The organism is Nitrosomonas sp. (assembly GCF_019752095.1).
Lineage (GTDB): Bacteria > Pseudomonadota > Gammaproteobacteria > Burkholderiales > Nitrosomonadaceae > Nitrosomonas.
The window spans coordinates 1-42,556 of the sequence record NZ_JAIEMO010000026.1; the positions used below are offsets into that span (position 1 = coordinate 1).

At 44.1% G+C, this 42,556-nt stretch carries 37 protein-coding genes and 4 tRNA genes; 14 read left to right on the forward strand and 27 right to left on the reverse strand.

All coding sequences use genetic code 11. The annotated features are described in order from the left end of the window. Nucleotides 1-283: 283 nt before the first annotated feature. The 3 genes from K2Q13_RS08425 to K2Q13_RS08435 form a co-directional block, all read right to left on the reverse strand. Nucleotides 284-493 (reverse strand): hypothetical protein, encoded by a 210-nt coding sequence (locus tag K2Q13_RS08425; RefSeq protein ID WP_292920623.1) that lies wholly within the window; start codon nt 491-493, stop codon nt 284-286. A 57-nt stretch (nt 494-550) separates the two neighbouring features. Beyond that, nucleotides 551-952 (reverse strand): universal stress protein, encoded by a 402-nt coding sequence (locus K2Q13_RS08430; protein ID WP_292920624.1) that lies wholly within the window; start codon nt 950-952, stop codon nt 551-553. A gap of 79 nt (nt 953-1,031) precedes the next feature. Next, nucleotides 1,032-2,369 (reverse strand): SulP family inorganic anion transporter, encoded by a 1,338-nt coding sequence (locus K2Q13_RS08435; protein WP_292920625.1) that lies wholly within the window; start codon nt 2,367-2,369, stop codon nt 1,032-1,034. Between the two features lie 1,800 nt (nt 2,370-4,169). On the opposite strand from K2Q13_RS08435, the gene K2Q13_RS08440 reads away from it, so the two are divergent. From K2Q13_RS08440 to K2Q13_RS08485, 10 genes are all read left to right on the forward strand, one after another. Continuing rightward, nucleotides 4,170-4,493, forward strand: coding sequence for a hypothetical protein (locus tag K2Q13_RS08440; RefSeq protein ID WP_292920626.1), 324 nt, complete (start codon nt 4,170-4,172; stop codon nt 4,491-4,493). A 400-nt stretch (nt 4,494-4,893) separates the two neighbouring features. Continuing rightward, a complete protein-coding gene (locus K2Q13_RS08445) occupies nt 4,894-5,814 on the forward strand; it encodes a branched-chain amino acid transaminase (RefSeq protein WP_292920627.1) in 921 nt (306 codons plus the stop codon). A 25-nt stretch (nt 5,815-5,839) separates the two neighbouring features. Beyond that, nucleotides 5,840-6,043, forward strand: a complete 204-nt coding sequence (locus K2Q13_RS08450) for a zinc-finger domain-containing protein (RefSeq protein WP_292920628.1) — start codon at nt 5,840-5,842, stop codon at nt 6,041-6,043. Between the two features lie 107 nt (nt 6,044-6,150). Then, nucleotides 6,151-7,527, forward strand: coding sequence for a phosphomannomutase/phosphoglucomutase (locus K2Q13_RS08455; RefSeq protein WP_292920629.1), 1,377 nt, complete (start codon nt 6,151-6,153; stop codon nt 7,525-7,527). A 24-nt stretch (nt 7,528-7,551) separates the two neighbouring features. Continuing rightward, on the forward strand, nt 7,552-9,183 hold the full coding sequence (locus K2Q13_RS08460) for an NAD+ synthase (RefSeq protein WP_292920630.1): 1,632 nt from the start codon (nt 7,552-7,554) through the stop codon (nt 9,181-9,183). Between the two features lie 41 nt (nt 9,184-9,224). Continuing rightward, on the forward strand, nt 9,225-10,739 hold the full coding sequence (locus tag K2Q13_RS08465) for a M48 family metalloprotease (protein WP_292920631.1): 1,515 nt from the start codon (nt 9,225-9,227) through the stop codon (nt 10,737-10,739). Nucleotides 10,740-10,841: 102 nt separating this feature from the next. Then, a complete protein-coding gene (locus K2Q13_RS08470) occupies nt 10,842-11,987 on the forward strand; it encodes an efflux RND transporter periplasmic adaptor subunit (RefSeq protein ID WP_292920632.1) in 1,146 nt (381 codons plus the stop codon). After that, a complete protein-coding gene (locus K2Q13_RS08475) occupies nt 11,987-12,745 on the forward strand; it encodes an ABC transporter ATP-binding protein (RefSeq protein WP_292920633.1) in 759 nt (252 codons plus the stop codon). Before K2Q13_RS08470 ends, K2Q13_RS08475 begins: the two co-directional genes overlap by 1 nt. A gap of 3 nt (nt 12,746-12,748) precedes the next feature. Continuing rightward, the gene (locus tag K2Q13_RS08480; protein WP_292920634.1) at nt 12,749-13,972 is read left to right on the forward strand and encodes an ABC transporter permease; all 1,224 of its coding nucleotides are present in this window, start codon (nt 12,749-12,751) and stop codon (nt 13,970-13,972) included. Between the two features lie 168 nt (nt 13,973-14,140). Further along, nucleotides 14,141-14,296 carry a hypothetical protein gene (locus K2Q13_RS08485; protein ID WP_292920635.1) on the forward strand — a complete coding sequence of 52 codons (156 nt, stop codon included), beginning with the start codon at nt 14,141-14,143 and terminating at the stop codon, nt 14,294-14,296. 145 nt (nt 14,297-14,441) lie between these two features. Here the strand turns inward: K2Q13_RS08485 and K2Q13_RS08490 are convergent, their stop codons facing one another. The 11 genes from K2Q13_RS08490 to K2Q13_RS08540 form a co-directional block, all read right to left on the reverse strand. Next, complete coding sequence (locus K2Q13_RS08490) at nt 14,442-15,743, reverse strand: MFS transporter (protein ID WP_292920636.1); 1,302 nt, start codon at nt 15,741-15,743, stop codon at nt 14,442-14,444. A gap of 34 nt (nt 15,744-15,777) precedes the next feature. Then, complete coding sequence (fumC, locus tag K2Q13_RS08495) at nt 15,778-17,163, reverse strand: class II fumarate hydratase (protein WP_292920637.1); 1,386 nt, start codon at nt 17,161-17,163, stop codon at nt 15,778-15,780. 117 nt (nt 17,164-17,280) lie between these two features. Beyond that, nucleotides 17,281-17,766: a hypothetical protein gene (locus K2Q13_RS08500; protein WP_292920638.1), complete on the reverse strand. Its 486-nt coding sequence runs from the start codon at nt 17,764-17,766 to the stop codon at nt 17,281-17,283. 100 nt (nt 17,767-17,866) lie between these two features. After that, nucleotides 17,867-18,379, reverse strand: coding sequence for a hypothetical protein (locus K2Q13_RS08505; RefSeq protein ID WP_292920639.1), 513 nt, complete (start codon nt 18,377-18,379; stop codon nt 17,867-17,869). 94 nt (nt 18,380-18,473) lie between these two features. Continuing rightward, nucleotides 18,474-19,637, reverse strand: coding sequence for a ribonucleotide-diphosphate reductase subunit beta (locus tag K2Q13_RS08510; protein WP_292920640.1), 1,164 nt, complete (start codon nt 19,635-19,637; stop codon nt 18,474-18,476). A gap of 30 nt (nt 19,638-19,667) precedes the next feature. Beyond that, nucleotides 19,668-22,532, reverse strand: a complete 2,865-nt coding sequence (locus K2Q13_RS08515) for a ribonucleoside-diphosphate reductase subunit alpha (RefSeq protein WP_292920641.1) — start codon at nt 22,530-22,532, stop codon at nt 19,668-19,670. A gap of 358 nt (nt 22,533-22,890) precedes the next feature. Then, nucleotides 22,891-23,334 carry a YaiI/YqxD family protein gene (locus K2Q13_RS08520; RefSeq protein ID WP_292920642.1) on the reverse strand — a complete coding sequence of 148 codons (444 nt, stop codon included), beginning with the start codon at nt 23,332-23,334 and terminating at the stop codon, nt 22,891-22,893. A gap of 20 nt (nt 23,335-23,354) precedes the next feature. Beyond that, nucleotides 23,355-23,948, reverse strand: coding sequence for a CDP-diacylglycerol--glycerol-3-phosphate 3-phosphatidyltransferase (gene pgsA, locus K2Q13_RS08525; protein WP_292920643.1), 594 nt, complete (start codon nt 23,946-23,948; stop codon nt 23,355-23,357). A gap of 32 nt (nt 23,949-23,980) precedes the next feature. Continuing rightward, nucleotides 23,981-25,798, reverse strand: a complete 1,818-nt coding sequence (uvrC, locus tag K2Q13_RS08530; RefSeq protein ID WP_292920644.1) for an excinuclease ABC subunit UvrC — start codon at nt 25,796-25,798, stop codon at nt 23,981-23,983. A gap of 5 nt (nt 25,799-25,803) precedes the next feature. Further along, nucleotides 25,804-25,992 carry a 4-oxalocrotonate tautomerase family protein gene (locus K2Q13_RS08535; protein ID WP_013648300.1) on the reverse strand — a complete coding sequence of 63 codons (189 nt, stop codon included), beginning with the start codon at nt 25,990-25,992 and terminating at the stop codon, nt 25,804-25,806. Between the two features lie 24 nt (nt 25,993-26,016). Then, nucleotides 26,017-26,691 carry a uracil-DNA glycosylase gene (locus K2Q13_RS08540; RefSeq protein ID WP_292920645.1) on the reverse strand — a complete coding sequence of 225 codons (675 nt, stop codon included), beginning with the start codon at nt 26,689-26,691 and terminating at the stop codon, nt 26,017-26,019. Nucleotides 26,692-26,833: 142 nt separating this feature from the next. On the opposite strand from K2Q13_RS08540, the gene K2Q13_RS08545 reads away from it, so the two are divergent. From K2Q13_RS08545 to K2Q13_RS08555, 3 genes are all read left to right on the forward strand, one after another. Next, a tRNA-Pro gene (locus K2Q13_RS08545) sits at nt 26,834-26,910 on the forward strand. Between the two features lie 34 nt (nt 26,911-26,944). Continuing rightward, nucleotides 26,945-27,021 (forward strand) — tRNA-Arg (locus tag K2Q13_RS08550). A 73-nt stretch (nt 27,022-27,094) separates the two neighbouring features. Next, a tRNA-His gene (locus K2Q13_RS08555) sits at nt 27,095-27,170 on the forward strand. Nucleotides 27,171-27,514: 344 nt separating this feature from the next. Here K2Q13_RS08555 and K2Q13_RS08560 read toward each other — a convergent pair. Both K2Q13_RS08560 and K2Q13_RS08565 read right to left on the reverse strand, forming a co-directional pair. Next, a complete protein-coding gene (locus K2Q13_RS08560; RefSeq protein ID WP_292920646.1) occupies nt 27,515-28,108 on the reverse strand; it encodes a CDP-alcohol phosphatidyltransferase family protein in 594 nt (197 codons plus the stop codon). 19 nt (nt 28,109-28,127) lie between these two features. Beyond that, on the reverse strand, nt 28,128-28,613 hold the full coding sequence (locus tag K2Q13_RS08565) for a CDP-archaeol synthase (RefSeq protein ID WP_292920647.1): 486 nt from the start codon (nt 28,611-28,613) through the stop codon (nt 28,128-28,130). A gap of 69 nt (nt 28,614-28,682) precedes the next feature. Between K2Q13_RS08565 and K2Q13_RS08570 the strand changes: the two genes are divergently transcribed. Further along, nucleotides 28,683-29,435 (forward strand): endonuclease/exonuclease/phosphatase family protein, encoded by a 753-nt coding sequence (locus tag K2Q13_RS08570; RefSeq protein WP_292920648.1) that lies wholly within the window; start codon nt 28,683-28,685, stop codon nt 29,433-29,435. Nucleotides 29,436-29,444: 9 nt separating this feature from the next. On the opposite strand, the gene lon is transcribed toward K2Q13_RS08570, so the two are convergent. From lon to K2Q13_RS08625, 11 genes are all read right to left on the reverse strand, one after another. Further along, nucleotides 29,445-31,859 (reverse strand): endopeptidase La, encoded by a 2,415-nt coding sequence (gene lon / locus K2Q13_RS08575; protein WP_292920649.1) that lies wholly within the window; start codon nt 31,857-31,859, stop codon nt 29,445-29,447. Nucleotides 31,860-31,977: 118 nt separating this feature from the next. Next, nucleotides 31,978-33,255, reverse strand: a complete 1,278-nt coding sequence (gene clpX / locus K2Q13_RS08580) for an ATP-dependent protease ATP-binding subunit ClpX (RefSeq protein ID WP_292920650.1) — start codon at nt 33,253-33,255, stop codon at nt 31,978-31,980. A gap of 63 nt (nt 33,256-33,318) precedes the next feature. Next, on the reverse strand, nt 33,319-33,966 hold the full coding sequence (gene clpP, locus K2Q13_RS08585) for an ATP-dependent Clp endopeptidase proteolytic subunit ClpP (RefSeq protein ID WP_292920651.1): 648 nt from the start codon (nt 33,964-33,966) through the stop codon (nt 33,319-33,321). A 1-nt stretch (nt 33,967) separates the two neighbouring features. Further along, nucleotides 33,968-35,272, reverse strand: coding sequence for a trigger factor (tig, locus tag K2Q13_RS08590; RefSeq protein ID WP_292920652.1), 1,305 nt, complete (start codon nt 35,270-35,272; stop codon nt 33,968-33,970). Between the two features lie 105 nt (nt 35,273-35,377). Further along, nucleotides 35,378-35,462, reverse strand: a tRNA-Leu gene (locus K2Q13_RS08595). A 74-nt stretch (nt 35,463-35,536) separates the two neighbouring features. After that, nucleotides 35,537-36,283, reverse strand: a complete 747-nt coding sequence (locus K2Q13_RS08600; protein ID WP_292920653.1) for a YciK family oxidoreductase — start codon at nt 36,281-36,283, stop codon at nt 35,537-35,539. A gap of 160 nt (nt 36,284-36,443) precedes the next feature. Next, the gene (gene groL, locus K2Q13_RS08605) at nt 36,444-38,093 is read right to left on the reverse strand and encodes a chaperonin GroEL (RefSeq protein WP_292920654.1); all 1,650 of its coding nucleotides are present in this window, start codon (nt 38,091-38,093) and stop codon (nt 36,444-36,446) included. Between the two features lie 54 nt (nt 38,094-38,147). After that, on the reverse strand, nt 38,148-38,438 hold the full coding sequence (locus K2Q13_RS08610) for a co-chaperone GroES (protein WP_013648311.1): 291 nt from the start codon (nt 38,436-38,438) through the stop codon (nt 38,148-38,150). A 291-nt stretch (nt 38,439-38,729) separates the two neighbouring features. Beyond that, entirely contained in the window at nt 38,730-39,809 is a 1,080-nt protein-coding gene (gene mnmA / locus K2Q13_RS08615; protein ID WP_292920657.1) for a tRNA 2-thiouridine(34) synthase MnmA, read from the reverse strand. A 4-nt stretch (nt 39,810-39,813) separates the two neighbouring features. Then, nucleotides 39,814-40,269 carry an NUDIX hydrolase gene (locus K2Q13_RS08620; RefSeq protein WP_292920655.1) on the reverse strand — a complete coding sequence of 152 codons (456 nt, stop codon included), beginning with the start codon at nt 40,267-40,269 and terminating at the stop codon, nt 39,814-39,816. Nucleotides 40,270-40,402: 133 nt separating this feature from the next. Then, nucleotides 40,403-42,205 (reverse strand): response regulator, encoded by a 1,803-nt coding sequence (locus tag K2Q13_RS08625; protein ID WP_292920656.1) that lies wholly within the window; start codon nt 42,203-42,205, stop codon nt 40,403-40,405. Between the last annotated feature and the right edge of the window lie 351 nt (nt 42,206-42,556).

Below are 42,556 nucleotides of genomic sequence, written 5' to 3' on the forward strand. Positions count from 1 at the left end.
GGGGATTTTTACAAGAATTATTTGTGTTGCTGGTCATTTTCAAGAGAATACGGCATATGAATATCCACAGAAGTATCTGAAGTGATTGTCGGATCAAATTGTGATCACTACAAAAAGATTAAGGTTCTACACTCTCTGTCAGTGGCTCATAATCGAAAGTGACAATTGCAAAGAAAAACACTATTAAGAGCAACAGCCTATTTTTAGGCTATAGACTAGCAAAAAAATAAGATGCCAGTCTATAGTATTTTATATCTTGTTTATGATAACAATCTGTTTCTATTTATTTTATAAGACGACGCGAGGCCTTTTTTGGATACAAGCGGGCTAATAATAAATAAGTAGTAAATAAAGCTATTCCCATATGAATTTCATCGCTCAATACAATACTCGTATTAACACTAATGTTTGGTTGTTGAATATTGATATACATTGCATATAAAGCCAAGAGCATCGTCGCTAAAGAAACAACAAAAATTTTTTGGATTGTCATGTTAACTCCTAATATTAGATAAAATAATTTATAAATAGTGAGGTGAATTATTTTTAATTAAATTCTTACCAACATTATTGAACAGTCGATTTTCTTAATTAGCTCTTCTGCTACAGAACCAGAAAAGAAACGATCCAATCCTTTGCGGTTCGAAGTACCAACCACAAGCAAATCTGCCTTCCATTCAATTGCTGACTCTGCGATTGCCATAGTGATCCCATTCAAACCGTATTGGTCATCAACAAGGATGAGTTTTGTTTCAATCTCTAAATCATTTAGAGTTGATTTTGCTTTTTCTAATACTTCAAGCCCAATTTTCTGACTAGACTGACTATCATCAATAATGCAATGAGCAATACATAATGATGCTTTGAAAATTTGAGCGATTCTCGCAGCTGTTTCCAAAGCATGTTTCGAGAATTCACTCTCATCAAGTGCAATATAAACTCTTTTGAACATATTTAGATTTTCCAAGATTCGTTAATTATTTTTTGTAACATTGCCTTAAGGCAATGTTACAAACAGATTTGGAGCCTCTTTACTGTAAGTTAGAGTTATCACTTTTGAGGCTACGAAAATATCTTTTAATGACTTCTTTGCCAGGCGTCTGCTCATGCTTGGTATAAACCATATAATGGATAACGCCATGGATTGCCATTGCAGCCAAAAGCCCCTCAAAGATACCTACCTTAAACACTAAGGCTGCCGTTATAACCGCTAGAGTCAATGCATATGAACCGTAGTGCGTCACATGCACCAATCCCGCTATCATCTTGTAGCCAGTGAAAAGCATAATTGCAGCCAAGGCAAATTTAGGAAGATAATCCAAATATTGCACATTAAACGTGAAAAAGCAGACAACGGAACCAACGATTAAAACTGAGAATTTAGTCATGGCACCAGCCAGCCTGTTCGTTGTACTTTTAGCGAGTCCGTCCAGGTTTGTCATGCCATGAAAGAAACTTGATCCCAGATTGGCAACCCAGATTGCCAGCAAGCTATTGTTACTATTAGTTTTACGTTTCAGCGGATCAATTTTTTCAATTGCCGCATTACTCATGACTTGTTCAATTACATCAACGATTGCCAGCATGGCACAGAATAGAATCATGTAACCCAGCATCATCAAAGTTACATCTGCTGCCGGTAATGGTAATTTGAAATGAAGATCAACATCTTCTACAGTAATCATGGGAACACTTACAAATTGCGCCAGAATTACGCCACCTATGATGAGCATAAAATAAGGAATGGCAGGCTGTTTATCTTTAAATTTTGCAAAAAGAAACAGGAATGCTGCAACCCCGGCCGCAGAAATTGCCACCATTTGTATCCGTGCCTCATTCCAGAAATTCTCAGTAACCATTTCTACTGGAATTTCGTAAGTAAACTCAAAGAACTTCAGGAATATTTTTAATCCCACACCTGCCAGTAAGCCTTCCACCAAATATACTGGAACTGCTACAAGCAAATACCTCTGCCAATTAAATTTCCATATAATTGCCTGCATTATTGCCGTTAGGAAAATACAAAAAGCCATGTTCTCCCAACCAAAACTAGCCACTCCAAGCGCCAGAACGGGAGCCAAGCCAGCAGCAATTCCTGGTGATCCTATATAATTACCCGGCCTAAACCAGGCAAAGAGCCATCCTATAAAAGAGGCAAACACTACGGTTGCCAAACCTACTTTAATCGGGTAATCAGACATAATCGCTATTCCTATTGACAAGGGAATAGCCATTGCACCAGTTATCAAACCTGCGGCAGTATCACGAAAAAAATATTGCGCCTGAAAAGCGGCAGATCCATATCCACTTGAATTTAAATTCTCAAGTTGACGGTCTGTTGATAAGCCTTTATCTATATGCGTTGCCATAAATTTATACCTCTTCTCGAAATTCAGCTAATCTGTTAAAAATCATGATGGAAGAACAAAGACTGTTGTTTAATTGCCAGAGTAATTCTTGTTATACATATTGATTTGTCATCACAAGTTCCAGAAGCCGGTTCATCAACATGCTTTTAATTACAAAAACATTCCTTGCAATACAACAGAATAGTAATACTGCGTGCAATTCGCTGTATATTGGGTAAAGTATTAAAATAAGCAGGGGTATTAATTACGCGGACTAAAAGTATTACCTAGATTTTCTAAGTGTTTCTATTAGATTTAATCAATAATTAGTGAAAAAACCATAAATGACCAATAGATAGATCACCTGAGAAATGGGGAAGATTGTTGCTAAAAATTGCAGAGGGGCGCTGATAAATTGTTATTCAAATTTCAAATGAGCATAAGCAGCGCATCTTTAATATGGAAGCGTCGATATATGAGGTGATTTTCCTATTCGAACTGTGACATAGACAACTTTATATATACTCCACTCACTTAAATTTTTTAAGACTCTGTTGCTTTTAGATTGTGTATGAAAAAGGTTTTAATTAGATAGCTCACATACAAAGCAAGAATAAAATCGGACAGAAGATATCCTGCGACTATGCTAGGCAATTCTGTAATTAATACAATGCTAAAAACAATCAGAATAATCAGGTAAATTTTATTAGAAATCATAAAATCATCTCCTTCATAAGCTAACAAATATATATCTAACAAAGATCCTAAGTGTCAGCTAGCAGTATACAGACTATTCACAAAAAAATCACAAACTTTTCACAAAAAATTCACAATCTATTTACGAATATTCATTTCGAAATATAAACAATAACTTATGGATACTGATCAATATCTTTATTAAGAATCACTGTTTCATTTATAAAAAAATTACGGCAAACCGGAATAGGTTATTAAGTTCTATTATGAGCCATATTAAAGAATCAAAGTCGGGAGCAAGAAACGTAAAAAATATGCATATCAATTCACCGCAAAAATCTACCGACAATGATATGGGCAGACAAACCATTCTAAATTGCCAAGATTTCGCTCAGCTCACTAGATTCAAGTCTGTGTTTCTCGCACCAAACTGCTGCTTGAGTCCCCTCGACATTACCAGTATCAGCTGGTGAATACGCAAAACTATCCGCTACTACAAGTCATTAACGCAATCGCACAACATCTCCAAAATGTTCGACTGGGAATTTGAGGGTTGCCTGAAAGTACTTTTCCCGAGTCAACAAACTTTGCATTAATAGTTTAGGCAATTTTTTTGGCTGTAAGAAGCTGGTAATTGAACCAATGACCTAAACCGAAAATCTAGCCATACCACCAACAAGCTCATCTCGCGTCAGTTACCTTGGCTGGCCAAGTGCTTAATTTGCACATTATGATTTCAATCTTGCTTTTACTAACAAACCAGCACGTTAACAGCGTGCATAGCTTTTTAACGCTTTCTTATCTCCTGGCGATATATTTGATTGTCTGTCATTTCGCATTCGCTTTTTGTTTTACAAAAGCTATACTACAGGAGGAAGCTTTAAACTTACTTAAAGCAGCGTTATCTGGGACAAAAAACCGCATAAAGAAAGAAGTACGCGACGTGTTTCACGGATAAGCTCACCAAGATACAGCGGGAGTGAGTCCATTCGGTCAACATATGCAGTTCTTCTCATCCGTCACCGATTAGCTGCTTAACAACAATTTGACTTGAATTGAAATTGAACAATCATCTAACCTCTATTTGACAGAGAACCTGTCGAATTTTAGTAAAAAGGGATCAACATGTTTCGCTCATTTTTTATGTTAATAGTCCTTGCGAGTATGCTCCTTGGCTGCGCCACTTCCAAAGAAGTGTATCTTGCTGATGGAGCCAAAGGGCATAATATCAACTGTAGTGGCTCTCGCAGAAATTACAGTCATTGCTTGGAGAAAGCTGGTGATATCTGTGGCACACGAGGATTTCACGTGCTGAACCAGCAAGGAGATATTGTTCCTTTGTCACAGGCAATCCGTGAATTTAGGGCAAATGCGCAGTCAACATCAATCGGATTTTTGACACAATCGGGTTCGATAGTTAATCGTAATCTATTTATCAAGTGCAAGTAAAAGGGGATAAGGGTCGGAAATAATAGGGGAAAAATCATAATATATGTCGCAAGACAAATGCTTCTTTAAGAAAAACTGCGGTCATACTCACCCCGTCGGTAGCGCTAAGCATCTTGTGTGCAGATATCAGATATAAAGACTATGAAAGCACTACCACAATCCAGTCGTTGTTCAGTCAAACTCACTATCCCTCGCATTGTCCTCTATCTTAAGCCTATTCGTACAATTCGATAAATCGATGGCATCCATTATGCGCACAATTAATAATTCCTCGAAAAACCTAACTGCCTTTATTAATGAATATGCCGCGATATCACAATCCATTACAGTGTTTTTACGCTACGCCAAATTAAGTTAGAATATACGCTTTTTAGAATCTATCTTTAAGGGGAGTTCCTGAATGTCAATGGCTGACCGTGATGGTGTGATCTGGTATGACGGGAAGATGGTTCCCTGGCGGGATGCCAATACACATGTATTAACCCATACGCTGCATTATGGTTTGGGTGTTTTTGAAGGATTGCGCGCCTATGAAACCGCACAAGGATCAGCAATATTCCGACTGCAGGAGCACACTGACCGCCTGTTTAACTCGGCGCATATTTTCATGATGAAAATACCCTTCAGCAAGGATGTGATTATGCAAGCGCAATGTGACGTGGTAAAACAAAACAAATTAACTTCCGGTTATATCCGTCCGATCATTTTTTATGGCGCTGAAGCAATGGGGCTTTCCGCCAAAACATTGTCCGTGCATGTCGCTATTGCCGCTTGGCCTTGGGGTACCTATTTAGGTCCAGAAAGCCTGGAAAATGGTATTCGTGTCAAGACATCGTCATTCACCCGGCATCATGTCAACATCAATATGTGCCGCGCCAAATCAGTTACAACTTACGCCAATTCAATCCTGGCCAATCAAGAAGTTGGATTGAATGGGTACGATGAAGCCTTGTTGCTGGATGTCGAAGGCTATGTTGCTGAAGGATCTGGAGAAAATATTTTTATTGTCAAACAAGGTAAAATTTTCACGCCTGATCTAACTTCCTGCCTGGAAGGTATAACGCGCGCATCCATCATTGAATTGGCCGCAGAAATAGGCATTCCCGTGATTGAAAAGCGCATTACACGCGATGAGGTTTACTGCGCGGATGAAGCATTCTTCACCGGCACTGCCGCGGAAGTCACACCGATTCGCGAATTAGATAACCGCATTATCGGAGCAGGCAAACGAGGACCGATTACCACGCAACTACAAACGCTATTTTTTGATTGCGTCAAAGGTAAAGCCCAAAATCACACCAGCTGGCTTACCTTGATTTAATAATGCACCATTGGAGCTAACTTGTATGAATCAACAAACCAATAATAAAGCCCGCGAAATCGAAGTGACTGCAGACGACTTGCCACTCCATTGTCCGATGCCATCGATGTTGTTGTGGAATGCTCATCCGCGGGTTTTTCTGCCGATTGAAGCTACCGGCGAAGCACTTTGCCCCTACTGCGGCACTCACTACACGCTCAAAGGCGGCGCTGCACCTGGCCATCACTAAAACCCGCTGACTGATGAGGAAACCTGCGTTCTGATGATAAATTGTAACGAGATAAATACCAATTTTCCACGTTGTATTAACCACTCTTTTTTCGGATTTATTAAATAATGCAAACCATTCCTCATGAAATTTTTAAAGCTTATGATATCCGCGGCATTGTCGGCAAAACCATCACCGTCGAGAATGTCGAAAAAATCGGACATGCCATAGGTTCTGAAGCGCGCGCCAGGAATCTAACGGCAATTGCAATCGGGCGCGATGGCAGGTTATCAGGCACCGAGCTATCCCAGGCGCTCGCGCGGGGTATCCGCAACAGTGGAATCGATGTAGTGGATGTCGGCATGGTCGCAACACCGATGCTTTATTTCGCCGCGCACCAATTATGTCAATATTCCGGCGTAATGGTGACCGGCAGCCACAATCCGCCTGAGTATAATGGCTTCAAGATTGTACTCGGCGGCCAGACGCTGGCAGCCGAAACCATCCAGGCCTTGCGAATACGCATCGAAAGCAATGATCTGGTCCACGGAACTGGCAATTATTCAGAACAAAATATTGTCAACGCTTATCTGGAACACATCACCCAGGATATCAAGCTCAGTCGTCCGCTCAAGATCGTTGTCGATTGCGGCAATGGCGTGGCTGGCGCATTCGCGCCCGCACTTTATCGCGGCTTGGGCTGCCAGGTCACTGAATTATTCTGTGACGTGGATGGCTCGTTCCCTAACCATCATCCTGATCCGTCTGTGCCCGAAAATCTCAATGACGTGATTCATGCGTTGAAAACCACCGATGCCGATATTGGATTGGCTTTTGACGGCGATGGCGACCGGCTGGGCATCGTGACTAAGAACGGCAACATCATTAACGCCGATCGCCAGCTCATGCTGTTCGCCGCAGACGTATTATCGAGAAATCCAGGTGCAAAAATCATTTTTGACGTGAAATGTACCCGCAACCTGGCACCTTGGATCAGCAAGCACGGCGGCACCCCTGTCATGTGGAAAACCGGACACTCGTTTATCAAAGCCAAGCTGATTGAAGAAAAAGCCCTGCTGGCCGGCGAAATGAGTGGGCATTTGTTTTTCAAGGAACGCTGGTATGGTTTTGACGACGGCTTATATGCCGGTGCACGATTACTGGAATTGATAAGCCGCGAAGCGGATATCAACGCCACGCTGAATAATCTTCCCGATAGCCTTAACACACCGGAAATACAGGTACGTACCGCTGAAGGTGAAAATCATGCTTTGATAGCACAGTTGCAGCAGCAAGCAGTTTTCAGCAATCCTCAACAAGTGATTACTATTGATGGGCTACGCGTCGAATACAGCGATGGATTTGGCCTAGCACGCGCTTCCAATACCACGCCCGTGATCGTTTTGCGCTTTGAAGCCGACAATGAAACCGCGCTAAAACGTATCCAGGAAGATTTTCGTCACAACATTCTACAAGCGAAGCCCGATGCTCAACTCCCCTTCTAGCTTGCAATAACACCCAGGCAAACCATGCACATTGCCATTGCTCAGATTAATTGCACGGTAGGGGATATCACTGGCAATGCAGCCAAAATACTGGCTGCGGTGAAACAAGCCCAGCAAGCAGGTGCAGCGTTGGTCATTACGCCCGAATTGGCTTTATCCGGATATCCTCCTGCGGATTTGCTGTTACGCGAAACATTCTGCCAGTTCTGTCAGGACGCCTTGACAAAACTGGCAGAAGCGATCGGCGACATCACCTTGATCGTAGGTCATCCCGGTTTTGAAGAAGACGAACTTTATAATGCCGCCTCGGTCATTCGCAATGGTGAAATTCAGCATACCTATCACAAAAGAATTCTCAACAAATCACCTTTTTTTAACGAAACCTATTATTTTGATGCCGGCACCAAGCCATACCTATTCGAATTGGAAGGCATTAAATTCGGCATTGATATTTGTGCTGATTTCTGGCTCGGTCACTTGCCCGCAGACGTGGACAGCTCCAGCCTCGATATCTTATTAGTACTCAATGCTTCGGCTTATCATATCAAGAAGCAAGTGTCGCGCTATCAAACCACGCACCAATTTATCAAGCATACCGGCATCCCTGTTATCCACACCAACCTAATCGGCGGACAAGATGAGCTGGTTTTTGATGGAGCATCGTTTGTCATGAATGGGCAAGGTGAACTTACGCATCAGCTGGAGGAGTTTGCTGAAACCATTGAACTCATCGAAATTCAGGACAAGCAACCAGTGAAAGGTAAGTTAACTCCGGCACAACCTTCTATCGCCAGCATCTACCAAGCCTTATGCTTAGGGGTTCGGGATTATGTTCAAAAAAACGCTTTCCCCGGTGTGTTGCTGGGGCTTTCCGGAGGCGTAGACTCGGCACTCGCGCTCGCAATTGCGGTCGATGCGTTAGGCGCAGACCAAATCAAAACGGTCATGATGCCATCGCAATATACCGCCGACATGAGTCAGGAAGATGCCAATGAAATGGCCGAATTATTAGGGGTTAAACATATTGAATGCAGCATAGAACCGCTGTTTGATTTATATCTGAAGAAAATCGCTAAGGATTTTCAGATTTCACTGGACCCGGCTGATTCTAATACCATGCCGGAAAATATTCAGGCGCGCATTCGCGGCACACTATTAATGGCGCTATCGAATTATACCGGCGCAATGGTTCTGACTACAGGCAACAAATCGGAGATGGCGGTTGGTTATTGCACCCTGTATGGCGACATGGCAGGCGGCTTTGCGGTATTAAAGGATGTCAGTAAAACTCTGGTTTATCAGTTGTGTGAATATCGGAATCAAATCCAGCCTGTTATCCCTGAACGCATTATCCGCCGCGCGCCATCGGCTGAATTGCGCCTAAATCAGACTGATCAGGACAACTTACCCGCGTATGAAATTTTGGATGGAATCATCGAAGCCTATGTCGAGAAGAATCTTACACCGGCAGAAATCATTGCATTGCATTACGACGCAGCCGATGTCGCCAAAGTCATCCAACTCATTCATAAGAACGAATACAAACGCCGCCAGTCTCCTCCGGGTATTCGTATCACACACTGCGATTTTGGTACCACATGGCGTTATCCCATCGCCTCGCATTACAAGACTTGGGCAACAACCGTTGCAGAATAAGCATTCACGGAACTCGAAAAACAAATAGATATCCTATTATCATGAAATTAGCGTGTTTGATAATTGTGCTATCGACTTGGTTCTCGACCATTAGTTTTGCGCATGAATTGCCTGAGTTAGGCGATGTATCGCAGGCCAGTATCACGCCCCATCAGGAGCGACAGTTAGGCCTGAGCATCATGCGCCAAGTCCGCGCTGATCCGAGTTATATGGATGATCCCGAAATCGCCAGCTATCTTGGTAACCTGGGTCATAAGTTAATCGCCAACTCAAGTGAAGCCAGTGCAAATCAATTATTTGAGTTTTTCGCGATCGATAATCCCGCCATTAATGCATTTGCATTGCCTGGTGGCTTCATGGGATTCAACAGCGGTTTGATTATCGCCGCGCAAAGCGAATCCGAATTAGCGGCCGTGATGTCGCATGAGATTGCACATGTCACGCAAAAACACCTGGCACGCATGATCGCTGCGCAGAAATACGACCTGGTCAAGCAATTGGCAGCGCTAGCCGTCGCTATCGTCGCCTCGCGTGCTGATGCGCAGGCAAGTCAGGCGGTATTGATTGCCTCACAAGCCAGCATGATCCAATCAAAATTGGATTTCACCCGTAATCACGAAAAAGAAGCCGATCGGATTGGTTTAAGCATTTTATTAGACGCGGGATTTAATCCACAAGGCATGGCGGATTTCTTTGAACGCTTGCAACGCGCCGGACGTTTTCATGAAAATGGCGCACCTTCTTACCTGCGCACGCACCCGATCACCTATGAACGTATCGCGGATATTGAGAATCGCACGCGCAAACTGCCTTACCGGCAAGTTCCAGATAGTATCGATTTTTTACTGGTGCGCGCGAAGTTGCGTGCGTTGCAGGGAAATGCGCGTAATACCGTGCGGCAATTCAAAACGCGCTTAGCCGAAAAACGCTATAACAATGAGGCGGTTGAACGCTATGGCTATATTCATGCATTATTGCGTGCCAAAAAATACAAACAAGCCAACGCAGAGCTGGCCCTCTTGTATCAAGTTTTGCATAGCGATTCATCCATACCCGTGTTGACTAATCACCAACTCGGAGAAACCGTGCGCATTGAATCCAAAAGTCTTATCGCCGGCGCAATGATTGAAACGCTCTCAGCCCGAGTTAAACTGACCAATGGAGATACAACCGACGCTTATAATGCTTATAAAACAGCGTTAAAAATTTATCCACAATATCGCGCACTGATCCATGGCTATGCACAAGCATTAATAGAGAACAAGCAAATTGATACGGCGCTTGAATTTATTACCCAGAAATTACAACTGGTGCAAAGTGATCCGCAATTGTTTAGCCTGCAAGCCCAATGTTACGAGCTATTAGGTGATAAAATGCTCAAGCATCGCGCGCTCGCCGAGTCTTATTTGTTAAAAGGACACTATGCAGGCGCTGTTGATCAACTAAAGACTGCGCTACAAAATAGTAATGGCAATTTTTACCAACTCTCCAGTGTAGAAGCGCGTTTGAAGCACGTAGAGACGCTCAGGGAAGAAGCGGATAAAGCGGAAAAATAAAACCGCTTGGAGAATTTCCAACCCGCTAATTTTTTGCCGCGCATTCCCGGGCATATCTTTCTATTGATCGTGTGCACAATTGGATTTAATAAAACCTCTCAAATGGCAACTGCTAGCACAAGAAAAATCATCATTGTTTTGATACTGGTTACAATTACCGCCGCCTATTGGTATAGCGGCGATACAGAAGAATCTTTAGCGAACAAATATAAGACCCGGGCTGTTGAACGCGGCGATATCATGCAAACCATCTCCGCCAACGGCACGTTGACTCCCGTAGTGCTGGTCAATGTAGGCACACAGGTTTCCGGGACAGTGGCTAAGTTACATGTGGATTTTAATGACCAGGTAGAAACTGGGCAGATACTGGCTGAACTTGATCCCGCCCTATTACGCGCACAATTGCAGCAATCAAAAGCCAATTTTCTCAATGCGCAAGTCGCGCTAAGAATTGCCGAGAACAAATTAAAACGCCAACAAATATTGATAGAAAAAGAATTTGTTTCAACCGAGGCATTAGAAATCATTGAGCAGGAAACTGAAGCTGCGCGCGCGCAACTGGCCATTAACAAAGCTCAGGTTGAACGCGACCAGGCCAATCTCAACTACAGCGTGATTCGCTCACCGATTTCCGGCGTCGTCATCGCACGCGATGTCGACATTGGCCAAACTGTGGCTGCCAATTTTCAAACGCCGATTTTATTCCAAATCGCCAAAGACCTGCGGCAAATGCAAATCAACATCAGTGTTGCCGAAGCCGATATCGGACAGTTGCATATCGGCCAATTAATAAATTTCACTGTAGATGCCTTTCAGCAACGGAAATTTTCCGGTACGGTCAAACAAGTTCGGCTCAATCCGACCATTCAGGAAAACGTCGTTACTTATAACGTCGTGGCCATGGTTGATAATGATGATGGCGCATTATTGCCCGGCATGACCGCCAATATCCATTTTGTGGTGATGCATAAAAACGACGTGCTGCGCGTCCCCAATGCGGCTTTAAGATTCCAACCCAAGGACATGGAGTTAAGTGAAAGCGGCAAAGCGTCTAAATCCCCGCAACAACCGACGGTATATCTACTCATGGGAAACCGCCCTGCTCCGGTTACCGTCACCATTGGAATTACCGATGGTAATTTCACTGAAATTAGTAGCGACGCAATCAAAGCGGGTGATAAGGTGATCCTCAATGAAGTCATCGATAAAAAAGAATCTGAGACCAAGTTCAAATTAAGAGTCCTTTGATGTCTTCGATTCAGACCACGCATTCCACCCAATCACTTATTCAATTAGAACAGCTTTGCAAAAGCTACAGTTTGCAGGATGTACATGGCCAAACCATCACAACCCAGGTTCTATACCATATCAATTTGACCATTCATCAAGGTGAATTTGTCGCCATCATGGGGCATTCGGGATCGGGTAAATCTACCTTAATGAATATACTCGGCTGTCTGGATACCCCGACCAGCGGGTCGTACTGGTTATCCGGCAAGAACGTGGCGGCACTTTCCAGTAATGAATTGGCACAAATCCGCAATCGAAACATCGGGTTTGTATTTCAGGGATTCAATTTGCTCAAGCGCATGACAGCGCTCGATAATGTGGCAACACCGTTGCTCTACGCCGGCATCAGCCGCTCCAAGAGCCGCAAGCAAGCGTTGGAATTCCTGCGCCATACCGGTCTGGAAGATTTTGCCATGCATCAACCCAACCAGCTTTCCGGGGGACAGCAACAACGGGTCGCAATCAGTCGCGCTTTAATCAATCATCCCTCGCTGATTTTGGCTGACGAGCCAACCGGCAATCTGGATTCACAAACCAGCAATGATATTATGCAGCTATTTGAGAAGCTTAACCGAGACCAAGGGATCACCATCGTGCTGGTCACGCACGAAGATGATATTGCGGCCTACGCGAAACGTTTAATCCATTTAAAGGATGGACACGTCACTATTGATAAAAACAATACCGAAGTGACGGCCTTGCATGAGACTTTTTGATTTATGAATCTATCGGCGATTTTTGGTGAAGCATTGCGCGCCTTACGTCAGAACCGTCTGCGTACAGGATTAACCATGCTGGGCATGATCATCGGCGTTGCCGCCGTCGTACTAATGCTATCGATTGGTCAGGGCGCACGCACCAAAATCAACGAAACCATCGCCGCGATGGGCAGCAATTTGTTGCTCGTAGTGCCTGGCGCCACGTCTTCCGGCGGCTTCAGTTTTGGCAGCGGCAGTGTCAGAACTTTGACCATTAATGATGCGAATGCCATTGCGGAACTCTCATCAATCCGGTCAACTGCGCCGGTGACGAGTGGAACGGTGCAACTTAACTACGCCGCCAAGAATTGGAGCACCCTCATTACCGGCACCACACCGGAGTATTTTGATGTCGGTAACTGGGCCATGGAGTCCGGGACAGCCTTTACCGAATCCGAGGTGCGATCGGCTGCGCGGGTCGTTGTTTTGGGATCGATCACGGCGAAAAGTCTCTTCGGCGATGAAGAGCCGGTGGGAAAAACCGTACGCATCACCAACCGTCCGTTTCTGGTTGTCGGGGTGTTAATGGCCAAAGGTCAAAGTCTCACTGGTCGGGATCAGGATGATAATGTTTTCGTACCCATCTCCACCAGTGAACGGCAAATCACCGGCAATCAGTTTCCCGGTTCTATTCGCTATATGCTGGTACAAGGCGCATCAGCAGAAGAAATGGATCTCGCCGAAATTGAAATTACGCAATTATTGCGTCAGCGTCACCGCATTCCAAACGGCAAGGATAATGACTTCACGGTTCGCAATCTAACCGCCATCGCCGACGTTGCAACCGATGCCGCCAAGGTCATGTCAATTGTACTCGGCGCAATCGCATCGGTTTCTTTATTAGTCGGCGGAATCGGCATCATGAACATCATGCTGGTATCCGTGACCGAACGCACCCGTGAGATCGGCATTCGCATGGCGATTGGCGCCAATCAACGCGCTATCCTTACGCAATTTTTATTGGAAGCGATGATGATTTGCATCATGGGCGGTTTAATTGGCCTGCTGATAGGTATTGGCGGCGCCTGGCTGGTCAGTCAGGTTGCCGATATGTTAATTGTAATTACCTTGGGAATGATCGGCCTGGCATTCTTATTTTCTTCCGCAGTCGGCATTTTCTTTGGTTTTTATCCTGCACAAAAAGCCGCCTCACTTAAACCCGTCGATGCGCTTCGATACGAATAAATTGCTGATATAACAATGCTTATCGGCATTATGAGTATATCGTTGCCTGCATCCAATTCAATTTATTATGCGTTTTCCAAAGGATAAATGCTTGCAACATGCTATAGTCATGGTGTGACAAGTTCACAAAGTCATAATTATTAATTTATTGAAGAGAACGTTTATAAAATGAAACTTTTAAAATTTTTTGCAGTAACAATATTTGCATTGACATTAGTAGCTTGCGGTAAACCTACGGCTCCAGAAAGTGCTAAAGAGGAAGGTTACGGCACGACGCATGAAGGCAAACCGGCTGAAGGCCGCAATGAGCTTCCAGCTGACTAAGTTAGTCACGCTAAAAGCATATTGACATTGTATTCAATGTCAATAAATTGACTTAAGACCTGTAGGAACAATTTATTGCTCCTACAGACTTTAAAATAAGAAAATGGATCAATCAACAAAACTTCCGTAAAAGAATCACTATTAGTTAATATTTTATATTTGCTAATTTACGCCCTCTTGACTCATCCACCGTTGCCAGCAGCAATAAACCCACAATAAAGAATACCAAGGTACTGAGTAACGCAATGCGTTGATCTCCCGCAAATAGATAGACCATGCCGCCATACGTCAGCGGACCGATGATCGCTGATAGTTTCGTGGCCAAGCCCCACAACCCGAAAAACTCCCCTTGCCGTCCAACTGGTGTGAATTGACCGACTAAGGCTCGTCCTGCTGATTGTGCGCCACCGAGTGCGGTACCGATCAAATTGGCCGCGACCCAGAATAACCATTCATCGGTGGCCAAATAAGCGCAGACAATCGCTGCAATCCAGATCAGCAATGTGATGGCAATACACCGGCTTGAACCGATGCGATCTTGCAGGTGGCCGAACAAAAAAGCACCGATGGCAGCCGTTACATTGACCACCATAATCAGCACGATGGTGTCCTGCGTTTTGAACCCCATCACTTCTTGCGCATACACCGCCGCCAACACGATAACGATGTATATGCCAGCATAGTAAACCGTCAATGACAACAGAAAACGGAATAAATCGATATGTAACCGGGCCTGACGCAAGGTATCGCCTAAACGACTAAATCCTGCGCGAATGATATGCCTGCTATCAACAGATTCGGATACGTCCACCCGCTCGCGCAACCAAAGCAAGGTCGGCAATGCCGCAATGCCAAATAATAGTGCAACAATTAAATTGGTGATCGGAACATATTGTGCGGCTTCCAATCCCTGCTTTTCCGCATACGTGACATAGGCCAAACACAGCGCCAATGACAGCAAGCCGCCGAAATAACCCAGCGCCCAGCCATAGCCGGAAAGCCGCCCCATCGTTTCCGGCGTGCTGATTTCCGGCAAAAATGCCGCAATCAGATTTTCACCGCTGGCAAACATGAAAGTCGCAAGGATCACCAGTATCACGGCCAAAGCAATATCACCGGGGCCAGCAAAATACAATAACGCAGTAAACACCACGCAACCGATCGTGGTTACCGTCAGGAATCGCTTCTTGGCGCCGGAACAATCGGCGATCGCCCCTACAATCGGCGCGCTCAGCAATACCAGTGCATTGGCGGCCGCCATGGTGATTGACCATAGCAGTGTCGCGTCGCCACTGCCGCGCTCGGCAGCGATCACGCCGACAAAATAGGCGTTGAAAATAGCGGTCAGAATAACCGTGGTATAGCCGGAATTAGCGAAATCGTACATGCACCACGCAAAGCGTTCTCGCCGCGTGGCCGGATCGAAATGATTGGGGGTCAATGCCATAGCAAAAACAGATAAGTCGATAAATGCAGCGTGTTTATTTTCCTGTCATCGTTTCCGGCACCACCCAGGTATCGAACTGTTCCGCCGTTACATAGCCGGTAGCCATCGCTGCCACCTTCAGGGTAGTACCTTCTCGATGTGCTTTTTTAGCAATCTCGGCGGCCTTGTCGTAGCCAATATGCGGATTCAACGCGGTCACCAACATCAACGAGTTATGCATCAGCGTATCGATGCGTTCCCGGTTGGCTTCAATACCCACCGCGCAATGATCGTTAAAACTGACCATGGCATCCGCTAATAAGCGCACACTTTGCAGGAAATTATGGATGATCAGCGGTTTCATCACATTCAACTCAAAATTTCCCAGAGCGCCGCCCATGTTGACTGCGACATCATTTCCCATCACCTGGCAACACACCATGGTCATTGCTTCAGATTGCGTCGGGTTGACTTTTCCCGGCATGATGGAACTGCCCGGCTCGTTTTCAGGAATGCGCAACTCGCCGATGCCACAGCGTGGCCCAGAAGCCAGCCAGCGGATATCATTGGCAATTTTCATCAATGAGGCGGCCAGCGTCTTTAATGCGCCATGGGCATGCACCAAGGCATCGTTACTGGCCAATGCCTCGAATTTGTTCGGTGCAGTCACAAACGGCAAGCCGGTCAAACGCGACAATTCCGCCGCCACGCGCACCGCAAACTCCGGATGCGCATTCAAACCGGTGCCGACCGCCGTGCCGCCCAATGCCAACTCGCACACATGCGCCATCGCGGCTTCGACATGACGCAGCCCATGATCCAATTGCGCCACGTAACCGGAAAATTCCTGCCCCAGCGTCAACGGCGTGGCGTCCTGCAAATGCGTGCGGCCTATTTTGACAATGCTGCTGAATGCTTCGGACTTAGCCGCCAACGTGCCGCGCAATTGCTGCATGGCGGGAATCAGCCGCTGCTGCAGTTCCTGCACCGCGGCAACATGCATCCCGGTCGGGAACACATCGTTGGACGATTGCCCTTTATTGACATCATCATTCGGATGCACAATCCGGTTGGCGCCACGCTCGCCGCCGAGGATTTCCGACGCCCGATTCGCCAATACTTCGTTGACATTCATGTTGGTCTGCGTGCCGGAGCCGGTTTGCCACACCACCAGCGGAAACTGATCGTCAAAATGACCGGCTGTGACTTCGTCGGCAGCCTCAATGATCGCCGCGGCACTGGCGGCGCTGAGCAACCCAAGATCATGGTTGACTTTGGCGGCCGCGCGCTTGACCCTGGCCAGCGCATGAATCAACGCCACCGGCATGCGCTCATTGGAAATCTTGAAATTTTGCAATGAGCGTTGCGTTTGCGCGCCCCACAATGCTTCTGCGGGCACTTCAACTACGCCCATGGTGTCTCGTTCTTCACGGGTTTGCATGGGTATTTACCTCGCCAGATTGGATAAATTGGGGAACTGGTTTACTAAGATTTCGCTTTGACATTTCATTCATTGCATATATTTAACGTCGAAAGTGAGGGAGAGATGGTTGGTGGGTCAAGAAGACATCCACGATCCACCATGGCTACCGCGATTTATATTTATGGGGGACGATTCTTTAGTAGTTATGTTTATCTTGCACTCGGGACAATGAAAACCACGACCGTGTGGTTGCAGCGTGGTTTTCTTTTTCTTGTCCACACAAGCTGTACAAAGATAGTGCATCGGCTCTCCGTTCTCTTGTTCTGGCTTCAGCGCATAAGCGAGGGCTCCGGTTGGGAACTGAAAAAGCATATAACGCTGAATTTGGCTCTTCCAGTCTTCGACCTCTGATATTTGCTTTTCAAGTTCGCGCACCCGCTCAGCAAGCATCGCCTGCTTCTCTTGACTTGCCAACTCAGAAGCGATAGCGTCCGTAAGCTTTATCTGAACAGCGGTAACTGCGCTGAGGAGTTCGCTATGATTTGAAAGACCGTGAGCAGCTTTGACTATCTCTATAGCGGTCTTGGCGCTCTGGATAGCAGCGGTGATTTCGGAGTACATTTCAAGATCTCCAAAGTTTAGCTTGAGGGGTTCGGAAACAGGCGGTGAAACCGATTGTTTGAGTACTCCTCTCGAAGCGATTGTTAGCCAATTTATTCGTTTAGTACCGAGGTTCGTCTTCTGTAAGTTTTTTTAGATTTTTCTCAAACATATCTGTATCTCCATTCTCTAATAACTTGTAATTGCACATATATTCTTCATACGTCACTCTATGGAGCTGATAAATTCTTCTGCGCCAATAAGGCTTGGCTTCTTCCTTTGCTCGTTCCCAATCATGCTTCAGTAGCAAAGAAGCTCTTATGATTACTTCGTTATCGTTTGAGTTAATTGAGTTTATTAGTGCTTTAATCAAACTTATATCTTCAACATGAAATGGATTTAGGCGAATAGCAAGCTCCCTGTGCATCTTTGATTTCTCTTCTTCGCTTGCGTCAGGGTAGCTAGAGATTATTTGTCTAATTCGCTCACGCCACTTTGCCCTCTCTTTTGTAATATTGTTGACATAAATGGTTCGTTCTGTATGCGCTCTGGTTGCGTAAGCCGTAACGATGGCTGCCAAAAAAGCTGAGCTGAGTATGGCTGCCAGAAAATATGAATTGAGTATTTCGACCATGGTCATAGAATCCTCAAGATCATTCGCAATAATGTTTAACGTAGCATATACAACTAGAAAGTCGCATAAACGACTGCATCGGCTACAGCAGCAATCAATCCCAACTCAGCGCACCACCGGTTTGATATTCCGTCACCCGCGTTTCGAAGAAATTCTTTTCTTTCTTCAAGTCCATCATTTCCGACATCCATGGGAACGGGTTATTGGCATTCGGATACAGCGTATCCAGACCGATTTGCTGGCAGCGGCGATTGGCGATATAGCGTAAATACTCCTTGAACATCGGCGCGTTCATTCCCAATACGCCACGCGGCATCGTGTCCTCCGCATAACGGTATTCTAAAGCCACGGCTTTTTGCATCAACGCAGAAATTTCTTCGCGGAATGCTTTGGTCCATAGATGTGGATTTTCCATTTTGATCTGGTTGATCACATCAATGCCAAAGTTACAGTGCATCGATTCATCACGCAAAATATATTGATATTGCTCGGCCGAACCGGTCATTTTATTTTGCCGCCCCAGCGCCAGAATCTGCGTGAAGCCCACATAAAAAAACAAGCCTTCCATGATGCAGGCAAACACGATCAGGCTTCTGAGCAACTGCTGATCCGTTTCCAAGGTGCCGGTCTTAAAGTGCGGATTAGTCAGCGTATCAATAAATGGAATCAGAAATTCGTCTTTGTCGCGAATCGAGGATACTTCATGATAAGCGTTAAAGATTTCACCTTCATCCAGGCCCAGTGATTCAACGATATATTGATACGCATGGGTATGAATGGCTTCTTCAAACGCTTGGCGCAGCAAATATTGGCGGCACTCGGGATTGGTAATGTGGCGGTATGTCCCCAGTACAATATTGTTGGCCGCCAATGAATCCGCCGTCACAAAGAAACCCAGGTTACGCTTGACTAGGCGGCGCTCATCTTCGGTCAGGCCGTTGGGGTCTCTCCACAACGCAATATCCCGGCTCATGCTGATTTCTTGCGGCATCCAATGATTGGCACAGGCTCCGAGATATTTATCCCAGGCCCATTTATATTTGAACGGCACCAATTGATTCACGTCCGCATTGCAATTAATGATTTGCTTATCTTCAACCGAAATGCGGCGATTGGCGCTGCCGGCAATGGCTTGCTCATCCGTGGCATCACTGGCTGTCACAGTGTGAGAATCCTTAAACAGTCCTTGTAGCGGCCCATCCAAACCTGGGATTGATGGCATTTCAGCTTTGATTGATTCGTCTTCAAATGTCAGCATAATTGGCTCCTTTCTCTTGATCTTGTTGGATTATTGACACGATTCGCAGCTTTCGTCATCGATCGCGCAATATTTGATTTCAACTGTGGATACTTCCACCGCCGCCTTAACCACCCCGCCATCAGCAGGCACGGCATTCAGTGAGCCTGCACGCACGGTCGATTTCTCCGCTGCGGTGGCGCCCATCGAGCGCAAATAATACGTAGTTTTCAGACCGCGCAGCCACGCCAATTTATAGGTTTCATCCAATTTCTTGCCGGACACGCCCCCCATATAAATATTCAGCGATTGCGACTGGTCGATCCATTTCTGCCGCCGCGCGCCTGCTTCAATCAACCACAGCGGATCCATCTCAAATGCGGTCGCGTACAGGGTGCGAATATTTTCCGGAATGCGGTCGATTTTACTGATCGCGCCGTCAAAATATTTCAAGTCGGAGAGCATGACTTCATCCCATAGATTGAGCTTCTTCAGATCGTTGACCAGTGATCGATTGGCAATCGTGAATTCGCCGGATAGATTCGATTTAACGTACAGATTCTGATAAGTCGGTTCGATACTCGCAGAAACACCCACAATGTTGGATATCGTCGCAGTGGGCGCGATCGCCAGGCAGTTTGAATTACGCATGCCATGCAGTTTGATGCGCTGCCGCAATGCATCCCAATCCAATGTCGCCGAGAGGTCCGCCTCGACATAGCCGCCGCGTTCCTGTTGCAACACCGTCAGCGTATCGTGCGGGAGAATGCCGCGATCCCACAGACTGCCTTGATAACTGCTATAACAACCGCGTTCCTGCGCCAATTCAGTCGAGGCCCAGTAAGCCTGGTAAGCCACCGCCTCCATGGAACGATCGGCAAATTCCACCGCTTCTTGCGAACTGTAGGAAATACCCAGTTGATGCAGGCAATCCTGGAATCCCATGATGCCCAATCCAACCGGGCGGTGCTTCAAGTTGGCATTGCGCGCTTTCGCAACGGCGTAGAAATTGATGTCGATGACATTATCCAGCATGCGCATGGCAACATGGATGGTGCGTTTCAGTTTGTCCATATCCAGCGCGCCATCCTTCAAATGCGCGACCAAATTGACCGAACCCAGATTGCAAACGGCAATCTCCTTATCGTTGGTATTCAGCGTGATTTCCGTGCACAAATTAGAGCTGTGTACCACGCCGACATGGTTCTGCGGTGAACGGATATTGCAAGGATCCTTAAAGGTAATCCACGGGTGTCCGGTTTCAAACAACATGCTCAGCATTTTGCGCCACAATTGCACCGCCGGAATTTTTTTGAACAACTCCAGTTCGCCACGCTCAATCTTGGTCTCGTAACCTAAGTACGCTTGTTCAAATTGCCGACCGAATTTTTCATGTAAATCCGGAACATCCGAAGGTGAGAACAAGGTCCAGTCACCGCCTTCTATGACACGTTTCATAAATAAATCGGGAATCCAGGTGGCGGTATTCATGTCGTGCGTGCGGCGGCGATCGTCACCGGTATTTTTACGCAGCTCGAGAAATTCCTCGATATCCAGATGCCAGCATTCCAGATAGGCACAAACCGCACCTTTGCGTTTGCCGCCTTGATTAACCGCGACCGCGGTATCTGACACCACTTTCAGAAAAGGCACCACGCCCTGCGATTTACCATTGGTGCCTTTGATGCGCGCGCCCATTGCACGCACCGATGTCCAGTCATTACCCAATCCACCCGCATACTTGGCCAGTAATGCATTTTCCTTGATGGATTCATAAATGCCATCCAGATCATCCGGCACTGTGGTTAGGTAGCAGGATGATAATTGCGAGCGGCAAGTCCCGGAATTAAACAATGTCGGTGTCGAGCTCATGAAGTCGAAACTCGACAGCACTTGATAAAACTCGATTGCACGCGCTTCCCGGTCGATTTCATTCAACGCCAACCCCATCGCCACGCGCATAAAAAACGCTTGCGGCAATTCGATGCGTTGTTCTTTGATATGCAGAAAATAGCGGTCATACAAAGTTTGCAATCCCAGATAATCAAACTGCAGGTCGCGATCCGCATCCAGCGCTTCGCTCAAACGCGCCAAATCAAATTGCGCCAGGCGTTGATCCAATAGGTCGGCTTCAATGCCGCGTTTGATGAAAGCCGGAAAATACTCTTTATATTGCGACGCCATCATCTGCTGCGAGACCTCTGCGCCAAGCACTTCATGACGTACATTATTCAATAACAAACGTGCCGTGACATAACTGTAAGCCGGGTCTTTCTCAAACAACACGCGCGCCGACAGAATCACGGATTTTCTAACTTCTTCGATGGGTACGCCGTCGTACAAATCCTTTAATGTGGCTTTTAGAATCAATGACGGATCAACGGTATTTCCCAATCCTGCGCAGGAAGACTCGATCAATGTAGACAATTTAGCCACATCCAGTGGTATTCTTTGCCCGTTATCCATCACATACAATACTTCAGCCGCTGTCTCTGCGGTTGATTTTTGCTTCAGCTTAGCTCTTTCCCGCGTGCGTTCTTCGCGATACAGCACATAAGCGCGCGCCACATCGTGTTCACCGGAGCGCATTAAAGCTAACTCAACTTGGTCCTGGATATCTTCGATATGAAAAGTACCGCTATCGGGCTGCCGGCGCAGCAAGGCATTCACCACATCCTGAGTTAGGCTGACCACCACTTCACGCACCCTGACCGATGCAGCGCCTTGGCCGCCATCGACTGCGATAAAAGCTTTCGTCAAAGCCACCGAGATCTTGCCGGGCTCAAACGTGACCACGGCACCATTACGGCGAATAACTCTATGTTGGGAAAAGCGGGAATTTTGTGTCGGCGTATCGTTAAAACTTGAAGTTCCGGATACAGGCTTGAGGTTGGTATGTTCTGTCGCAAGTTGCATTGATGATTCCTCCTGACTGAATATTCACCAAAGAAAATACAAATTTCCATGTATTCAATGAAATAGTATGATTCTCACAAAACCACTACATATAGTGGTTAAAGACAATTACTACAGCACCGATAGTACACCACAAATTATTTTATTGCTGCAATTTTTTTATTATTTGTCAGAATAAAAAATAATTTGTGGCAATTTTTATTTAAGATTGAATTCGATCAGGGAGTTGGAGAAAGTTGTTTTATATACAACAAACACGACATACAAATAAGCTAACAATTGACACAAGAGCACTGTTTCAACAAAGCAAGAAATCGCCACGCTAACTTGCACAATATCAATCATCAGCGACAGACTCCTAGCATTGCGCCAGCAATTTATCCAATTGATTGGCAAACGACTTACGGTCATTCTGACTCAAGGAGGGCTGACCACCGGTATCAACGCCGCTGTTGCGCAAGGCTTCCATGAAATCGCGCATGCTTAATCGCGCACCGATATTTTCCTTGGTATACAGCTCACCCCGCGGACTGAGCACAAAACCATCTTTTCTGATGACTTCCGCGGCCAGCGGAATATCGCTGGTAATCACGAGATCCCCGCCTTCCAGCCTTTTGACGATTTCGTTATCCGCCACATCAAACCCGGATTCCACCTGTTGCATGCGGATAAACGGCGAGGGGGGTATATACACGGGATGATTGGCAATCAGTATTAAGTTCCGTTGCGTTCTTGCGGCGGCTCTAAATAAAATTTCTTTGATAACAACCGGGCAGGCATCGGCATCAATCCATATTTTCATGCGTGATCGCCCAGGTCGAATTAATGTTCATCGGAATTTCCTTTGTCGCTCTTCAACGCTTGCGGCAATGCAGCCTTTAAATAATAAAACATCGACCACAGCGTTAATACTGCGGCAATATAGATTAGCCACGTGCCAATTTGCTGCGCGTCGAAATGTTCGCCGATATTTTCATGGTACAGTAACAGTGGGATGGCGATCATTTGTGATGTAGTCTTGATTTTACCCAGAAACGATACCGCGACACTTTTGGATTGACCGATCTGTGCCATCCATTCGCGCAGCGCCGAAACCGTAATTTCCCGCCCGATAATCACTAGCGCGATGGGCGCATCCAATCGACCCAAATAAACCAGCACAATCAATGCAGCACATACCATTAGTTTGTCAGCCACGGGATCCAAAAACGCGCCGAATGCGGAAGTTTGGTTGAGCACACGTGCCAGGTAGCCATCCAGCCAGTCGGTAATGGCTGCACCAGCAAAAATTAGTGTAGCAATGAGATTCTGGTTAGACGGTGATAGCCAGGAGTGGGGCAAATAAAAAATACCCACAAATAACGGAATCGCCAGAATACGTAACCAGGTTAATAAATTAGGCAGGTTATAAGGCATGAAATGGCACTTAAAAGTAAGTTGTAATGGAATTAATGTAATTCTCGATAAATCTTTTCCGCCAATTTACGGCTGATTCCTTCGGTTTGCTGTAATTCTTCAATGCTTGCAGTCAATACGCCTTTTAATCCGCCAAATCGCCCTAACAAACGCTGCCGGCGTTTAGCACCGACGCCATCGATATTTTCCAGGCTGGAGCTGGTTCTGGTTTTGCCACGCCGGCCACGATGTCCTTGAATCGCAAAACGGTGCGCTTCATCGCGGATTTGTTGGATTAAGTGCAATGCTGCGTGTTCACTGGGTAATTGTAACGGCTTTTCGAATAAGGGAGAAATCAATTGTTCCAGCCCGGGCTTGCGTTGTTCGCCTTTGGCCACGCCCAATAAACTGGCATCGTTGATGCCCAATTCCTGCAAAGCTTCCTGCGCTGCACTCACCTGCCCTTTACCGCCATCGATCAGAATCAGATCCGGCAATTGGCCTTCGCCGCTAATCACTTTTTGATAGCGCCGGGATAGCGCTTCCCGCATTGCGGCATAATCGTCGCCAGGCGTAATGCCTTCGATGTTATAGCGACGGTATTCGTTATTGCGCATGGCAAAATTATCGTACACCACGCACGATGCCACGGTAGCCTCGCCCAGGGTATGGCTGATGTCAAAACACTCAATGCGTTGCAGGCCGGGCATCTGCAATTCCTGCTGCAAGGCCAGCAAGCGCTTTTCCTGACTGGCGTGACGGCTCATCATTTGTTTCAAAGCCAAGAGGGCATTTTCAGTTGCCATATCAAGCCAGGCACGTTTCTCACCGATCGGATTGAGTTGCAGGGTAATTTTATGGCCGCACTGTTCAGTTAATAACGCCTGCAACGCTTCACGCTCGATTTTTTCGCCCAGAATAATCAATGGGGGCACACTACGATTCAGATAGTGCTGCGCCAGGAATGCCTCAACCACGTTCGCTGCGCTGTAATCATTCGCATTTTGCGGGAAAAAACTTTTATCCCCTAAATGACGCCCTCCTCGAATCATCGCCAGGTTAACGCACGCTTTCCCCGATCCATCCGGCGATACCATGCAGGCCACCACATCGGCATCCAGCGCCTTGCCGCTATCGACAAACTGTTTCTCGCGAATCCGGCGCAACGCTTGGGCCTGATCACGCAATACCGCTGCTTGTTCAAATTCTAATTGTTCGGAAGCACGTTGCATCTTGACGTTGATCACTTCCATCACTTCAGTTTGCTTGCCTTGCAAAAACAGCTCGGCATTTTTGGCGTCGGTTTGATATTCTTGTTGACTGATCCGACTGACGCACGGACCACTGCAACGCTTGATCTGATACAGCAAGCACGGACGTGCGCGATTACTGAAAACGCTATCTTCGCAAGTACGTAAACGAAAAATTTTTTGCAGCAACTGAATGCTTTCGCGCACAATGCCCGCGTTTGGATAGGGTCCAAAATACTGATGCGCTTTATCCAATGCGCCGCGATAAAATCCTAAGCGCGGGAACTCATGTCCACTCAAGATCACATAGGGATAGGACTTATCATCGCGAAACAGAATGTTATAGCGCGGCTTCAGGCTTTTGATCAGATTATTTTCCAGCAGCAACGCCTCGGCTTCCGAACGCGTCACGGTAGTTTCGATTCCAGTCACTTGCGAAACCATCAACTGGGTTCTAGGTGTCAGATTGCTTTTCTGAAAATAGGAAGCGACACGTTTTCTTAGACTGACCGCCTTGCCGACGTAGATCACCTCGCCCGCGGCGTTGATCATGCGATAAACACCCGGCTGCAACGGTAGGTTGCTACAAAATTCCTTGGCGTCAAAACCGCTGCTCGACAAACTGCTTAATCCTCACCACCTAATAATTTTCCTGCCACGGCCCAATTTTCGTCAGGAAGTTCGTCAAAACTGATGTAAGTGTAGGATTTCGGTTTATTCGCGACACGTTCCAGTGTATCGGTTAATTCGGTGGCAATCTGCTGCTTTTGCTCGCGGGTCAGTGTGCCAGCAACACGGATATTGACATAAGGCATAAATTCTCCTGGTAGTTGATTGAGTTATTTTTTGATATCAGCAACGATTTGCGCAAACACCTGCGCAAACATTTCTGCGGTCAAGCGTTTGGTCTGTGTATTGTAGCGGCTGCAATGATAGCTGTCATAAAGTCGCAAACCATTGTTCGATGATGACGGCACTGCGTGTACCGCACCGTGCGCAAACGGATGGTTTTTTGCTTTTAACTGCAAGCTCATCAAAACAGCTTGATGCGCCACCGTACCCAGCACCAGCACAGCAATACCACCACCTTGCACAAACTGATTAATTTCAGTCGACAGATATTGGTTACACTGCCTTATTTCCTTTGGGATCGGCTTGTTTTCCGGTGGCAGACATTTCACCGCATTGGTAATGCGGCAGTCCAGCAATTGCAATCCATCATCCGCTGAAATCGAGTCATTTCGCGTGGCAAAGCCAAATTTATGCAAGGTCTGATACAATAAAATGCCCGCATAATCTCCGGTAAACGGCCGCCCTGTACGATTTGCACCGTGCATACCGGGTGCCAGGCCTACGATTAAAAGCTTCGGCGCGGCCTCGCCAAACGCAATCACCGGGCGTGCATGATAATCCGGATACTGATCCTTCACGGTTTGCAAGAAACCGGACAAACGTGGGCATTGCTGGCAGTTCAGAATAGCCTGATCAAAGGCATGCAGTGAGACATCAGTCATTATGGAAAAACACTCAAAACGCAAAAAAGATATTGTATGCGCACCAGCATAATCGAGGATTAAATTTTTGCTGATTCAATTCATTTTATCACTGACGATAAATTGACGTTTCCAGCCTAAAAAGGTATAGTGTCGCCTTTTCCGGGGTGTAGCGTAGCCTGGTAGCGCGCCTGGTTTGGGACCAGGATGTCGGGAGTTCAAATCTCTCCACCCCGACCAATTTCAGCCCTAATATTTAGAGCAGCCCGATTTGGTGCCCGTAGCTCAATCGGATAGAGCACCAGCCTTCTAAGCTGGGGGTTACAGGTTCGATTCCTGTCGGGCACGCCATAAATATTTCTTCAACTGTGGTTTGAAGCACCTGTTTAGTTTGTGTAAAATAACCGCAACACGTGTTTCTATGGTGGCTGTAGCTCAGCTGGTAGAGTCCCGGATTGTGATTCCGGTCGTCGTGGGTTCGAGTCCCATCAGTCACCCCAAAAGATCAATAGCTTACAAAGATAAAAAGAAAATTTTGTAAGATGAGTCGAATGATATTATTTTTTTAATTGTAATTTAATGAAAAATAAACACATGATTCAATGGCTACTAAAGGTAGCAGTTCTTTTTATTGTGCTGACACTGATAATTGCACTAGGGAAAGCACTTAAGTCGGACAAAGACTTAGAAAACAGAATATTTTCTAGTTTCTCTGATCACGCAAATCCTATTCTGGATATCCATTTTATTAATAAGAGTTACTTCCACCAGGGCTAATAACAGCCAGAAGAACCATTACAAAACAAACTATTGCGGGGATATAATCGTAAGATATGAGCAAGAATCACATACTGTTATGCGTGTTCTTGTTATTTTTTAATACCTGCCAAACTGTTTTGACATTCACGCGCTGACAGCGAATCAGTAGTGTGATCGCAATTTCTTCTATGGCTGCATATACGCAAAAAAAAGTGGCTATTCTAAAAGGCCAGTCTAATATTTCAGCGAACAGCAAAATATAACTGATGGCGGTTATAGCTACAGCGATCTTTACACTCCAGGTATGGTAGCTGATTATTGTATGAAATTTGATAAGACCAACTAGAACAGGCAAGGTAAAGCTAAGAACAATGATGATAAAGTAGAATTTCTCGCGCAGCATGGTATCTGGCCATAATATCCAAGCGCATATCGCCATTGTTGAATAAATAATAAAATCGCCCCAGCTATCAAGACGAGACCCTAATGTGGTTGCTTGATCTAAAATTCTGGCAAGCAACCCATCAAGCACATCAGTAAATATCGCAAGTAACAATACTCCAAAAAACCAGTAGGGTTGCTGTTTGAATGCAAAATAAAACATCACCGGCGCCAATAATATCCGGATTACGCTGACCAAGTTAGGTAGATTAACTATTTGTTCTTTAGTAAGACCCATAACAATAATCTGCTGACAATCAACAGGGCTTCCTGAGTATCCGCCAGTGATAAAGAAAATACGTAATAATCATGTCAATGACAGTAAACGCAAAAACCAAAAATAAAACACCTAATAAAGAGAGGTTAAAAATCTGCATCATCATCAGCGCGGGAATAAGCGATTCCGGAATTTGATCCAGCAATGGCGCTTTGTTGCTTGGCGCCATTCCCAGTCGACGTTTGACAAAACTGGAGAATAAATCTCCGGAAATCGTACCAATAGCAATCAGAATACCTATTTCTGCAGTGTAACCAAATGTCAAAACAGCAATGGGCGAGATGAGTAATGTAGCTAGAATACCTCGCCAAGTTTTTGAGGTTCCAAATATAGGGTTGCCATCTGCCATTTTGGCGCCAAAATCAACAGCGGTATTCAACTGATTATTGAGTAGCATTCGCGCCAATATTGGCGCGCCATTTGCGATTATAATTATGAATAATAGCTGGAGTAATTCGATTGTCATTGATGATTCAGTTAATTGATGATGCCGAATTTATTCGACTCATAAAAAACGCCAAAATTCAGGAATCATATGGCTAGCACATCGCTAAAAGTTTTAACCTATAATATTCACAAAGGATTCAGCGCAACGAATTTGCGTTTTATTCTTCATGAAATAAAGAATTTTCTACGTCATATTGATGCTGATATCGTTTTTTTACAAGAAGTGCATGGTGAGCGCAGAATATCTAATCAGCGATTTGATAATTGGCACAATACCCAGCAGTTTGAATTTCTTGCCGATCAAGTTTGGCATCACTATGCTTATGGTAAAAATGCCATTTATAATTCCGGGCATCATGGCAATGCAATATTAAGCAAATATCCTATTATTGAATGGGATAATATTAATGTTTCAATGCTACGATCGGCGAGTAGAAGCCTGCTGCATGGCGTAATCAAAATTCCTGAAACCCATCAGAGAATTCACATCATTTGCATTCATTTCGGGTTATTTGGTCGCGAAAGAGAGCGTCAATTTTCGACGCTGGTTAAACGGATCAGTACGCATGTTTCACCCAATGAACCGTTAATTATTGCAGGCGACTTTAATGATTGGCGAGAACAGGCCGAACGCTATTTACACCGTGACCTCGGCGTTAAAGAGGTATTTAAAATCACCCGTGGAGCTTACGCACGCACGTTTCCGGCGTGGATGCCAGTACTGTCAATGGATCGCATCTATTATCGAGGGCTCGATATTATTAACTGCAATCGCCTGTACGGTCAACCCTGGCACCGACTGTCAGATCATATTCCGCTTCTTGCCGAGTTTAGAGTTTAGACTCTAGTTTTAATGCTTAATAACTGTTTCTATTAATTTTTCTTCGTTACTCGATGGCAAGGCTGGCTGTACAATCGGAGTAGAATGCAGCTCTGGTTTATGTTCCAGTGCTAAATCAATCACCTGATCTATCCATTTAACAGGATAGATAGTCAAATTATTTTTAATATTTGGGCGAATCTCGGTTAAATCCTTCACGTTTTTTTCAGGAATAATCACCGCCTTAATACCACCTCGATGTGCTGCTAACAATTTTTCTTTTAGTCCGCCGATCGGTAGTACTTCACCTCTTAAAGTAATTTCACCTGTCATAGCGATATCAGCCCGCACCGCAATATTTGTTAGAGCCGATATCATCGCAACGCAAATGCCGATACCTGCGCTAGGTCCATCTTTCGGCGTTGCACCTTCTGGAAGGTGTATATGAATATCATTTTTTTGGTAAAAATCCTCGGGAATACCTAGCAGATGAGATCGAGCCCGAACTACAGAAAGAGCTGCCTGGATAGACTCCTGCATCACTTCTCCTAATTTACCCGTTGTAATGGTTTTCCCTTTCCCTGGTAATACTGCAGCTTCTATGGTTAATAACTCGCCCCCCACTTCTGTCCAAGCCAATCCAGTTACTTGTCCCACTTGATTTTTTTCTTCTGCAACGCCATAGGTATAACGCCTAATCCCAAGGAATTTATCCAGATTACGTGACGTAACAGAAATTCTATTTTTTGTTTTTTTAAGTAATAGTGCTTTTACAGCTTTTCGGCAAATTTTTGAAATTTCTCGTTCCATTGCACGCACACCAGCCTCTCTCGTGTAATAACGCGCAATATCCCGCAATGCAGAATCAGAAACCATTAATTCGCTTTCTTTAATCCCATGATTCTGCATTTGTTTAGTTAATAAATACTGCGTAGCGATATTTAATTTTTCCTCTTCCGTGTATCCAGATAATTGAATTACTTCCATACGGTCAAGCAGAGCCGGAGGAATATTTAGTGTATTTGCTGTCGCCACGAACATGACATCGGACAAATCATATTCGACCTCAATGTAATGATCCACAAAGGTACTATTTTGTTCTGGATCAAGAACCTCCAGCAAAGCTGAAGATGGGTCCCCACGAAAATCCATACCCATCTTGTCAATCTCATCAAGCAAGAATAATGGATTCTTGACACCTACTTTGCTCATATTGTGCAAAATCTTACCCGGCATTGACCCAATATAGGTACGTCGATGCCCACGAATCTCAGCCTCATCACGTACGCCGCCCAGTGACATCCGCACAAATTTTCTATTGGTTGCATGAGCAATTGATTGCCCAAGAGATGTTTTACCCACACCAGGCGGACCTACCAAACAAATAATCGGCGCTTTCATTTTACTCACACGCTGTTGTACAGCCAAGTATTCGACAATTCGTTCTTTAACTTTTTCAAGGCCATAATGATCTTTTTCAAGAACAGCTTCCGCTGATTTTAAGTCACTATTAATTTTGTTCTTTTTCTTCCATGGCAATGCAACCAACGCATCAATATAATTTCGAACTACAGTGGCTTCTGCCGACATTGGAGACATTAAGCGAAGTTTTTTTAATTCTGATTCAGCTTTTGCCAAAGCATCTTTAGGCATTTGAGCCGATTTTATTTTTTTCTCAATTTCTTCAATATCCGCCCCATCTTCACCTTCACCCAACTCCTTCTGAATGGCCTTTACCTGCTCATTAAGATAATAATCCCGTTGGCTCTTTTCCATTTGCCGCTTTACTCTACCGCGAATACGTTTCTCTACTTGTAAAATATCGAGCTCAGTTTCCAGCAATCCTAGTAAATGTTCCAGGCGTTTAGTTACATCAAAAATTTCCAATATCTCTTGTTTCTGCTCGAGTTTTAATGGTAAATAGGCTGCAATTGTATCGGCCAAACGCCCTGCTTCATCGATACTACTGAGAGAAGTAATGATCTCTGGCGGGATTTTTTTATTTAGTTTTACATATTGATCAAACTGAGCCAGAATAGCCCTTCGCATTGCTTCGGCTTCGGAATCATCTGTAGAGTCAGGCAACAATATTGGCGATGCCCGACCAGTAAAATGAGTCCCCGAATCAATAAACTCTAAAATATTTGCTCGATGATTACCTTCCACTAGAACTTTGACTGTTCCGTCTGGTAATTTCAGCATCTGCAATAAGCTAGCAACGCTACACACTTCATATAAATCCTCAGGAACGGGATCATCTTTAGAAGCTATTTTTTGAGCAACAAGCAGAATATTTTTATTTGCTTCCATTGCGAGCTCAAGCGCTTTAATCGATTTTTGTCTTCCTACAAATAATGGAATAACCATATGAGGAAAAACGACTACGTCGCGCAATGGTAATAGCGGCAATACCAATTGTTCAGAGTCTTCGAGTAATGAAATCATATCAACTCACAAATAAAGTTTATAATTAACAGTACATATATGCGCTACAAGAAAAAATTCAAGTTTAAATAACACCACATTTATTTCTACTGAAATTGTTAAATAAGTTTTTTAGCAATTATTTAGAACGTTTTGCAACTTTAGGTTGGTCCGAATAAATCAAAATTGGCTTAATGTCATCACTAGTCGAGTTGTAATCAATAACTACTTTTGTAACATTCTCTAATGATGGAAGATCATACATAATGTCTAGTAATATTTCTTCTAGAATAGAACGTAAGCCACGTGCACCCGTTTTACGTGTCAAAGCTTTCTTTGCAATTGCTTTAAGGGCTGGCTCCCGGAATTCAAGGTCAACACCTCCTTCCATGTCAAACATTTTCCAATATTGCTTAACAAGTGCATTCTTTGGTTCAGTCAATATCTGAATTAATGCAGCTTCATTCAACTCTTCTAAAGTTGCGACAACTGGCAAGCGTCCAACGAACTCAGGTATTAATCCGAACTTGACCAAATCTTCTGGTTCAACTTGCTGTAATACCTTATTTACATCCTTTCCTGCAGGACTCCTTACTTCAACGCCAAAACCAATCCCACCTTTCTCGGTACGCGTCCTAATTACTTTATCGAGTCCATCAAATGCGCCGCCACAAATAAACAGAATATTAGTGGTATCAACTTGAATAAATTCTTGGTTAGGATGTTTTCTCCCACCTTGCGGAGGAACCATAGCAATAGTCCCTTCAATCAGCTTTAAGAGCGCCTGCTGCACTCCTTCGCCTGAAACATCGCGTGTGATCGATGGATTGTCCGATTTGCGTGAAATTTTATCAATCTCATCAATATAAACGATGCCTCTCTGCGCTTTTTCTGCATCGTAATTACATTTCTGAAGTAATTTCTGAATGATATTCTCAACATCTTCGCCAACATAGCCCGCTTCCGTTAAAGCAGTGGCATCGGCCATAATAAAAGGTACATCCAAGAGTCGAGCCAAAGTTTGCGCAAGTAATGTTTTACCAGAACCTGTAGGACCTACCAACAAGATATTACTTTTTGACAGCTCAATATCTTCAGCATCATCTGATTTTGGTATATTTCTTAGACGCTTATAGTGATTATAAACGGCCACAGAAAGAATCTTCTTCGCAGACTCTTGCCCGATAACATATTGATCTAATATTTGGCAGATTTCACGTGGCACAGGTAAGTTTGATTTTACAAGCTTGGTTGCTTCGTCTCCTTGCATTTCTTCGCGAATTATGTCATTGCAGAGATCAATGCATTCATCACAAATAAACACCGACGGTCCAGCAATAAGTTTCCTCACCTCATGCTGACTCTTGCCGCAAAAAGAACAGTAAAGAAGTTTCTCACTACTAGCTTTGTCTGGCATATTTTTTCCTACACTAATTGAGTTAAATATCCGTGATTAAAAAATTTGCGTATCAATATTTACTTAATTTGCACTATCACTATCATTCCTGCGAGATAAAACTGCATCCACCAAACCATAATTTACAGATTCTGTTGCACTCATAAAATTATCACGATCCGTATCTTTTTCAATATCAGATACTGATCGCTCTGTATGTTTAGCCATAATCTCATTCAAGCGTGATTTTAGATAAAGTATTTCGCGCGCATGTATTTCAATGTCCGAGGCTTGACCTTGAAAGCCTCCCAGTGGCTGATGAATCATAACTCTTGAATTTGGCAAGCAATAACGTTTACCTTTCGCACCCGCAGTCAACAATAACGCTCCCATGCTTGCAGCTTGACCGATGCACAGCGTGCTAACATCAGGTTTAATATATTGCATCGTATCATAAACTGCCAAACCGGAAGAAACTACGCCGCCTGGTGAATTAATATAAAAAAAGATATCTTTTTCTGAATTCTCTGATTCTAAAAATAAAAATTGAGCAACAACTAGGTTTGCACTTGCTTCAGTGACGGGACCAACAAGAAACACGACTCTTTCCTTCAATAAGCGTGAATATATATCATAAGCACGCTCCCCCCTACCACTAGTCTCTATGACCATAGGGATTAACCCAAGGTTTCTAGGCTCTACATCACGGATATTATCAAATATTTGTGTCATCTTAAGATATCCCCATCAACTCATCAAATGTAATAGTTTTATTGATTAATTTAACTTGATCAAGCGCCCAATCGACAATATTTTCTTCTAGTGCTAACGATTCAGCTTCTTGTAGTCGCTCTGGGGAAGCGTAGTGCCATTTAACAACTTGTTCAGGATTCTCATAACTTTGCGCCGCGCTTTCTACTATGCTCCGAACACGCGCTGGATTATTTTTAATAGAATGTACTTTGACAAGCTCTGCTAAAATTAGTCCCAATTTGACTCGATATTCAGCTTTTTCTTTAAATAACTCAGATTTTAGAGATATTTCGTTTGCTTTTATCCCTCGTGCTTCAAAGTCACTTTTAGCACTCTGCAGTAATCTATCCATTTCTTGATTAACCAGAACGGCAGGCGCTTCAATTTGAGTTGTTTCCAAAATTGCTTTCATGACCTGTTCTTTAAGTCTTGACCTTGAGCGCTTAGAGACTTCACGTTCGAGATCCTTTCTTATTCCTTCACGCAACTTCTTTAAATCTCCATCGGGAACACCCAATGATTTAGCAAATTCTGCATCCACAGATGGTAATATTGGCGTTTCCAGCTCATTCATTTTTACTTCAAATGTAACTGTTTTTCCAGCAACGTCTTTACCATGATATTCTTGAGGAAAAACAACATCAAATGATTTATGATTCCCAGCTTTCATGCCTATCAGAGAACTTTCAAAGTCTTTTAAAAATTTTCCATCACCAAGTATTAATTGAACATCGTCGGCTTTTCCGCCTGCAAAATCATCCCCGTTGATAACGCCATGATAATCTATCTTGACCCGATCACCTTTGATTGCTGCGCGATCAACAGGCTCATATATCACTCGTTGCTTACTTATCATGTCAATCGTTTTATCAATATCAGCTTCGCCGACTTGCACATCAGGTTGTTCGACATTTTGATTACTCAAATCACCTAATATGATCTCAGGATAAACTTCAAATATTGCACTGACTGTATAAAGCTCGTCGTGTTCATTGGTTAATTTGTTTTCAAAACGAGGATAGCCAATAATTCTTAAATTATTATCCTTAACGGTATCTGTAAATTCCTTGTGAATTGCATCATTGATCACATCCTGCTGTATCTGCACGCCGTGCATTTGTTTAACTATCGTAAGCGGAACTTTTCCAGGGCGAAAACCATGAAACTTGGTTGTCTTTGCCAGCTTTTTTAAGCGAATATCAATTTCACCTTGCAATTTTTCAAGAGAAATTGAAATATCGAAACGACGTTCCAGTGCGCCGAGGTTTTCTACATTTGATCCCATTAAAAAAATCCTGATTGATTAATTTTCTTCAACATAATTTCGAATACTAACTGTTTTATTTATTGAGTAATACCTACGGACCACAAGCCCAAGTTAAACCTAACTTGGTGCGAAAGGGGGGACTCGAACCCCCACACCTCTCGGCGCCAGAACCTAAATCTGGTGCGTCTACCAATTCCGCCACTTTCGCATATCATTTTATTTATTATCAATTATACCTTCTAATCCCGCTAACCGCAGCCTGATCATTTGATTCGTTATCAATTAGCACAAGATTGTCTGACCACTTATTTCTCTGCTGTCCAATCCCATCAAATACAAATATACCGACATCAACTCATCAGGTTGACGCATCTTTTGTTTTATTTCACCCGGGTGTGTAATCACGCGCTGTGGTGAATTCACCAAGCCGGGTATCACTGTATTAATGCGCAAATTCGGTATCTGCCCCCATTCATCAGCCTGTATCTTGACTAATGCTTCCAGACCGGCTTTTGCAACGGCAAAACCACCCCAGTAAGCCGATGGATTATGTCCGTGCGTACTTGATGTCATAATAATGCTCGCATCAGGAGAAGCCTTCAGTAGCGGCAAACATGCTTTTGTTAATGCAAAAGGAGCTATCAAATTAACCTGCAACAAGGCTCGCCATTGCTCAATTGTTTGATGTTCCAGTGGGCTTAAACCAGGTAAGTAGGTTGCGTTATGCAAGATTCCGTCCAAGCGCCCCAGCTGCTGCGCAACCGCATGTGACAGAGCAAAAAAATCCTTTTCTTCAGCACGTTCCAGATCAAGCGGATAAATTAGAGCTTGCGCTTTACCGATGGTTTCTATTTCATCGTAAACGCTTTCCAATTTTTTTACTTTACGGCCATGTAAAATTACCGTGGCTCCATGATTCGAATAAGATAATGCTGCCGCACGCCCTAACCCCTGCCCTGCACCTGTGACAAGAATCACGCGATCTTTCAAAAGATCTTTAGGTGCAGAATAATTTTCTAATTTATTCATATTCAAAAATTTATCACGAATAAGTATTTTTTAAGAAAAATATAACGCCCGATTAACATCTCTATTTCTCTAGTTAGCTAGATAGACATAAAAAAACAGACCTCAATATAAGATTGAAGTCTGCGTGATTCAAAAGACAGTATAAAAACAATGACCTACCTTACATATCCATACCGCCCATTCCACCCATGCCACCCATGCCACCCATGCCACCACCGGCTGGCGCATCTTCCTTAGGCAATTCTGCAACCATTGCATCAGTGGTTAACATCAAGCTTGCAACTGAAGCTGCATTCTGCAAAGCAGAACGAGTTACTTTGGTTGGATCCAAAACACCCATCGCAACCAAGTCACCATATTCGCCAGTTGCAGCGTTGTAGCCAAAATTTCCTTGACCTTCAGCTACTTTATTGACAACAACAGACGGTTCATCACCACAGTTCAATACAATTTGACGTAGAGGCTCTTCAAGTGCGCGTATAACAATCTTTATACCTGCATCTTGATCGTGATTATCACCTTTTGTTTTCTTAACAATCGGAACTACACGCAATAATGCTACACCACCTCCAGGGATAACGCCTTCTTCTACGGCAGCACGCGTTGCATGCAGCGCATCTTCAACCCGAGCCTTTTTCTCCTTCATTTCAACCTCAGTAGCAGCGCCGACTTTAATCAGTGCTACACCACCAGCAAGCTTAGCCACACGCTCCTGTAGTTTTTCTTTGTCGTAATCACTGGTAGCTTCTTCAATTTGAGTGCGGATTTGCTTGACGCGACCTTGGATATTATCAGCATTGCCTGCGCCATCAATGATAGTAGTATTTTCTTTGCCTACTTCAATGCGTTTGGCTTGACCCAGATCATTTAATGTAGCTTTCTCTAATGTCAAACCAACTTCTTCAGCAATAACCGTACCGCCAGTCAAAATTGCGATGTCTTCCAACATCGCTTTGCGACGATCACCAAAACCAGGCGCTTTAACTGCACAAGTTTTTAGAATACCGCGTATATTGTTTACAACCAATGTAGCAAGCGCTTCACCATCAACATCTTCAGCGATAATCAGTAGCGGTTTACCTGCTTTTGCGACCTGTTCCAATATGGGTAATAAATCACGAATATTAGAGATTTTCTTGTCATGTAACAAAATATATGGGCTATCTAACAGCGCAATCTGTTTTTCCGCGCTGCTCACAAAATAGGGCGACAGATAACCACGATCAAATTGCATACCTTCAACGACTTCCAATTCGTTTTGCAATCCCGACCCATCTTCTACTGTAATTACACCTTCCTTGCCCACTTTGTCCATTGCATCCGCAATGATCTTGCCAATTTCATTGTCCGAGTTTGCAGAAATACTCCCAACTTGCGCAATTTCCTTTGCTGTCGCACATGGCTTTGACAGTTTCTTTAACTCACCAACCGCTGTGGTTACTGCTTTATCAATTCCGCGTTTGAGATCCATTGGATTCATACCGGCCGCTACATATTTCATGCCCTCTTTTACAATAGCTTGCGCCAACACGGTTGCGGTGGTTGTACCATCGCCGGCTACATCAGATGTTTTGCTAGCTACTTCTTTTAACATCTGCGCGCCCATATTTTCAAATTTATCTTTTAATTCAATCTCTTTGGCGACAGATACTCCATCCTTGGTAATGGTAGGCGCACCATAGGAACGATCCAGAACAACATTTCGGCCCTTCGGTCCTAATGTTACCTTTACTGCGTCGGCTAAAATATTTACACCGGCTACCATTCTGTGGCGTGCTGAATCGCCAAACTTCACTTCTTTTGCTGACATAACTCTCTCCTAATCTCTCAATACATTATTCTTGCGCGTCATTGAACTAATGGATTAACCTTCAATTACACCCATAATATCTTCTTCTCGCATGACTAAAAGTTCTTCGCCTTGAACCTTGACGGATTGCCCGGCATATTTGCCAAATAACACTTTATCGCCGACTTTCACTTCCAATGGACGAATTTTTCCATCATCCCCGACTTTTCCTTTGCCTATTGCCAGGATCTCACCTTGATCTGGTTTTTCTGCTGCGCTATCAGGAATAACAATACCTGAAGCTGTTTTACGTTCATCTTCTAATCGCTTTACGATAACACGATCATGTAAAGGGCGAATTTTCATGCTGTTCTCTCCTTTGAAAATTAATAAACTAATATCCGTGCAATCAATGCACATCATTCTTTTAACACTACTAAGACAGTCAAGGTTCTAATATTGGGATTACTATTAGCACTCCGTAACCACGAGTGCTAATAGTAGGGTTTGTGATTCAGAATTTCAAGAGGGAAAAACAATAAAATTATAAAATATATCTAATAGTATGAATTTAAACAAAAATATTCAATACAATAAAATAATTCTTTAGTTACAACATAAGATCTCTTGTAATTGAAAATAATGAGGCTTCAAGAATCATTGCAATATGACTCCTCCCCCCAAGCATACTTGACTCTCATAAATCACAACGGATTGCCCTGGGGTGATTGCCCATTGATTTTGGGCAAACTCTACTTGACAGTACTCATGTGACAGATTTGTAATTGTGCAAGGCGCATCAGTTTGGCGATAGCGTGTTTTTGCAGCGTAAACCCAATTGCAATGTGGATGTTTTTCATCGATCCAGGTTAAATTGATTGCTTTTAGGGAAGGACGAAACAAATCCGGATGATTGTGCCCCTGAACGACAATCAACACATTTTTGATCATATCTTTGGCTGCTACAAACCATGGTTCATCACCACCATCCCGGACGCCCCCAATCCCCAACCCCTGTCTCTGCCCTATGGTGTAGTACATTAATCCGATATGCTGACCAATGACTTTTCCATCAGTTGTTTGAATTTCGCCAGGTTTGTGCGGTAAATAGCGATTAAGAAATTCACGAAACGGACGCTCGCCAATAAAGCATATGCCCGTACTGTCTTTTTTAGAGTAATTCGGGAGCTTCAGCTCCCTGGCTATTTTACGCACTTCGCGTTTATAGAGATGACCGATTGGAAAAAGCGACTTAGCAAGTTGTGCTTGATTCAACCGATACAAAAAATAGCTTTGATCTTTGTTTCCATCTTCACCTTTTAATAATTGAAAAACGCTACCCGCTTTACGCACCCGGGCATAATGACCTGTTGCGATATAATCAGCACCCAGTTTATTTGCATAATCCAGAAATGCTTTAAATTTGATCTCAGCATTGCATAATACATCAGGATTCGGCGTGCGTCCGGCTTGGTATTCTGCAAGAAATTGTAAAAATACACGCTCTTTGTATTCAACTGAGAAGTTTACAATTTCGATAGGAATATCAATAACGTCAGCAACCGATACGGCATCTAGAAAATCCTGCCGGGAAGAGCAATATTCATCAGTATCATCATCTTCCCAATTCTTCATAAATAACCCTACAACATCATAGCCTTGTTGCTTCAGCAAATATGCAGCCACAGATGAATCAACACCACCAGACATACCAACAATTACACGACACTTCGTCATCATCTTAGGATTCAAAATTCAACATCAACTCCAATGAATAGCGCTTACCGGCAAGGTGATCACGAATACATTGCATAACCAGAGGACTGCGGTGACGCTGAATCATTTGATTAACTTCATCAAAGCCAAACCAAGACGCCCGTAAAATGCCTGTATCGAGCTTCCGTTCGGGATCGTGATGTGTAACACGCCCGCCAAACGCAAATCGAAGATAGGTGGTATCTGCACGATGTGAGTGCCACTGATATACACCCAATACATATTCAGGTTCGAAGGTATACCCAGTTTCTTCCAGTGTCTCCCGTACCGCTCCCTGAATGATGGATTCTCCTGGATCCAGATGCCCTGCAGGTTGATTTAGAAACAATCCGCAACCCGTTTCAGGCTCCTCCTCCACCAATAAATATTTGCCATTTTGTTCAACAACAACTGCAACCGTTACATTAGGTTTCCAAATCATAATTCCTCAAATAATAAAAATTAACTGCCATTTAGCAAGTATTTAATAACCAGCGTTAATCCGATATTGCTTATTATCGCACTGGAGCATTCGCCTCTGTTACGACAAATCAGAATTCTCAAATGCCCTCACGCTATGGCGAATGTATCGAAACAAATTGTTGTAATATCTGATTAAGCTGCGCGACATCGAATGGTTTACTTAGATGCTCATTCATACCAGCAGTAAGGCATTCCTGCCTGACATGATCAAAAGCATGGGCAGTTAATGCAACAATTGGAATCGGCACAGCATTTTTCTCCTGTTCAAGCGCACGAATCCGTCGTGTAGCCTCAAACCCATCCATCACAGGCATATTACAATCCATTAAAATCAAATCAAAATGTTGCGATGTGAACGCGCTAATTGCCTCCGCACCATCATTTACAATAACAACCTCACAATTCAACCGTTCCAACATTGCTTTACTGACTAATTGGTTCACATCATTATCCTCAACAACCAAGACACGGACACGAGACTCGACAATAGCAATAGGCTGCTTTGAAGTTAATTGGCTCTGCTGAGAGATCACTGTATCAATAGCTGCATATTTAAGGGGAATATGCGCACGGAATTCTGCGCCCTTACCAATTTCACTGGATACAGTAATTGAGCCCCCCATTAGTGATAACAAATTGCGTGTAATCACAAGGCCTAGTCCGGTACCTCGAATATGTTGTGTAGATTCCCCTACTTGTGAAAATTCCTGAAACAAACGCGTCTGATTCTCGGTTGATATACCTATCCCAGTATCTGCAACGATAAGTTCTACCTCAACTCCACTTTGATCTGCAAGGGGGTAGCAACCGATCTGTAATTTAACTTCCCCTTCTGCAGTAAATTTAAACGCGTTACCGAGCAGGTTAAACAAAATTTGTTTAATTCGATCAGGATCACCAACAAGATTAAAGGATAGATTACATTCGAAACTCACAATAAAATTCAGCGATGATTCTCTGGCTTTAGCGCAAAATAGCAAATTCACTTCATCAATCAATGCACGAAGGTTAAATGACCGATTAGCCACTTTGAGTTTATGCGCCTCTATTTTCGCAAAATCCAGAATATCATCAATGACTCGTAACAGAGTTTTCCCAGAATTACGGATTACACTCAGATAATTTGTTTGTTCCGAATCAAGTGAAGTGGTTGCCAGAATTTCAGTCATTCCAAGTACGCCGTTCATTGGTGTCCTGATCTCATGGCTCATAGCAGCCAAAAATGCAGATTTAGCTTTATTCGCATTCTCCGCTTGTAAGCGGGCGTATTCCAGATCAATAGCTTGTTTCTCTAATTGCACAGCTTGTTGCCGCGCAACCCAATAATTCTCATGCTGCAGCTTACCGTTATGTACAGAAAAAAAGAAATAGGCAAGTCCAATTATCATCAATACCAAACTACCTTCACCTGGGACAAATAATACTAAGCTTAAAAGACTAGGCAGATAAATTATCACTGCATAGACGAGCATCAACTGAATGCGAGGTGAAGTAGCCGCTATGCCACCTGCAACAAAACCGACTGTCGAAATGACCGCTAAAGTAACGCTGCTATCCAGAATATTAATGGATAGGAATACCCACATCAAAAAAATAGTCCAACCTAGTGCCGTTGTGATATAGATCGTTAAGATCGAATATTCTATCTGTTGCTCATTTCTATCGAATAAAATCAGCGCACGCTTATAAACTACAAAACGTGATATCGCCAGAATTATAAACAGAGCGACAAAGAGCGCAATATAAGGCTGCATGCGCAGCACAGGAGACATCAGTACGATAGCACCGCAACACAAAACATAAAACAAACCACCCAAACGCATGCGTCGCACCATATCTTGATTGGTGCTGATACGTACCTGCTCTAGCTTTGCTACTCCTGGATCCGACCACATACATCTACTACCTTTCAGAATACGCTTTTTCTATGCCTAGATTGAGTCAAAAAATCCATCGAGATAGTACCAAAAAGAATCAGCAAATATATAATTTCATAAAAAATTCATATAATTACATTCTTGAAGTCAGAAAATTCAATATAGCAATCATAAAGAAAAATGACATTACCTCCAATAATTATTTACTTAACTGATAAATTAGATGTTCGACAACTAGCCAAGAAGCACGCTAAAAGGTATGATTCGGCCTGCAGGTTTTGCAAAAGGAGGCGTGGCCGAGCGGTTTAAGGCAGCAGTCTTGAAAACTGCCGTAGGGGTGACTCTACCGTGAGTTCGAATCTCACCGCC

Excerpts from the sequence above, each read along its gene's own strand:
- K2Q13_RS08425 (WP_292920623.1), bottom strand. The coding sequence starts at position 493 with ATGACAATCCAAAAAATTTTTGTTGTTTCTTTAGCGACGATGCTCTTG.
- K2Q13_RS08430 (WP_292920624.1), bottom strand. The coding sequence starts at position 952 with ATGTTCAAAAGAGTTTATATTGCACTTGATGAGAGTGAATTCTCGAAA.
- K2Q13_RS08435 (WP_292920625.1), bottom strand. The coding sequence starts at position 2,369 with ATGGCAACGCATATAGATAAAGGCTTATCAACAGACCGTCAACTTGAG.
- K2Q13_RS08440 (WP_292920626.1), top strand. The coding sequence starts at position 4,170 with ATGTTTCGCTCATTTTTTATGTTAATAGTCCTTGCGAGTATGCTCCTT.
- K2Q13_RS08445 (WP_292920627.1), top strand. The coding sequence starts at position 4,894 with ATGTCAATGGCTGACCGTGATGGTGTGATCTGGTATGACGGGAAGATG.
- K2Q13_RS08450 (WP_292920628.1), top strand. The coding sequence starts at position 5,840 with ATGAATCAACAAACCAATAATAAAGCCCGCGAAATCGAAGTGACTGCA.
- K2Q13_RS08455 (WP_292920629.1), top strand. The coding sequence starts at position 6,151 with ATGCAAACCATTCCTCATGAAATTTTTAAAGCTTATGATATCCGCGGC.
- K2Q13_RS08460 (WP_292920630.1), top strand. The coding sequence starts at position 7,552 with ATGCACATTGCCATTGCTCAGATTAATTGCACGGTAGGGGATATCACT.
- K2Q13_RS08465 (WP_292920631.1), top strand. The coding sequence starts at position 9,225 with ATGAAATTAGCGTGTTTGATAATTGTGCTATCGACTTGGTTCTCGACC.
- K2Q13_RS08470 (WP_292920632.1), top strand. The coding sequence starts at position 10,842 with ATGGCAACTGCTAGCACAAGAAAAATCATCATTGTTTTGATACTGGTT.
- K2Q13_RS08475 (WP_292920633.1), top strand. The coding sequence starts at position 11,987 with ATGTCTTCGATTCAGACCACGCATTCCACCCAATCACTTATTCAATTA.
- K2Q13_RS08480 (WP_292920634.1), top strand. The coding sequence starts at position 12,749 with ATGAATCTATCGGCGATTTTTGGTGAAGCATTGCGCGCCTTACGTCAG.
- K2Q13_RS08485 (WP_292920635.1), top strand. The coding sequence starts at position 14,141 with ATGAAACTTTTAAAATTTTTTGCAGTAACAATATTTGCATTGACATTA.
- K2Q13_RS08490 (WP_292920636.1), bottom strand. The coding sequence starts at position 15,743 with ATGGCATTGACCCCCAATCATTTCGATCCGGCCACGCGGCGAGAACGC.
- fumC (WP_292920637.1), bottom strand. The coding sequence starts at position 17,163 with ATGCAAACCCGTGAAGAACGAGACACCATGGGCGTAGTTGAAGTGCCC.
- K2Q13_RS08500 (WP_292920638.1), bottom strand. The coding sequence starts at position 17,766 with ATGTACTCCGAAATCACCGCTGCTATCCAGAGCGCCAAGACCGCTATA.
- K2Q13_RS08505 (WP_292920639.1), bottom strand. The coding sequence starts at position 18,379 with ATGGTCGAAATACTCAATTCATATTTTCTGGCAGCCATACTCAGCTCA.
- K2Q13_RS08510 (WP_292920640.1), bottom strand. The coding sequence starts at position 19,637 with ATGCTGACATTTGAAGACGAATCAATCAAAGCTGAAATGCCATCAATC.
- K2Q13_RS08515 (WP_292920641.1), bottom strand. The coding sequence starts at position 22,532 with ATGCAACTTGCGACAGAACATACCAACCTCAAGCCTGTATCCGGAACT.
- K2Q13_RS08520 (WP_292920642.1), bottom strand. The coding sequence starts at position 23,334 with ATGAAAATATGGATTGATGCCGATGCCTGCCCGGTTGTTATCAAAGAA.
- pgsA (WP_292920643.1), bottom strand. The coding sequence starts at position 23,948 with ATGCCTTATAACCTGCCTAATTTATTAACCTGGTTACGTATTCTGGCG.
- K2Q13_RS08535 (WP_013648300.1), bottom strand. The coding sequence starts at position 25,992 with ATGCCTTATGTCAATATCCGTGTTGCTGGCACACTGACCCGCGAGCAA.
- K2Q13_RS08540 (WP_292920645.1), bottom strand. The coding sequence starts at position 26,691 with ATGACTGATGTCTCACTGCATGCCTTTGATCAGGCTATTCTGAACTGC.
- K2Q13_RS08560 (WP_292920646.1), bottom strand. The coding sequence starts at position 28,108 with ATGGGTCTTACTAAAGAACAAATAGTTAATCTACCTAACTTGGTCAGC.
- K2Q13_RS08565 (WP_292920647.1), bottom strand. The coding sequence starts at position 28,613 with ATGACAATCGAATTACTCCAGCTATTATTCATAATTATAATCGCAAAT.
- K2Q13_RS08570 (WP_292920648.1), top strand. The coding sequence starts at position 28,683 with ATGGCTAGCACATCGCTAAAAGTTTTAACCTATAATATTCACAAAGGA.
- lon (WP_292920649.1), bottom strand. The coding sequence starts at position 31,859 with ATGATTTCATTACTCGAAGACTCTGAACAATTGGTATTGCCGCTATTA.
- clpX (WP_292920650.1), bottom strand. The coding sequence starts at position 33,255 with ATGCCAGACAAAGCTAGTAGTGAGAAACTTCTTTACTGTTCTTTTTGC.
- clpP (WP_292920651.1), bottom strand. The coding sequence starts at position 33,966 with ATGACACAAATATTTGATAATATCCGTGATGTAGAGCCTAGAAACCTT.
- tig (WP_292920652.1), bottom strand. The coding sequence starts at position 35,272 with ATGGGATCAAATGTAGAAAACCTCGGCGCACTGGAACGTCGTTTCGAT.
- K2Q13_RS08600 (WP_292920653.1), bottom strand. The coding sequence starts at position 36,283 with ATGAATAAATTAGAAAATTATTCTGCACCTAAAGATCTTTTGAAAGAT.
- groL (WP_292920654.1), bottom strand. The coding sequence starts at position 38,093 with ATGTCAGCAAAAGAAGTGAAGTTTGGCGATTCAGCACGCCACAGAATG.
- K2Q13_RS08610 (WP_013648311.1), bottom strand. The coding sequence starts at position 38,438 with ATGAAAATTCGCCCTTTACATGATCGTGTTATCGTAAAGCGATTAGAA.
- mnmA (WP_292920657.1), bottom strand. The coding sequence starts at position 39,809 with ATGACGAAGTGTCGTGTAATTGTTGGTATGTCTGGTGGTGTTGATTCA.
- K2Q13_RS08620 (WP_292920655.1), bottom strand. The coding sequence starts at position 40,269 with ATGATTTGGAAACCTAATGTAACGGTTGCAGTTGTTGTTGAACAAAAT.
- K2Q13_RS08625 (WP_292920656.1), bottom strand. The coding sequence starts at position 42,205 with ATGTGGTCGGATCCAGGAGTAGCAAAGCTAGAGCAGGTACGTATCAGC.